The organism is Cupriavidus sp. FW305-46 (genome assembly GCF_058787075.1).
Genome location: NZ_JBYSZI010000009.1, coordinates 55,317 through 112,987 on the forward strand (window position 1 = coordinate 55,317; position 57,671 = coordinate 112,987).

Here is a 57,671-nt window from a genome sequence, read left to right on the forward strand (position 1 = left end):
AGACCATCGGAGTGGCGACCATGCCGATGTCGATCACGTCCAGGCCGGCGGCGCGCAGGCCTTCGATCAGGCCGGAGATGAGGTCGGGGCCAGAGAGGCGGCCGTCGCGGCCTACGGCGATGGTTTTTTCGCCCATCTCCGTAGCCGCCGAACCGAACGACAGCCCGATCTGGCGCGCAACGTCGCGCGTGAGAGTCTTACCCACGATTCCGCGGATGTCGTAGGCTTTAAAAATGGTGGGATCGATTTGCATGTGGCTTCCTGTATCGCTTTCCAGCCGCACCGCACTTCCAAAAACAGAAAATGCGACGCACCAAAGGGTGCTATTTTGCCGGATTGCGGCATCCCCGGGCGGTATAATCGCCGCATTATCACGGATGGACACAATTTTCGGAGTCTGTCCTACATTGAGCGGTGCCCTGTCCGCCGCTCCTGGGCCGCTCCCCGTTTGGGGCGCCATGGTTGCCGGCAGCAATCTGCCCGGGCACCCGGCAACCTCCCTCACAGCTTGCATTGCCCTGTGACATATGGCGGCCGCGACCCGGCTACAGACTACAGAACCTTGAGACCAACTGCCCAGCCTTCGCCACGCCCTCGCATCGCCTATCTGATCACCAATTCGGAGATCGGCGGCGCGCAGTCGCATGTCGCCGACCTGTTGCAGTCGATGGCGGGCAAGGCAGATACCGTCCTGCTGGCGGGCGGCGACGGCCCCCTGTTCGATATCGCAAAACAGGCGGGCGCCCGGTCCATCCGGCTGGAGCGGCTAGACAACGCGCTGTCCCCGTGGCGTGCGATCGCTGCCCTGCGCGAGATGGTCAAGGCGCTGAAACAGGTCGCGCCCGACCTGATCCACGCGCATAGCGCCAAGGCCGGCGCGCTGGGCCGCATCGCCGGATTCCTGCTCGGCATACCTGTCATCTACACAGTCCATGGCTTCGCGTTCAAGCCCGAGGCTCCGGCGCGCCAGCGCATCGCTGCGCGCGTGGCGGAGTGGATGTTGGCGCCGCTGACGGCGCGCGTAATCTGCGTGGCGGAAGCGGAGCGGCGGCTGGCACAGGCACTGCCCTTGCCGGCTGATCGAATCGCTGTCGTTCCAAATGGGATAGCGGATACCATTCAGCGGGCCACGCTTGAGAATCCGATGTGCCGGATCGTAATGGTGGCACGCTTTGCGGCGCCGAAACGGCCCGATGCGGTGATCCGGGCGTTTGCGAGATCCAGCCTGCCCGATTGCGAACTCGTTCTGGCAGGGGATGGTCCGGAGCGTGAGGCAATGCAGCAGTTGGCCGAGGCCATCGCGCCCGGCCGGGTCTCATTCCCAGGCAGCGTTACAGATATCGCCGGACTATTGGCCACGGCCCAGGCATTCACGCTGGCCTCCGACCATGAAGGCTTCCCCCTCTCCGTGCTGGAAGCCATGCGAGCCGGGCTGCCGATCATCGCCTCTGACCTGCCCGGAATCCGGGAACAGCTGGAAGATGGCAAGCATGGCCTGCTGGTCGACCACCATGACGAATCCGCATTGTCCGCAGTCTTCGAGCGCCTTGCCGGCGACCCCGCCCTCCGCGCCAGCCTTGGCCGCGCCGCCCGCCAACGCTGGGAACAACTTTTCGGCCTGAAACGGATGGCCGACGCTACATGGACCATTTACCAGGCCGCGCTCCCGACCCTGCCGCGCGCGACGCGAGTGCCGACATGATGCATTCGACCAAGACCGACGCCCTGCCCCGCCATACGGTCCGCCGGCGCATCGCCGGCTCGGAAACCATTCGCCGCATCAGCCGGATGCTGGCATGGGCGGCGCTGGGACTGGCCTTGTTTGCAGTCAACGCGGCGCTGGCGGAGCTGGCCCATCGGGCCGGGTTCGTGACCCACGTGTTCACGCGCACGCTGCTGTGGTCGATCGTGCCGTATCTGGCCGGTTTCATGCTCCTGCATCGCTCACTGCACCTGCCGGCGATGGAAGGGAACAGCCTTGTCGGGCTGGCCGCCACACTGCCATTCGTGGCGCTTCTATTCATCTTCGCTGCATTCCATATCGAATACTCCCGCGGCGCGATGCTGCTCGCCTACATCATCACGCTGGGTTGGACGTGGCTGGGCTACCGCCGTTTCGTGCAGAACTACGTTCCGCTGTTCGGCTATACGGACCCCCATGCGCTAGAGCAACTGGACACCATACTGACCATACCCGGTGCAGCACGAGCTGCGCACATGCGATTCGAACTCATTCGCTCACTGGAGGACGCCGAGCATTGTGACGGGCTGATGCTCGACCGAAGCGCCACGGCAGACCCGGAGCGCACCCGGCAGCTCGCCCGGTACAAGATGAGCGACGTGCGGATGTATTCGGTGGAGCGCGTTGGCGAAATGCTGACCGGAAGAGTTGGGCTGTCCCACATCGATGAGAACTTCCTCGATGACTACGCGGCCCATTACCTCTACGGTTATCTCAAGCGAGCCGTCGACATCCTTGGCGTGCTTTGCCTGGCACCATTCGCCCTGCCCGTCGGCCTGGCCGTGGCATTGGCGATCCGGCTGGAAACGCCAGGCAGCGCCATCTTCCGCCAGTCACGCGTGGGCCTGTTCGGCAAGCCGTTTGTCATGCTCAAGTTCCGCAGCATGGGCGTCGACAAAAGCGCCCCGGCACAGTTCGCCGCGCGGCGCGATCCGCGTGTCACGCGTGTGGGCCGCATCATCCGCAAATACCGGCTCGACGAGATTCCACAACTTTGGAACGTCCTGATCGGCCAAATGAGTTTCATTGGACCCCGGCCGGAGCAGGTGCCGATGGTCGAGCAGTTCTCGGAAACGATTGCTTACTACCCCTACCGTCACCTGGTTCGTCCCGGGCTATCCGGCTGGGCGCAGGTACAACAGGGATACGCCGGTAGTCATGAAGAAACCGTGACCAAGCTGAGCTACGACCTGTACTACGTCAAGCACTGCTCGCTGGCACTGGATATGCTGATTGCGGTGAAGACAATGCGTACGCTGTTGACAGGCTACGGGGCCCGCTGATGGCGAAGGCAGGCAGTCATGATTCACAACGGCCATTGCGCATCCTGGTGATCACCACTGGGCTCAAGCTAGGTGGGGCCGAGCAGCAAATCGCCGCGCTTGCCGGAAGCTTCATAGCCCTTGGGAACGACGTTGCCATCCTGAACCTGACCGCCGGCACGGAAGTGGACCTGCCGCCAGGCATCCCCGTGACCGAACTTGGCATGCGCAAAATGCCGGCGTCGATGCTCGCTGCGCTGCGCAAGGCACGACACATTATTCGCCAGTGGCAACCGGACGTGATCCACGCCCACATGATCCACGGCAACCTGTTTGCTCGGATGCTCGCACGGACATGCGCGATGCCGCCAGTCATTTGTTCCGCCCATAGCGCGCGCGAAGGCGGCAGGCTGAGCGCCCTCGCCTATCGCGCGACGGACCGTTGGTGCGACCTCACCACCCATGTCAGCGAAGCGGGCAGGCAGGCCATGATTGCGAGTGGCGCTGTGCCAAGCGGCCGCGTGATCGTGATGCCCAACGGCATCGATACCAATCGCTTCCGGCGGGACGATGCCTCGCGTGAGCGCATGCGCCAGGATCTTGGCCTCAATGCTGAAGAAGTGCTGGTGCTGAATGTTGGCCGGCTGGTGCCAGAGAAGGACCAGGCCATGTTGATCGAGGCATTCCGCGAGGTGTATCGCAGGCTTCCGAAGGCCAGGCTGATGATTGCCGGCGACGGACCGCTGCGCGCCAAACTCGCAAGCCAGGTCGCAGACTATGGGTTGAATCAAGCCGTGCTGCTGGCTGGCGCAAGGAACGACATCCCTGAGCTATTGAGCGCAGCCGATGTCTTTGTCCTGTCATCGCGCATCGAGGGCATGCCGCTGGCCGTTGGCGAAGCCTTGGCCAGCGGTTTGCCGGTAGTCTCGACCGCAGCGGCCGGTGTGGCCGAACTGGCAGGCGATGTCGCCACGATCACACCGGTTGGCGACGCTGCCGCGCTGGCCGGGGGCCTCGCGGCCGCCATCGAGGAACTGCCCGGCACCCAAGCTCAACAGCATCGACGCCGACAGCGGGTGATCAACAGCTTCGACATGGCCGCCGTCGCACGGCAATGGCTGGCGCAATACCACCAACTAAAGGAAGCCCGCTGATGCGCCGCAAAGTTGCCGGCAACTTGCTTTGGATGCTCGCTGACCGCGGGCTTCAGGTCGCGGTCGGGATCGCCGTGGTCGGCATGCTGGCGCGCGCGCTTGGTACTGAGGGCTTCGCGAATTTCCAGTATGCGCAGTCGCTGGTGTTTATCGCGGCTTCCATTCCATTGATCTGCTCTGCCGAAGTCGTGGTACCACGGCTCGTCGCCCGACCGGCCCCGGAAGCCAGCCACGCGCTGCTCGCCCACGCCTTTGCGATCCGCCTGACGGCAGGCCTTGCCGGCTATGCCCTGATGTGCGCCTACCTGGCATTCACACAACAGCCGGCAGACACGTGGATTCCCGCAGCCATCCTCGGCACGGCCATCATGCTGCGCGAACCCTTCGGCGTAGTCATCGCGTGGATGCAGGCGCGTACGCATAATCGGCCGAACGTAGTCTTCAACCTCACTGCGCTGGCTGCGAAGGCGGGGCTGATCGGCGCACTGTTCTTTACCGGCGTCAGTCTGGTGCCGGCGTATGCGACAGCATTTGCCATCGAACCGCTGATTGCCGCTGCGCTGCTAGCCTGGTACTACCTGTCACGCGCGCCGCGTACCGTACCAACCCGCGACGCGTCGCTGACGCGAGACCTGGTACGCGATGGGACGCTGTTCTGGGTGAGTTTCATGCTGATGGTGTGCGCTCGCCGCGCGGACCAACTGATTCTCAAGCCGTTCGTGCCACTTGCTGAGCTGGGGGCATATGCAGCGACGATGCAAGTGCTGGATAATTTTTCGACTATCGCTACGATTCTGGCGGCCGGGGTTGCGCCGATGTATGTGTTCGGTCAGCAATCGGTGGGAGCGGCTCGACGGAATGTGCTGCGCGTAACTGGCGGCATGATCGCAATCGGGCTTTGCGGGGCAATCATCCTGGCACTTTGTGCTGAATGGGTGGTTCAGTTGCTGTACGGGCAGGCGTTCGGCGAGACGGTCGTGCTGCTGCGGCTGGCGGCGCTGGCGTCGACGCTGATCTTTGCGGATGTTGGATTGGGTTTATTGCCGGTGTATCTGCGCAAGCCGCGGTGGGTGGCAGTGAAGTGGGCGCTGGTGCTCGCAACAACGGTAATTGTCGACCTGATTGCTGTACCGCGTCTGGGTGCACGCGGGGCCGTGCTGGGTTATGCCATGGCTAATGCTGTTGCATTGATTTTTGGGTTAGCGTTGGTGCTTCGCACGCGCCCTGCCACTGCTATCGCATCGGCATAAGCCAGTCCGGAAGTGCTTCTTGGCTGGCAAGTGGCGCGCCCCCTAGCGTCGCCTCCAGTGACTCTTAGAGTCATCTCATTCTCCGCCCGGCCTGTGCCGCCCCCGCTATTTGCTTGGGTTCCTTGAAGGAGCGGCAACTAACACGTACTTGCGCAGGTCCCTACAACTCATCCGCCTCGCTCTAGCACCATTCAGCAATGAACGGAGTGATAGGCGGCGGAATGTCGGATCAATAGGATTTGCGCGTCAATCTAACCACAATACGACGGCCTACCCGTATTAAGCGCCACGCATTGCGCATGATCATCAAGTGAACAAGGACTAGCCCAAGAAAGAGAATAAATAGTGTTTGTTCGGAATATCCTGCTTTCCAGCCATATACGCCGCAAAACCCAAATATAGCGTTGCTGACCAAGATGACCCAGACAATTGCGTCAGGCCCTAACCCTAGTCTCAGCAGCACGTGATGAAGATGAGTCCGATCCGCCGCCAGCGGGTTCTTGCCCTTCAGTACCCGCCGCACTACCACAGTGAAGAGGTCAATCAGGACAAATCCAAGTACCCATAACATCACCACAGGAGGTATTTGTCGATCCGCGTTATAGCTACGCTGCGAGAGAAGAACCGCGAACCACACTATACTGAACCCCAACATCAAACTACCGGCATCCCCTAGGAAGACCTTTTTTCCTCCCCGAAACGGATTCTTCATATTGAACAAGAGAAAACCAAGAATGGCACCGCAGAATATTACGCACATGCGTTGAGCGGCACCATTATCGATCTGCCCTGCCAAATATGCGAACCACGCAAATGTAATGGCGGCTAGCCCTCCCGCCAAGCCGTCCAGACCGTCACACATATTCATGGCATTAATTACGGCGACGGCTGCAAAGAGTGTCAGAGGAATTCCCCAATTACCCAGTTCAATTTCTCTGCGACCAAAAATATCTCCAAGCGTGCCAAGATAAATTCCACCCCATGATGTCATCAGAATGGCCGCCAGCAACTGAGCTCCAAGCTTCGCCACCGGCGACATTCCCTTCATATCGTCGATGACCCCGACAATTGCCAAGAGGGTCAAGCCCCCCAAGAGGGCGACATAGTACCCGTGAGAGCGCATGAACAGCATCGCACCCGCCCACACAGCGATGGTGATGGCAATTCCGCCCACTAAGGGTATTTCGCCATGGTGACGCTTGCGCGAGTCGGGCCGATCGACCAACCCGCCTACAATTGCCACCGGTCGCAACGCGACTACAGCGATGACCGTGGCCAACAGCGAGAATAGCGGAACCCAAAAAAAATCAAACATTTAGAAAACCCGAATAGATCCTGCACAGCCTGTTTGTCCGGCACGTGCAGAGCACGCCCGGAGCATACCTCCAGCAGGCTCTTCCTGTAGCTTACCCTGCTCACTGCAACCCTCGCTCGCTGCCGCGATAGGTAAAGAATTGTCGCAGGGCACGAGCTTAGCCGGAAGTTGGGCGCGATTGTGCAGGACTATATACTATGCGCACCGCATCCTGTGTTCCACGGCCGTGCCTTAGGCCTCCTATCGCCTACAACCGCCACGGAGCCTTCCCCATAACCATGGCATTAACGCCCACAATATCTGCTTTGCATGGCCATTAAGTGCCCACAGGCCAAAGGTGAAGGCAACGGGCCCCGGTTACAGTTCGACATACACTTAACAGGCTGTTGCAAGCAGCAGCCACTCCAAGACTGGTAGCGGAGTCGGCGGCCTGGGGGCGCCGAGGTGATAGCCATATCCCCGCACACCGATTAAAATATCGCGATTCTTCAGGCCTTGGCTGTCGACACGTGACTCGCTGCGATCAAGAGAACAGGACTTTGCCCTATTTCCCCGTATTTATTTCCGTTCTCTTCGTGGTGCGCAACGAAGCTGCGCAGTACGAAAAGATCCTCTCCGAATCATCTGCGGCGATTGCGCCACTTGTGAGCGACTATGAGCTGATCGTCATCGACAACGCATCGACCGATGACAGTGTCCAGACCCTGAAAAACCTTTCGGGAGAAGGCGGTCTTCCCAATCTGCAGATCTACGCGTTGACCAAGGAGGTCGACACAGACACGGCCGCATGGGTGGGCCTGGAAAATGCCCTCGGGGACTTCGTCGCCGTTGTCGATCCGTTTGTGGACGACATTGCCTTCCTCCCCGAAATGCTCGACAAAGCAGCAAGCGGCGCGGATGTCGTCTTCGCGACGAACAAGCAGAAACCGGCGCAAGGCCTGCTGTACCGCGGGGCGTTCGGTGTGTTTAACGGCCTGTTCAGATGGTTCAGCGGGGTGGACCTCGCTCGTGAGGCACCACAATATCGACTTCTTAGCAAGCGCGTCATCAACTTCATACTTCAGCACCGACAGCCGGCGCTAACCTATCGCCATCTGCCTGCCACTGGAGGCTTTGCGCGCGCCAACCTCGCGTACAGCGCCGCGCCCCGGCAAGCGCCTCGCAAGCGCCTGGGCAACAGCATCGATCGGGGCATGCGACTGCTGGTCTCCACGACGCGCGCGCCGATGCGGCTGGTGACGGTCTTGTCGCTGTTCGGCGCGGTCGCCAACCTTCTGTATTCGGCCTACGTTGTCGTGATCTGGCTCTTCAAGCCCGACGTCGCGCCAGGATGGATCAGCCTTTCGCTGCAACAGTCAGGCATGTTCTTCCTGATTTCGCTGGTCCTGCTAGTGCTTGGCGAGTACATCCTTGATATGGCGACTGCCTCCAACGAGGGACCTCTCTACCACGTGGGACAGGAATTCACGAGCGCGCGCATGACGCGCAACGAGAAGCTAAATATCGAGGTGGTAGCGTCTGTACCGTCCGAGAACCGGACTGCGAAGCCGCAGCAGATCACCTGATGGCCAGTGTGCGCACCATTTACGATGCGGTCATCATCGGCGGAGGGTTTTACGGCGCAGCCATTGCCGTCTATCTCGCGCAGCAGCGCGGGCTGAAGCAGATCCTGCTCGTCGAGCGCGAACCGGCATTGCTATCTCGCGCCTCCTATAGCAACCAGGCGCGCGTCCACAACGGGTACCACTATCCGCGCAGCTTCACGACGGCCTACCGGAGCCGGATCAACCTTCCACGCTTCGTCCGTGACTGGCCGCAGGCGGTCAAGCAGGATTTCACCAAACTGTATGCGATTGCCCGGCGCAACTCCAAGGTCAGCTCACGCCAGTTTCAGCGGTTCTGCCAAGAAATCGGCGCCCGGATCGAGCCTGCCGGTCCGACGCTGCGCAACCTGTTCGCACCGCGGCTGATCGAAGATGTATTCCTTGTCGAAGAGTACGCGTTCGACACTAGACGGCTCGCGGAATGGGCACGTCGTGAACTAGAGGAGCACGACGTTGAAGTCTGCTGTGAGACCGTGGTCAGCGCCATTTCGCGCAGCGACCCCGGACTCTGCGCCGTTGAAATGCATGACCGCGCGGGGAATGAACGCGTGGTCAAGAGCGCCAACGTCTTCAATTGCACGTACAGCGGACTGAACCAGTTTGGCGGAGACTTCCCGGGCACCCGGACGGAGCTGAAGCAGGAAATCACGGAGATGGCGCTGGTGGATGCGCCGGCCGGCCTGAAGGATATCGGCATCACTGTCATGGACGGCCCATTCTTCTCGATGATGCCCTTTCCTGCGCGCGGCTTGCATACACTTTCGCACGTGCGCTATACCCCGCATCTGCATTGGGACGACTGTGGTGGTGTCAGTCCCTACGACCGACTCGCGGCATATGACAAGGCCTCACGCGTGGACCGCATGATTCGCGACGTTTCGCGCTATGTTCCTTTGGTCGCCGAAGCGCGTCATATCGATTCGCTGTTCGAGATCAAAACCGTCCTGCGTAAAAACGAGGGGGACGATGGCAGGCCCATCCTCTTCGAGAAGCACGCGGAACTGCCTGGCTGTTATTCGATCCTCGGCGGCAAGATCGACAACATCTACGACGTCCTTGAAAGACTGGATGATGAAACACTCACTCCGGCCCCCGCCTCACTGAGCAAAAGCAACATATGAACAATGCACTGATCGGCTTCACGGGCTTCGTTGGCACGACGCTTCTTAGGCAAGCCCCTTTCGAGGCCTTGTACCGTTCGACCAATATTGGCGAGATCGATGGCAAGGACTTTGACACGGTGGTCTGTGCCGGCGCGCCCGCTCAAAAATGGATCGCAAATCGCGAGCCGGCAGCAGACCGTGAGAAAATCGAAGCGCTCATCGCCCACCTTCGCACGGTCTCATCCAAGACGTTTGTCCTGATCAGCACTGTCGATGTGTTCAAGACGCCGGTCGGCGTCGACGAAAGCTCGCCGGTGGACAAAAGCGGATTGCATGCCTATGGCCTGAACCGCCTAATGCTCGAGGAATTTGTCGCCAGCCATTTCGCGAACCATCTGATCGTCCGCCTGCCTGGGCTGGTCGGTCCGAGCCTGCGCAAGAACGTTATCTTCGACTTCTTGAACGACAACAACCTGCACGCGATCGACAGCCGTGGCATCTTCCAGTTCTACCCGATGGTCAATCTCTGGTACGACATCGAAGTCGCGTTGCGCGCGGGCCTGAAACTAGTTCACCTGACCGCCGCACCAATCAGTGTCGCAGACGTGTCGGCCCAGGGCTTCGGCAAGCCGTTCGAGCAGGTGGTGGGTGACAACGCCGCCCGCTATGACTTGCGCACGCGCCACGCGGCAGTATTCGGCGCCTCGGGCGCATACCAGTATGACCAGCGTGCGACGCTGCAGGCGGTCCGCGCATACGCCCAGTCCGAGCCGCGCACCTTGAAGGCCGGGAGCGGGGCGTGAGAATCGCTATCTCGAACATCGCCTGGGATGTCTCCGAAGACGAGTCTGTGGCGGCGCTGCTGCACAAGTTCGGCGTCGACGCGATCGACGTAGCCCCTGGCAAATACTTCCCGGATCCTGAACATGCGCGCGATGCCGACATCGCGCGGGTGCGCGATCAGTGGAAGGCACACGGGATTGAACTGACCGGCATGCAATCGCTGCTGTTCGGCACTTCCGGACTCAATATGTTCGGTTCGTCGGCAGCGCGCTCGGCGATGCTGAATCGCCTCGCCGCTGTAGCACGGATCGGCGGCAAACTGGGCGCGGCCCGACTGGTATTCGGCTCCCCAAAGAATCGGGATCGCGGCGCCCTTGACGATCGTGCGGTCGCAGAGATTGCCGTGCCGTTTTTTCGCGAGCTGGGCGACATTGCACATGGCAACGGCGTGACATTCTGCCTCGAGCCAAACCCGGTGTGCTACGGCGCGAATTTTATGACAACCAGCGCAGAGACCGCGAACATGGTGCGGCTGGTCGCCCATCCGGCTATCCGCATGCAGTTCGACACGGGATCGCTGGCCATCAATGGGGAAGACCCCGCCGACGTGCTGGAGCACAACGCCGATCTGATCGGTCATGTCCACGCCAGCGAGCCCGAGCTGGTTCCGCTGGGTGATGGCCGGACCGACCACGCCGCCATGGCTGCACAACTGGCCACGCACCTGCCCGGACACGTCGTCTCCATTGAAATGGTAGCGACGGCGAACGAGCCGCACCTTCCAGCCATCCAGCGCGCGCTGGCGACGGCCCAACGCTGGTATCGGCAAGCACCAGGAGTCCAATTCGCATGAAATGGCTGATTCTGATTCTAGGCATCGCCAGCAACGCCTCGGCCAGCGTACTGGTCAAGATGGCGATGATTCCGCCCCGCAGATTTCCCTCGCTAAGTGAACCGCTAGCCGCCTTCGCCAACTGGCCATTCTGGGTCGGCCTCGGCCTGTATGGCGCAGCCTTTCTGCTCTATGCCGCGGCGCTGGCCCGGTTGCCGCTCAACGTCGCCCACCCCGTCCTGACATCGGGAGCCGTGGCGACTGTAGCCACGCTTTCGGTGCTCATCTTCCGCGAGCCTTTTCACTGGACTACCGGCGCGGGCATCCTGCTTGTCATCGCGGGCGTCGTCCTGATCACCGCCAAGGTGGCCTGACTGTTAACCATGACCCGAACGATGAAATCTGAAATCCCTTCCGACACGCGAGCAACTTGGCAAGTGCCGACGTACAACGTCGCGATGTGGGCGGGGCGACACCACCCCTGGTGCGTGATCATTCCGGTGATCAACGAAGGCGAGCGCATCCGCACCCTGCTCGCGCGGATGTCGACCCTGCGGATCGCGGACATCGCGGACATCGTCATCGTCGACGGCGGAAGCACAGATGGCTCGCTTCAGCACGAATTCCTGCGCAGCCAGGACGTGGCGGGACTTATCGTCAAGACCGGCGCCGGCAGGCTGAGTGCCCAGCTGCGCTGCGCATACGCGTTCGCGCTCGATCAGGGCTATGACGGCATCGTGACGATCGATGGCAACGACAAGGATGATCCCGAGGCAATTCCGCGTTTCGTGGAAGCGTTGAAGAACGGTGTCGACTTCGTGCAAGCGTCGCGCTTCCTCGTCGGTGGCCTCGCCGAGAACACGCCGAAATCGCGAGACCTGGCAATCCGCTTCATTCACGCGCCCGCGCTCAGCCTGAGCTCAGGCTTTCACTGGACAGACACGACGCAAGGCTTCCGCGCCTACAGCAGCCGTATGCTTCTCGATCCCCTCGTGGCCCCGTTTCGCGATGTCTTTTCGGGCTACGAGCTCCTCGCCTACCTCTCCTACCGCGTACCGAAACTGGGCTATCGATGCCAGGAGCTCGCGACGGTGCGCCGTTATCCCAAGGGGGAGGTTCCGACCAAGATCGGCGGCATGCGGGGCAATCTGAAGCTGCTCGAAGTCCTGTTCCGTGCGTGCACCGGCCACTACAACCCCAAGGCCGTCTCGTAAGTGACAAGCGTGTCGACCCCACACCCATCGTTTCCACAAAAGGCCGCAGCGATCCTGTCGGCTTCTGCCGTTGCCGCCGCGGCGCTGTCGACTGCCCTAACCTTCAAGAACACGACCACATATTCCGACTTCATCGTCGGCAATGCGGCATGGCACGCGAACACCAAGGTGCAGGACCTGATGGCACCGCCGATCGCGATACTTGCGTTCATCGCCACGCTGTGGAGCATTGGCGCGCTGCTGCGCAACCAGGAATCCAGGCACGGCCAAGTGCACGCGGAAGCACTCGCCGGCCAGTTCCTGCTGTGGACGCTTCCCTTCGCCATCGCGGTCGGTCTGCTTGCCGTCGGCTTTCCCGCAGATCCCAACCTGATTCGGATATCAGCCGGCGGCGTGATCGCACTTGCGACGATATACGGCTGCAGGCCTGGACGCACCGCGCAAATCTCGCCGGCTACTGCCGGTGCGCTGCTGTTAGCGGGCGTGCTGCTGGCTACGCTGCCGCTCGCGGCGGCGATCGTTCGTGGACGATTCTTCGCTCCGGAAATTAGCGCGGCCCAGCTCGCCTCGTTCACGAAAATCTCCCAGACGCTGATGTGGACAGGTCTGGTCGCCGCTGCAGCGCTCGCATGCCTCAGGCGCAGCTGGGTGGAGCGGTGCCTCCCGTTTGCCGCGCTAGCCGCGCAAATAGGAACGACGACGCTGATGGTGCTGCTGATTCCCGCAGGCTGGATCACGGCAAATGGAACCGGGAGCGGTTACCACACGCACCACCGGCTCGATATCCTGATTGTCGTGCTCGTCGCATGGGGCGCCGTAGATGCCGTCGTGCGCGCCATCCGGTGGCGAGCGTCCATCGATGCAAACTCCGGCACGCTTTGGTCACCAATCGCGCTGTTCGGATTGCTCGTGGCGCTCAAGAGCGGCATGACACAAACGCCACTAGTACCGGCTGATGACTATCACTTCGGCGAGTATCTGCTCGGATGGTGGTCCTACCTTCACGGCGCGGTTCCCTATATCGATTACATTCCGGCGCACGGCATCGCGGAAGACGATCTGCGCGGCATCGTGGCGGTGCTGTTCTACGACGGTACCGCCGCAGCCATCGGGGATGCCAGCCGTCTGGCCTGCGCCTTGCTGTCTCTCGTCGCCTATCTGTGTATGCTGCGTTTCTCACGCAGCCTGCCGCTGGCGTTTGTTGCAACGCTGATCATTGGCGACCGCCTTCCATGGTTGTTTCTGACGCCATTCATCTGCCTGTGGTGCAGCCCGACGCTGTTCGCCCGCCCGGCGCGCTGGCTGGCATGCTGGCTGTTGACGGTGCCGGTCGCGATTCTTGGACTCCCTCCGCAAGCCAGTCTGCTAGTTGCCGGGTCGGCGCCGCTGGCGGTATTTGCGATGTGGCGCTGCTGGAAACTTCCGGAGCAGCGTGAATGGAAATACCTGGTACCGGCACTTCTCCTGCTCGGACTCGTGACACTCGCCACGCCACTGGTGGCGATGCTGCTCGGCGCCGCCCGGTATGTCCTTGAGAACGGCCCGATCAACCAGGTCGCCTATGGGATTCCCTGGCAGGCGAGCTGGAACGGCGGCCCGCGCTCTGGCCTTTTGTATGAGCTTCTGCGCGGCTCCTGGGTGCTGACACCCTTGTTCGGGCTCTGGCTAATGCTCAGTGCCCGGAGCGACGCTACCCGGCGCTGGCAGATCTTCCCGCCCGCGATCGTGCTGGTGATCTTCGTGCTGCTGCTTATTCCCTACTCGATGGGACGCATCGACGCCAACGATCTGTCGCGGCCTGGCCGCGTCGCCATTTTCAGCTGCGCCGTGCTGCTCCCGATCCTGCTCTGGCGCGTAGGTCGGCCCGGTCTGCAGGGCAGTGTGCTGGTGCTGGCAGCAGTCATGGGGAGTGCCCTTGGTTTTGGCCCGCTCACAGTGACGCCACTGTTCGCGGCCTCTCCTTCGCGGATCTGGGTGGGGTCGCCTCGGGACGGTGCATCGGTGGGGCTGCCCAATCTCGGTACCGGGATTGTCCAGGACGACCAATGGCAGCGCTTGACCGAGCTGCGGGAGCGTGTCGACGCGCGGATTGCGCCCGGCGAGCGCTATCTCGACCTGACCTCGCGCAATGCACAGTACTTCTACCTGAATCGTCTGCCGCCCCTGCCCGTCACTGCGGCCTACAATATGGTGCCTGGCCCGCAGCAATTACGCGCGGCCCGGATGATCATGAGCAATCCGCCCAGCCTGGCGCTGTTCGAGGGAGACAACGTCGTCCACGACGGCGGTGGACTCGCGCTGCGCGACCCTCTGCTCTATCGCTTCATCGTCGCGCATTACGCACCGGTCCAGGATGGTCGCTTCATCTTCGGCACTTGGAAGGGAAATGACAGCGTGGCACCCGACAACAGGGAGCCGACGCCGGCCGAGGTGGCGCTACTGGAAAAGGCGTTTGCCCCGTCCGATCTGGTGAAGATTCCCGTCGCCTGGGGACGATCCGAGCACAGCTTGCAGCGCAAGATGACACTGGTCCGAAAACTCGCCCCGACGGTCGCCGGCACCTCGGTGAAAAGCGGCGCTCCAGCGGTCGCGCATGGACAGGGCACCATCGTGCTGCCGCTTTCCCCTGCGCTGGCCGGCAAGTCGGCAGGTCTTCTGCGCATGCGCTTTGCGTGCATCGGCGCCAACGCGCCGCCTCGCCTGCGCGTGCGCTGGTCGACGGATACATCAAGCGCTGACGCCGCGGCCAGCGGACTCGTGTTCACGGCCGACGAAGGCATATTGATCATCCCGCTCGACGCTTCGCCCCGCTGGCTGACCGCGCGAGACATCACGGGCATCCGGATCAACCTGGAGAATCCGGATGCCTGCAAGGATATCTCGATCGACGATGCCGGACTGTATCAGCGCAACGACGTGGCACAACTGCCGCAATCCTGACGTCCGGCAGCCAGCCTGGAGGTAGCACGACGCCGCATGCGCGCATCACAGGCCATGCGTCCTGAAGCGCGGACGCCTGCCGTCTCGCCGTTTCAAATGCATCGCCGAGCGCCAGGTCGACACGGCAATCATGACAGGCGGGAACAATGAATCTTCGATCTCCCGTTGGGCCTTCGCTGATACCGCTCATGCTGCTGTCCGCGCTGGGGTGCAAACACCACAGGATCCTCGCGCTGGTGGCCTGAACCGCCCCCATCTTCGTTGCATATCCGACGCTGTACCCGCCGACACCTTATGCGTCAGCACGGCCCAGATCGAGCCGCCCCAAATGATGGCGTTCGCCACCAGGAGGGGTCAGCTCCCCAGGGTCTTCCTGCGCAGCGTGGCGAAGATCTCCGGGATCTGCTGCATCCCGTTGTTCACGATGGCCAGACCGAACACCGCCGCCGAAGCAACTGCGAGCATGTGCGTGTAACTCCCAGCCACCAGGCCGAACCGCTCCACCGCAACGCCGCCGACAAGGCAGCCGATGCCAAGGCTCCCGATGAACGAGAGCGGGCGCTGCCACCAGTTCCCGGAATGAACCTCAAGGCGATCGCCGAGCCCAGCGCAGCCGCGTCGCCGACTTTCGCCATCACCACGACTTCTTCGTTCATTGTCAGACCCCGTTATCACCCCGCCATGCAGCAGGTACTGTGCCCTGAGGGCTCCGAATTTATTGTTCCCGCTGCCCGTACCCCTCGCCTGGCAGACTCGCCCACTCCTTTCGGCACTTCGCGATGGCATCGGCCAGCCGGCCAGCCTCGATGTCGGCAAGCGCGCCGCGGTGGGTGATCAGGTACACGACGACCTAGTCCTGCGCGGCCGGGCTGAAGTCCGACACGCCACACGCGCTGCTGGCCGAGTCCCAAGTGCGCGTTTTCTTCTTCCCGGGATGGCCACCATGATCTGGTACCGACCCGCGGCGTCGCTCCATCCCCTCCGCGTCATGACTGAGACGCGCGGGTGCTTGTCGTAGCCGTGGAAGAGCGCCCGACCCAGATTGACGCTGTAGCCGTCGTCACTGCCAGGCACAATCGACGTGCCTTCGCAGTAGGCCAGCATGCCCAGGAAGGTGGCCATGTTTCGGCCTCCCGGCAGGTTTGCAGGACTGGTGTATGGCATTCCATGATCCGGAAAAGAAAAGCCCGCGCGAGACGGGGCATGAAAATGTGGCTCCTTGTTCGGCTATACTGCCTAACCCGATATATGGATGGCAACCATGAGCAACGGGCATAACGAAGTCCGCCGCGAAAAGCTTCTCGGTGGTTTAGTCTTGGAGTCGCAGCTTGGCATAGAAATCGGTGCTCTATGCCGACCAATTGTCAGGTCCGGTGACTGCAATGTCATCTATGTTGACCATGCCGATACCCCCACCCTCAAGCGCAAATACAAGGACGACCCCAATGTGGACGTTGAGTCCATTGTCGATGTGGGTGCCGTATGGGGACAAAATACCCTACATGATGCCATCCGCGGCAAATACGTTGACTATGTGGTCGCCTCACACGTCATTGAGCATGTCCCGGACTTGATCGGATGGCTTCGAGAACTTGCTTCCATCTTGAAGCCTACTGGCGAGGTTCGGCTCGCTGTACCAGATATGCGCTTCACTTTCGACCGCCTGAGAAGAGAAACGCAACTCTCCGATGTGCTGCTCAGCTATCTGGTCAAAGCCCGCGTTCCGCAGCCCCACTCAATGCTGGACTTCACATTGAGCGTGATCAAGGATGATTGTGCTGACGTTTGGAGCAATTCGGCTGCCGCTAGGCCGGCCAAGCTGTATAGCTACTCTGATGCAATCTCGCTTGCGATGGACATAATGGAGAACGGCCATTATCACGACATCCACTGCTGGGCTTTCACTCCCGCATCCTTCGCACAACTCATGGCGCAAATAGCCGACGCCGGCTTGATCGACTTTGCATGCGAAGGTTTTCAGGATACGGCACTTGACCAAAACGAATTTTTCGTCACGCTGCGCCGTTCAGAAAACCCTTCCTACATCGCGAACACCTGGCGAGAAATGCAGAATGCAGCTATTAAGGCCGGCCCCGGGATGCAACTTTGGAAACTGCGGCGCGCCATTGGTGCACGCCTCCGGAATTTCGTCCCACGTCGCACTCCTGGTGTACCTAGCGAGATGGATGCCTCGCATGTGCTCAGCGTTTCGTCTTACTTTGACGTTGCCGCATATTACGAGGCGAATCCCGACGTTCTGGCTGCTGGCGTTGATGCCGCAGCACATTATCAATACCACGGGTGGCGCGAAGGGAGACCCCTATCACCAGTAGCGCTCTGACAGACTTCAATCATGCGGCGTGCGAGGCGGTGCGAGTCCGCTCCAATGGGAAGCGCGACTACGAGCCTGCGGCCAAGCGGCGTCTGATTGAGTTTTATCTTCAATCGGGAGCATCGGTTTCGGGCACAGCGCTCAAGGCTGGTATCAACGCGAACCAGTTGCGCAAATGGATTCGGGAGTACCGAGATTCAGCGCAGGCGCGAGGTGCGTTGCCGGCATTCGTGCCGGTTGTCCACGAGCTTCAGGAGTCGCGGCCAAGCGAGACACGTGCAAAGGGTGTGGTGCCCTGTCACGAAGCGGCATCAGCGACTGGCGATCTGCCACCGCAGCGAGCGCAACCGCTGGCGCTCTTGAGCGCAAAGCTGCCCAACGGGGTATCACTCGAACTCGAATGCAGCGAGCGAGACGTTGGGCTCGCAAAGGCAATGATCGAAGCCCTGAGTGGAGACCGTTTGATGTTCCGGCTCGACGCTGGGCTGCGGGTGTACCTGCGCTGAACTCGAAGGAGAATGGCTTCCGCCCGGTGTCGACATTCTGTCCTACTAGTCCATCGCATCATTGAAATAGTTCGCACCAAAATTCACCGGGGACAGAGCTTGGCCGGATCACAACGCCGTTCGGACTCGTCTCTTTTGCGAATAGCCAGACCCGAATTGCGAATTGCAGGAGCTAGGGACTAAGCTCGAGCAGGCTGATATCCAGTTAGCAGGACATCTCGCCCAACCAGCGTAAGATAATGCATATTATCTGCCTTTACCCACCTTCTCCATTGTGGGCGGGTGCGGCACCTGATGCCCGCGAAGATGATCAGATCTTTCGCCCGGTATGAGGATGTGGCACTAACGAGTAAAGGTCAAAGAAATGCTGCTGCCATAGCGCGCACATCGCATCCATCTGCCGGAGTAGATCGCCGTCGAATGGCTTGCCCGAGGCATCTGCGATCTCAATGGGATAACGCATATACCGGACGATGACACGTTCGAACTCATCTACGCAATGAGCAAGCACGTCGTCGAACTCGATCGGCATGGCACTCGCGTTGCATTCGGGATGAAGCGACAGAAATGTGCTGAACAGGCGCTCGATGATGAACGGCAGCAGTGGCGCCGGATCAGTGTGCGTGGTATCGCGCATCACGGCCTGTGCGACGGGATCATCAGGTGCGTCTTCCAGGAACTCCGCGATAGGAACGAGAACCCCGCCTACGTAACGCTCCCAGAACTCGGGCGAGCCTGCCCAGAAATTGCAGTAAGCAAGCGTTGCTTGACCGTGACGCGGCACGCTGGAAAGCCGCCAGCCAATGCCAACCTTGTCAAGCAGTGCCTGTGCGGCTGCGCCCAGGCCTGGATGTGCGTGCTCCCCCTGCATCCACACGTTATAGGACCAATAAGCGAGCTGGGGAAATGGATTGACGAAACTGACGTCATCTCCCCCATGGGCTTGGACGAATGCGACAAATGACTCAAGACCAACGCGCGACTTGAGGCCGAACTTTGGCGAAATGAGCCCTGTCGCTGCGTGCCTTCGATGAATGCCCTGCTTGTACATCGATACAAGAATTGCAAATTCGCGCCAGTCCGGCCGTGAGTTGTCACGCATCTCCAGCGGGATTAACAAGTCACTCGACGAAGCCTGATCCGGTCGATAGAGCGGCTCGTATAGTCCGACCTGGCCGGCGCTCGCCGCCATGGATTGATACTCAACCATTCCCTAGCAAAGCAAGAAGAATCTCAGCGCTGCGACTGATGTGGTGTGAACGGCAGATATCGTCGAACGCCTCGCCCCGGATCCTGTTGCGCAGGCTCGCGTCAGCGGCCATCCGCTCCATCGCATCGAGCCAGCTCTCGTAGGTATTGTCGACCAGCAGGCCTGTTTCGCCGTCTTTGACACAGTCTTCATAGATCGGGCTGCGCGAATAGATGCCAGGCACCCGAGCCGTGCCATAGTTCAGGTACTTGAACGGATTCTTGCAGCTATTGAAGAACAGGCTGTCAGGGTCTTCCGCCCCTCCAAGCGGGGTGATCGAGAATACGTAGCCACCCGCGATCAGCGCCTGCACGTAGTCCGGATATTGCTTTCGACTTGTGTAGTGCAGAAATGGAAGCGAGAAGATCTCGGGGAACGGATCTCCGTAGAAATCAAGCAAGTAGTCCGGATGCTGATGGAAGAAGTCTTGCAGCACGCGCAACAGCACGGCCTTGCTATTGTTGACTTTGATCAGGTCCGCGTTGGTGAATACGATACGTGGCGGCTGCAACTCTCGGACGGCACCCGCGTGGTTCTCCGCAATATACTTCTCGACGTACATGCCGTTCGGCATCAGGATCGGTTGAGCGCAATACTCTCCGATGTGATCGAGCAAATTCTGATTGGCCACCGTCACTACATCCGCCAGTGACATCAACTCGCGGATACCGTCGAGTTGTTTAGCAACCTTGGTCGCGTTGCTGTACGACGGGAACGAGAAAATCCAGTCGTCAACATCATAGACAATGCGTACTCCTCTCTCCCGTGCACGGCGCGCCACGGCAACGGCCGCCGGCGAACTGTGTTTGCTCAGGGTCAGCGCATCGGCCCATTCGAGTGCGGAATCGACTCGCTCATGATTCTCTGCGATCGCGGCGAATGTCAGCTTACCCTGGTCGGCAAGGTAGTCAAGCGTCTCAGTCATCCGCGCCTCAACCGATAGCGAGAGCGCATCGGCGGCGACATGGGATACGCGCTGTAGCGCAAGGACTTTCATCATTAGTCTTTCCTCGCACTGTTCATGGACGTGGAAGCCAGCGCTTCAGGCGGCATCAATGAGAACCCACGCAGCACCGGCAAGTCGGAACCCACGTCCCAGTCCAGTATGGTGAGGCTCGCATGAGCCGGCAGTAATGCCGGAAATCTCTCCATCCCAATCGAAAGAGCCTGCTGGAGCAAGCAGGCGATTGGCCCGGAGTGCGAGACGACCGCGATCTCGCTTGCTGCGGTATCGGATATGCCCAGCACGTGCAATGAATGAAGCCAGTCAAGCACCCGCTCATTCAAGGTGGCATGCGACTCGCCACCCGGATAGGCATTGCGATAGTCCGAGTAGAAATCGGGATAGTCGTGCAAAAAACTCTCAAGTGGCGCGTTGGCAACCGCTCCGGCGTCGGTTTCGCCGAGCCGGGTATCGATCTCCCACTCGGCCGTCGGGAACAGAAGCCTTGCGGTTTCTTGCGCACGCCTCCACTGACTAGTCAGGAAGCGGTCGGGGCAAATCGCAGCGGCCTCGATCCATGGCGCCATTGCGCGCGCCTGATTCACGCCCTGGGCAGACAAGGGGTCGTCCGGCGTACCCGTCACGCGCCGCGCGATATTGGCTTCAGACAGGCCGTGTCGGAACAAATAAAGCCTCATGACGCCTCAACTACCTCGTTGAAAACATCCAGCAACGGTACGATTGCCGCAGGCAGGCAGTGCCGGCGAAGATGCTCGCGTTGCGCCTCGTATTGTGCGGGAGCACGAATGACGGCCTCAACGCCCTCGCGGATTGACTCGGTCGAGTCAGGATCCACCAATTGAGCAAAGCTGTCGAAATGCTCACGCGCCCAGTCTGAGTTGCTCAGCACCAGCCGGCAACCCGACAGGCCCGCAGCTATTGCGGACAGTCCCGGCGGCTCTTTGGACACTTCGACATAAAAACTACATTCCTGCAGCGCGGCCCGCATCACCTCGGATCGGTAAGGCAATCCGTCAATAAACAGAAAATTCGATGGGCTTTCGCGCCGGCAGGCGTTGTAGTACTCACGGTCTCGATAGCGTCCGACGAACACAAGTGGCATGCCACAGTCCCGAAGCGCGCGTATAGCGGTTAGCTGGTTCTTAGAAGGCTCAATCACACCAAACCAGATGCCATACCTATCAAGTCCGTACATTGTGCGGAATAGTCGGTCCGGCGCATTCTTGGAAAAGATCTCGTCGACACCCGCCGGTACAAAGCGAATCTTCCCCTCTGGCACCGCATAGCGCGAGCAGAAATGCTCCTTCTCCGCGATCGATTTGAAAACGATGACACTGGCAAGCGCAACATGTTCAGCAATCAAACCGCTTGATGGAGGATGCAGCTCGTCAGCCCATAGGTTTGGCCACAGGACAATCGGCTTACCCGCAGCAGCCACGGAACGGAGCAGCTCAAGCCCTCCGCCATGTACGGAGAAATGCAGTACGACGTCATAGCGGTCGAGCGACTGCGAAAATGGACCGTATATGTCAGCGATATAGCCCTGCTTTTTCAAACTGTCGACCAGGCTCACTATCTCGAATTCGCCTCCACCCCGGACAAGAAAGGCGGAGTGGTACGTCGTGACCAGTATCTTGGGGGGGGAATTCATCTTAAGCTCGTTGCCCAATTGTGTTCAAGAGCGTGGACCAGCGCTCGTGGTTACAAGTATTCAGAATCGACTCGGCACGCACCCGCGCTTGTCGTCGCAACTCGTGCCATGCTTGCTCATGTCCTCGTACCGCCAGGATCGATCCTGCAATCTGCGCCGGCGTCGTCTCGACACCCGCAACCAGACCTGTGTCGCCCACAACCTCGGCTGCTGCATGCCCTGCCCTCACGACCGCGGGGATGCCCCGGTACATCGCCTCAAGCGCTGGTATGCAAAATCCTTCATGGCGGCTCATCGAAAGCAGCAACGAAGCGCGGTCATAGTTTGACAAGAGATCGGCATCATCGACCATGCCGGTAAAATCGATCCGCACCAGCACACCAAGCTCACGAGCACGCTTGAGCAAGAACTTACTGTAGTCATGATTTGGCATACTGCCGACGATTGTCATCGTCGCATCCACCCCGCCAGCGACTACTTCAGCAAGCACTTCGATAGCATCCTCCACTCGCTTGTGTGGCACCACGCGACCAAGCACAAGCATATTGAACGCCATCGAGTCGTGGCTCCCTGTTGTGTTGGATGCGAATGCCGGGAGACTCGCAAAGACGGGAGGAATGACAGCCACGTTCGACACATCGACAAATGGTGCCAGGTCTTGGGCCACGTACTTCGAGTTGGCGACAATGGCATCAAATCTTGCCAGGTGCGGCAGTTGCGCAAGGCCTTGTTCGCAAAGTTCGGCAGTCGCTGGCTCGAACTCACGCAGTAGCGCCGGATTGGTAACGCCATGAAAATAGCAGATCTTCCGGCACGGCAACGCCAGTAGTCGATCGAGGACCGGGTCAACAATCGAGTAGCTGACGAACAGGAGGTCCTCGGCCGTAGCCTCGGAAAACAGCAATTCAATCGGCTGCACCGCCATTGTCGACGCGTCGAAGCGCTGGGCGTACGTTCGTGAGTTCCACCCAAACTGCGAAGCAATCGCGGCCAACCCAAGGCAGTGATTGCCGACGGCGTCCCCTTCGAAAATATCCGGTGCACAGATCAGTAGTCTCATCGCTCGCCAGCCCCTTGGTCGAACTCAGCCAGGCGCTGCCGGTAGGCGCGCGCCACTGCCGCCATTGAATAGTCGCGCTCGATGCGTTCGCGGCCCGCTGCTGCGATACGCTTGCGCAGCGCAGCATCACCGAAGACCCGGACCAGTTGGCCGGCGGCCAGCGAGACATCGGGATCGCACCAGTACTGGCCCTCGTGGAACAAGTATTCACCGGGCCGCAGCGGCACCAGTTCACCGTCCACAAGGAATGCCGTTTCCGGGTCGCAGAAATCCACATTGCCGGAGAAGTTCGTTGCCACCACCGGCTGCCCCAATGCCATCGCTTCCGCGATCACGCGGCCAAAACCCTCACTGCGGTGCAGCGAGATATAGGCATCGCAGCACGCCATGAAATCGATCGTGTCCTGGCGGTTGAGCCGTTCCGACACGATATGGATCCGCGCATCCTGCGCAGCCATCTCGCACACCTGGCGCCAGGTCGGGTCATCTTCCCTGACGTTCATGGCCTTGATAACCAGCCCCACGCCGGCGCGGTCGCCGCCAAAGGCCTGTTTGAACGCATGCACGCCCGCGACCGGATTTTTGCGGGTCAGCCACGAGTTGCCGTCGAACATCAGGTAGAACAGGAACTGGTCGTGTGGCAAGCCGAAGCGTGCGCGGTCAATGGCGCGCGGCTCCGGAATGACCACGGCCATCGGCATGTGGCGAACCTTCGTCTTGCCCAGCCTCGCGTAGACTGCCTCGACAAACCGGCTTTGCGCCCAGATCTCATCAACGAACTCGTAGGCACGGCCGAACGCGCTCGGCCAATGAGGCAGCTCCCACGGCCACGCACCGATCTTGTACGTTTCAGCCTCGAGCATCCTGCGCCCGCCCTCGAGGGCCATGCGCACCATTTCCGGAGGGGGCAGGCAAAACACGCTGACGTCGTAGACGAGGTCGCCGCGGATCAGGTGATCGAGCGAATGCTCGAGACGAGCCGGGCCGTTCATCGGCGCATTGACCAGGGCGACCTCGGCGCCGGCGAGCTGGAAGGCCTGGGCGGCCATTCTGGCATCTTCACCTAGTCCCAGGACGCCTTGCGGGAACCCGACGATGTTAATGCCACGCGGACGCGCCAACGGCGCGCCGCCAGTCGAATCCGACACAACGCGGGCCCTGCGCTCTCCCGCGGGCAGCTCGACGCGCAGCTGCCGCAGAAATCCGATCGACTCCCTGCCCCGGTCTTGCCACCACGCCACCAGCGCCGTCGCGCCCGCCTCCGTCGAGAGATCGTACCGGTCGCGCAGGTCCTGGCGTTCCGCGTAGAGCGCGCGCAGAAAGTGCGGCAGCGCGACCGGCTGGCCCGGCACGTCCGCCACGTCGACCAGTTCCTCCCAGCTTTCGTCCAGCGGCCAATGCAGCCTGCTGTACTCGTCCCTGCCATGGAAGGTCCACCATTCCATCGCGCCAAGTCGCCCGCCGAAGGTATCGACATTGAACAGGGCATGGAGATCGGGACGGCCGTCGATGATCGGCCGCAGGAAATACGGCGCGCCGAACAGGCCGTGCCGCCTGCCATCGTCGAGCTCGCTCAGGTGGCCGAACGTACGCGAGGTCGGCCAGATCAACCCGGTGTACTGCTTCTTGCCGTGCTCGTCCCACCACTGCATGGCCGCGAGTCGGCCCGAGAACGTCTCAGTGTCGATGAACGCGGCGAGGTCCGGGCGGCTCGCGACAAGCGGCGCCAGGAAGCGCGGGACATCGATCGGCAGGCCGAGATCGTTGCTGACCAGCTCGTTCAGGTGCTGGTACGTTGGCGCCGTATGCCACACTAGGCGCGGATACTGGTGCCTGCCCGCTGAAGCCCACCAGCCGAGCGCCCCGAAGCGGCCATCGAAGGTATCCAGATCGAGCTTGTCCTTCAGGTCCCCGCGGCTCGCTATCAGCGGTCGCAGGAAACATGGCAGCGCAATGCCCAGCACACCGCCGTCGTCGACCAGCGCGTCAAGCTGGTCGTAGACGTTGCGCGGCGACCATCTCGTTCTCGGATAGTCATACTGCCCGTGCGTCTCCCACCAAGACACTAGCGAAAGCTGCCCCTCAAACGTAGCAGGATCGAAATGCGCGAGTAGATCGCGCCGCTTGACGAGCAGCGCGTCCATGAAGCGCGGCAGGCACGCGTTAGTCGGCCCAACCGATGCGCCATCCGACAGCAATGCCGCGAGCAGCGCGCGCTCGTCGAGAATGTCGACCGCATTGCCTGCCATCCAGGCCGCCACCACGCGCGGGTATTTCGTGATCAGGGTCTCGCTGTCCAGCTGGCCGGCGTAGGCGACATCCTCTTCGCGAAGCACCCACTCGAAGTCGGGGTAGTCGCGGTAGCCGTGCGCGCGCCACCAGAAGTACAGTTCCATGCGCCCTTCGAGCGATCCGTGATCGAACGACGAAAGATCGGCTCGGAACTTCAGCAGGAAATAGATCGCGTTCGGGAGGGCAAACGGTACACTCGGGGACGGGTGCCGCCGCTCGGTGGCCCAGTCGGTAATCAAATGCATAGAGACTGGCCTTATTTCGTGATCCGCGGACTCATCGTCAACGCGAAGTCGGTCGTATCGAGCGTCAGGTTCGGGGAATAGAACGGGTCGCAAAGCAGGGCGTCGCCCCAGCGGTCCCTGACAAATTCCATTTCGCTGCCGAAGCGTGCAATCTTCTCGGGCGTGTCCTCGTATCCACGGGAAGCGGATTCGTGGTGATACAGCTCGGCAAACGGCGTCCACACATTGCGATAGCCCGCCTCGCGTACGCGCAGGCAGAAATCGACGTCGTTGAAGGCTACCACCAGCTTCTCGTCGAGACCGCCGACTTCGCGATAGATGCTGGTGCGGATCAACAGGCAGGCCGCTGTGACGGCACTCAGCGTATTGCGCAGCAGCGCGCGGCTGAAGTAGCCCGGATCATGGCGCTCGACATGCTTGTAGGCATGGCCGGCGATGCCCCCGATTCCCACGATCACCCCCGCGTGCTGCACGGTATCGTCCGGATAGAGCAGCTTGGCCCCCACGGCACCGACGTTGTCCTGCAGCGCGATCGACACGAGTTCGCCCAACCATTCGGGCGTGATGACCTCGATATCGTTATTGAGCAGGCAGACGAAATCGGCTTGACTCGCCAGCGCCACGCGGTTGTTCAACGCCGAGTAGTTAAACGGCGAATCGTCGCGCACGACACGAATGCGCGAATCTTCCGCATAGCTCGCGAACAGCTCAAAGGTCTCGGGCTTCTCGGATCCATTATCGATGATCGTGACGAGGTAGTTATCGTAGGTCGTCCGGTTCGTGATGGAATCGACACACTGCTTTACGAGCGCTGCGCCATCCCGCGTCGGCACGATAATTTCCACCAGCGGAAGCGCCTTCGGCAGAGCGTACGAGATCCGCTGGAAGATCGGTGCCTGATCGGCTGCCTGCACCGTCGCCGCAACCCCGCGGCGCTCGAGGTGCGCCTCGATCGCCCGGCTCGCCGCCGTCAACGCGTAAGGCTTGGCATCGACGCTGGTCGCAGTGCTCTCGGGCAGCATGCGCCAGTGGTAGAGCACACGCGGGATGTGAAAGATCGCGGCATGGCTGGACGCGTCGAGCACGCGCAGCGCGAGATCGTAGTCCTGCGCCCCTTCGAAGCCCTCGCGGAAGCCACCGATCTCGCCGAGCATCGACGTTTTGTAAACGCCGAAGTGGCAGATCATGTTCTGGCCGAGGAATAAGTCGTAATTGAAATCGCACTTGAAGTACGGCCCAAAGCGCTTGCCTTCGAGATCGATCTTGTCCTCATCGCTGTAGATCAGCGCTGCTTCGGGATGCCGTTGGATCAGGTCGCCGACGAAATAGAGCGCGAGCGGATGCAGCAGATCGTCGTGGTCGAGCAGCCCAGTGTATTCGCCCGTGGCCAGCGCGAGCGCGCTGTTGCTCGCCGCGCTGATATGGCCGTTCTCGCCGCGATACGTCACCTTGATGCGCGGATCGCGCGCGGCATACTCGTCAAGGAGCGCTCGCACGCCGGGCTCGCTCGAATTGTCATCGGCAATGCAGAGTTCCCAGTTCGGGTAGACCTGCGCCAGCACGGAGTCGATCGCCTCACGCAGGAATTCCGGCCGGGAGTTGTAGGTCGGCATCACGATGCTGAACAGCGGCTTACGCTCCCACTGGTCGGCCTTACACGCAAGTGTCGTGTAATCGTCCGCCGATGGTTCGTTCAGAGTGATCCAGTTCTCGTAGGTTGGCTCAAGCTCTTCGGCCGGTGCGTCGCCGGGCTCTCCGAACGGCCGCGAATCCTCGAGCACTTCGAGCGAGAAACCCTCTAACGAGAAACGTCCTGGGCAAGCCAAGGGATCAAACCGAACGCCAGCGAGCGAATAGGGGAACGAGACCTCCTGGACAAGGTCACCGTTGGTGCCGGTGTGCATCCAGACCGCCCCCTGCTCTGACAAGCCCTTGCCCTTGTCAAGGTAGAGCATGCATGGCGTCTTCGGCAGACCATCCGTCACGAGCCGAAATGTGAATCTGGCGGTGCGGCCCCGCATGTGCTCCCATCCAACGATCGCGAACTGGGGATCACCTGACGTCGCAGTCCATTGGTAGAGCGGGTTCGACGACCGCTCGACATTGTTCAGTGCTTGCAGTTCGAGTTTCATTTCTGGATCAAGGAGCTGTAGATATCTTTGAGCGGTTCAATCACGGTCTGCCAGTCAAACTGGCGCCTGACACGGCCAGGCTCAGTGGCCAAGGCAACACGAATCGCCTCGACAATGCTGTCGACGCAGGAAGGGTCGAGATACGCCACCCCCCCCCCAAAATACTCACGCGTGGAGCCCACCTCAGTCACGGCGATGCGACATCCCGCAGCATATGATTCGAGGGCAGCGAGACCGGGCGTTTCTAGGGTACTTGGCAGGCAAAACACATCACATGCCGCATAGGCCGAGCGCAACAGCAGGGAATCATGTGGGAGGGGGCCCAGATAGGCCACCTGGTTGCCGCCCTCCTCCAGGCATTGGCGCGCGTAGGCCGGATCGCGCTGGTGGCCAATCAGAACGAGCTTGCGCTCGGGGAAAGCTTTCATCGCCCGCACCAGCGAAAGCTGGTTCTTGCGCGGCTCAATGTTCCCGACATTGAGCACAAAATCGCCGCCTATTTCGAAATGTTCGCGGAACAGATCAGGCGAAACCGCCTCATAGAACATCGGCTCTACACCATTGAGCACCGAGACGAAGCGCTCGCGGGGCTGGTCGAATACGCGCGCGAGCGTGTCGCATTCAATCTCCGAGTTCGCGATGACACGATCGGCCAGCGAAAACTGGTGTGCTATCTCGGCCATCGGATACAGGTGTGCGGTTTCTTCAGTAACCCACAAGCTGGACGATACGACCAGGGGCAAGCCCAGTTGCCGGACGAAATTGCAGTAGTGGACCGAACCACCCACGCACGAAAAGAAATGAACCAGTTCGTGATCGAGGAAGCGTGGATTCCAAAGGTCAAACAGCGTGACGTCGATACCGAATCGCGAAAGATAGCGTTGGTACGCCAGCAACTGGATCTCCCCACCGCCGGGGGTGTGGAATGCCATTGGATAGGTAGAAAATAGTGCCTTCATTCGCAGTACTCTTCACTACAGTCCGCGACCACGCGGGTCACGCGTTATTCATTGCGCCGTGCGTGCCGCCGGCCACCGTCAGTCAGAGCAACCTCCACGCCCGCCGTCGACATCACAGTCGGGCTTGCCAATTGTTCGGCATTCCCGATCAACACGAGCCTTCCGTCGCGCCTGCTCCAGTGACCCTGTGCGCAGCGTAATGCGTCTGAGCGACCTCCTGGTACAGATCGTCATAAGCCTTGCCAAGCGCGGTGCCCGAAAACAAGCGCAAATACCGTTCACGCGCGGCCTTGCCCATCCTCGTAGCAAGTGCCGAATCAGCCAGTAATTGGCGAAGCGCTGCGGCCATCTCTGTTGGCGCCTCAGGCGGAACCACGAAGCCGGTCACACCGTGCTCGTTCACGAACGATGTGCCACTGCCAATTTCACAACAGACCATTGGCTTGCCGAACATTGCGGCTTCGACCAGCACCATGCCGAATGCCTCCGATCGGAGATGCGACGGGAGCACAAGCGCGCGGCAGCGACGTAATAGTGCGACCTTCTCTGCGTCGGAAACCTGACCGGCAAACACAACCCGGTCAGCGCGATGCTTCACAGCCAGCGCCCTCAGGCTTTCCATCTCAGGGCCGGATCCTGCGATCACGATCGTTGCCGGTACATCACCTGCAGCCTCAATCAGTGTGTGCAGGCCCTTGTAATAGCGGAGCACGCCGAGCGCCAGGAAGATTGGAGCACCGGCGCAATCATCATCCAGGCCAAAGCGCGCAAGCAGCGCCGCGTCGTTCGATGTCGGCGTCGCGCTGGCGTAGTCCCCGATACCCAGCGGAATCGAATGCAGCCGCCGCTTGTTCACCATCGTTCTGAGTACCGGACTCGTGTGTGCATACGTCGGGGACGTCGCAACTACCGCATCCATTGAGTCAAGCATTCGCTGCATTAGCGGCTTGTACAGCATTCCCAGATAGCGCTGCCGAACAATATCCGAATGATAGGTCATCACCGCCGGCTTGTTCCTTCGACCCAGCATGCGCAGCACGTCGCCGAATGGCCACGGGAAATGAAAGTGAAGCACATCAGCCCAACGCTCGAGCGCGCGAAAGCGGAGAAGGGACTGGGGTCCACCGAGATCGCAAGAAGCCGGCTCCGCCCACGACCTGGTACGAACGACCTGAGCCTCAGGCAAACTCACGACTTCCGGCTCTGGCGTCGGCGACAGCGTGAATATCCGCGATTCGATTCCGCGCTCAGAGCAAGACAGCGCAATCTGCCGAATAGCTTCCTGAAGGCCACCCGGCGGATCAGGAAAGTAAGTGCGATAGATATGCAGCACGCGAAGCGGCTTCACGCCGCCGCCGTCAGCACTGGTAGCGCATCCAGGGGGATATACAGGCAATCGCATATCGTTCATGCGCGTGCCTCCAGGCTGCGAACCGTATCCAGCATCTTGGTGGTACGTGCTTCCCAGGTATTGTCGCCAACGAAACGGCATGCCTCGTCACGACTCAGCTTGCCGCGCGCGAGCTGTTTCTCGATTGCAGCGACAAAGCTGTCGGCGTCAGCGCCGACCTCGAGGCCGTCCGAATGTGCCTCGGTAAACGCGAGCGGCGTAGATACGACCGGCAGGCCGGCTGCAAGGTACTCAAAAAACTTCATCGGGAACATGGACTTCGTGTAGTCGTTGAGCAATGTCGGCAGCAAACCGACGCACATGGCCCGAAGGTAGTCCGGCAACTGAGCATAGCTGCGGTAGCCCAGGAAATGCACATTGGACAATTGTGCAAGTTCAGCGACCGGCTTACTCCGCTGACCCTCGCGCTCCTCGCCGATGAATACCCACTGCCAGTCTGGGCGCGCGCGTGCTGCCGCAAGCAGCAGACCGAAGTCAACCTTGAAATCAGACAACACACCATGGTAGACGACGCGCGGCTCGGGGATCGCGGCCAGTTCCGGTGGCAACTGTCCTGGCTCAAGTGCCTGACCGAAGTGGCGATCATCCACGACATTAGCAAGAAAGTACGTGTTCGGATTGAATGACTGACAACGTTCTTTGAGCGACATTGCCGTGGCGAACACTACATCGCACTCGGCCAGCAGCCGCCGCTCTGCCATGTTGAATGCCTCCACATCGACACCAGGAACTGCGGCCAGGTCATCAACACAGTGATAAACCAGCGCACCGCGTTCCAGGCTGTCGACGGCATCCATCATGAACGGGTGATACGTCCAAACCAGCGGTTTGTGAATACCGCGCGCGCGCGCAAAGCGGCTGATGCCGCTGCGCAGCAATGCCTGATTGAAACGTCGGACCAGCGGCCAGTGGTGAAGGGCGGGCACGACCAGGGGCGAGAACACCCATATATTGGTATCGCGCCTGGGAGCGCCAAGCAGCACTGACTGCATGCCACGCCAGAGCCGGCGCCAGAGTCGGCCCCAGTCGCGCTGGCTCGCCATGCGTGGTGCACGCAGCCCAACGCTCTCCACATAGAGAACACGCCAGCCCATGCGGGCAAGGACGCGCGCCGTATGCTGCTTGTTAGTCCAATACGGCTCGTCCCAGTCTGCGGTAGAAAACAGCACGCAATCGCCAACGGCGCCAGACACTTGATGGCTACCCAAGGAACGCCTCCATTGGCTCGCCAGTCAGGCTCGCCACAATCCGCTCCGCAGCGCGGCCGTCGCCATAGGGATTGCTTCTGGCAGCCAGAGCCTCCCGGCGTGTGGGTTCTTCCAGCCAGCGAATCACTTCCTGCTCTATGTTGATATCGGAACGCCCGGCCAATGTGGCATAGCCGGCATCGATGCCTTCCATTCGCTCTGTCACATCACGCATGACGACAGTAGGCACGCCAAACGTGGGAGCCTCCTCCTGGATCCCACCAGAATCACTGACGACCAGCACACTGCGGCTGATCAGATAGAGACTGGTCGGGTAGTCGACCGGCTCAAGCAAAACAAGATTCGCGATGCCCGACAACTCTTCGAGAACCGGCTTCCGAACTTTTGGATTCAGATGGACCGGGAAGACCCACTGATATTCCGGATACCGGGCACAGAGGCGCCTGAGCATCCGGCAAATAGCAAGCAACACCTCGCCATGATTCTCCCGACGATGGCAAGTGACGAGAATCTGGGGCGCTCCATCCTTCAGTGCGGCAAGCTCCGCCGGCACCGACGGCGGGGCTTCGTTCCAACTCTGCCGCACTGCATTGATAGCATCAACAACTGTATTGCCGGTCACGACAATCGCATCATCGCGAACACCTTCGCTGAGAAGGCTCGCGCGTGCGCGTGCAGTCGGCGCGAAATGCCGAGTAGCAATGCGGCCAAGCAGACTCCGATTTGCCTCCTCCGGAAATGGGCTCGCAAGATCGCCTGTGCGCAAGCCCGCCTCCACATGCCCGATCTTGATCCCGCGATGGAAAGCTGCCAAGCCCGCGCACAGCGCTGTAGTCGTGTCCCCCTGCACGAGCACCCAGTCTGGCTGCTCCACCTCAAATGCCTCGTCGAACTGCGCTATCAGACGTGCTGTCAGCGCATTCAGCGACTGACCTGGAACCATTGCGTCGTACCGCAGGTCCGGCTTGAGCGAAAAAAACGACATGGCGTGCTCAAGCATCTCGCGATGCTGGCCGCTGCTACAAACAACGGTATCCACTAGCGGCCGCAGAGCGGTGATAACTGGGGCCAGCTTGATGACTTCCGGGCGCGTACCCATGACGACCAAGACCTTCATGACAAGCACAACTCCTTTGATACCGGCAAACGGTGGCCCTTGTATTCAACCGCGAAGCCGAGGGCACCGACATGCACCGGTGCCGCCGCGATCCTGTAGCCATCGCCTCCAGCTACGACTTGCGTCAACGACTTGGCGCGCACGAAGTCCATGGCGATATCCTCATTCATGAAGAGCGGCTTGTCGCTCGACTGGCGGATATAGGCGACTAGCGCACGATGTGCGTCGATCCGGCTCCGCTCATCCTGCCAACCATAGGCGTAACGCTCGGAAAACGGGTGATCAAGGTAGCCAAACAGTGTGCCGGTGTCCCGAGCAACATCAAACGCCTGCTTGAAGATCGCCAGTGGATCGCCTTCTGCCAGCATGCATTCGCCGTGCAGCATGCATTGCTGACTATGTCCGATGAAACCGGCCGGCAACCCGGCAAGTTCCCCGCCGCGCGCGAGAACGAATTCGGGATCATTGCGGATGATGCCACCGATGCAACCTTGGTAGCCTATGTCGGCCAGGGCATGAAGCGCATAGCCTGGCGACTGGTGAAACGGCGAAACGGCGTAGCGCACGTGGCATCCTGTTGCCTCACGGAGACGGATGACGGACTGTGAGCCTTCCTGCAAAGCAGCCTCGTAGCTGCCCCCCCAGTTGGGTGCATGTGTGGCCGTGTGCGACAGAAGCGCACCGCCTTGAGCAAGCAACTCGTTAAGCAGCGGAATATTGCGCGCGGCGGCGAGATTACTTGTGTGAACCGCGAGGCTGAATGGGATATCCATGTCACGATATGCGTCCCACAACGGGCGTGCTGATTCCACGTCCTCGTCGCAATCCAAGCGCGATGTGATCGCGGCATCATAGCCCCATGGGATCTCGCTCAGAACTGGTTGGCATGGCAAGGTCTCGGCGCGATGGTTCGCGAGAAATGCCTCAACAATCCGCCATTCGAACGAATCGCAAGGCCCAACTGGACGGTTGAACCACAACACGCTCGCGTCGGCCAACTCTCCGAGTGCGGCATACGAACCGGCACGAACGCCATCGACAGTAACTGCAGCAATTTCATCGGCGCCTGCGTCCATCGCGCGAGACACGGCCCAGGGCGAACCATCAGCCCGGATCGCGCCGAAGCCAAGGTTATTCCACTCGTCTGTGAAGTCGAATCGCTCGAAGGCCCGTTCCCACTTCGCACCGCCTAGTATGGCGGCACGCTCACCATAGGCGACAACTGCTGGGCTGGCACGCCAGGCGCGGCTTGGCGCCGCCTGGCTCCGGCTCGCTTCAGGTAGCGACGCCGGCCATTCTGCGGATGCCCATCCAAGCCTGTCTGCCAATACAGGGGGAAGCGTGCCGAAAAGAATCAGCTTCCGGCGCCCACCGCGCAGCCAGCCGACCAGTAGATCCCCCCAGGAATCGGGTAAATCGACGGCGGCAAGTATCGGATAGCCGACATCTAGTGCACCGTGTCCGGCCAGGGCAACTTGCGCGCGGCTGACCGATCGGCGCAGGGCCGCGACAACAAGCCGGCCCGCTGTACTCGACGGTTGCGCGAACAATACGCCGATCATCCTGTCACCACGTGCCTGAACTTTGCGCGGCGCCCCACGCGCACGAAGTCATCATGTCCTACGAAGGCGATATCGAACCCCGACGGCCAAAACGCCCTGAGCTTCTGGCGCGTCTCGTCGGGATTCGCCCATGGTTCGAGCACGAGTCGCAGCGTCGGCAACGTCGTACGCAGATCGATCTGGAACTCCTGAATTCCACCAACTCGATGGTCGAGGATGTCCTGAATGTGGTGGGTGGGATAGTCGACGCCGTTGATCGGGACGACATCGTGGATACGGCCTATGATATTTGTCAGAACGAACGCGTCCGGACGCTCTTCAACGGCAGCAAGGTCGCCGGTGGCGTAACGGATCAACGGCATAAGCTTGTTGCGAAAACCGGTGAAAACAAGTTCATGCGCACCATCGGCGTTGTCGGAAAGCGGCCGACTCTCGGGCCAGCCTTCCGACTCGAGGACCTGCAAGCCCTTTCCAGAACCGTTCAATTCATAAGCCATCACTCCCAGCTCGGCCAGGCCGTAACGATCCACTACGCGGCAACGCAATGCCGACGCAATCAGCTCGCGCGCCTTTGGCTCGAGCAACTCACCGCTCGACTCGAACACGGCAAATGTTTTGCCGCCGCCATATCGACGTTGAACATAGGCGGCCAACGCATGGATCGTCGACGGATGCGCGTGCACGAGATAGGGCTTGCGCCGCTTCAGTGTCGTCCAGATCTCCTCCAGGCCGACATCGTCGATACGGTCAAAGAAGATATTGCTGCGATTCATCGCGAAACATTTGAAGTCTTCGCGCGATGGCCATTCGGGAGTTGGATCGTTGGGAAAACGACACGCAAAGTGCAGCTCCGAACGATGGCGCAGCTTGCCGATTGCCTGGCGTGCGAAATACGTTACGGATGACGAATAGTCGGCAGCAGGCTGGTCGTAGAATATCGTGCACGACAGACCAGTAGAACCACCAGTCTTGCAAGCGTGATGACGAAGGCTTTCCAACGGCCTGGAGAGCAGTCGATTGCCCTGTTCGCGGATGATGTCCTTCGTCAGATAGGGAAGTACTTCAAGCTGGCGCGCATCCGTGACCTTTTCGGGATTGAATGAGATCGCTCGGAACAGGTCTCGGTAGTACGGCACCTCGGAGCCGGCAAAGCACAGAATGTCACGCAACCACCCTAGTGCAATGGCGCGACGTTGCGGAAACGGCAATTTGTAGTGATGGCGGAGCTCCGCCACTTTGGCGGTCACGTCACGTCGCTCCATGCGATGGGCGATCGGATAGGCGACATAGCCGCCTACGATGCCTTTGGCCAGCCTCAATGGCTGGTGTGCAAAAAGCGTTTCGCCGTACTGGAGCAAAGGGTGATCAGCTCGCATCTCAATTCAATTGGGCTTCTGCCGCATTGCTGGCGGCCGATGCATGTCGGTCGCCACAATGGGTGATTGTCTTTCCAGCTCTCTGTTCCGCGATCAGCAACGTCGCGGCATTTCTTGTCCAGACTTTCGTCTGTAAGTCAGCTTGCCTCCTGCCACGCCACTTCTTCGGCCACTGCGGGAGCAATCGGAGTATCGGATACGATCCTGCCGTGCTGCATTTCGATTCGCCGAGTGCAAATCCGCTGCACCATATTCGGGTCATGTGAGGCAACCACCAGGATCGATGCATTCTGAACCAGTGCACCGAGCCGCTTTTCGGCCTTCTCGGCAAAAGCCGCATCACCGACGCTCAACCATTCGTCCATGATCAATATGTCTGCCTCAACACTCGTCGAGATAGCAAACGCCAGGCGCAACATCATGCCGCTCGAATACGTCCGTACCGGCAAGTTCAGGTATTCGTCCAACTCGCTGAAATCAGCAATCTCATCAATCTTGCTGCGGATCTTTGCCGGTGTCAGGCCATCCAGAATGCCGCGAAGATAAATGTTCTCGAAGCCTGTCGCATCAGGATCCAGTCCCATTGACACGTCCAGCAGCGAGGCGATCTTGCCCTTCGTTTCCAGCATGCCGCTCACCGGGGCGTAGACTCCGGACAGTGTCCGCAACAGCGTGGTCTTGCCAGAACCGTTGTGGCCGACCAAAGCAATCCGCTCGCCGTCAGAAAAGCGGAAGCTAAGCTGATCCAGCGCCGTCACTACCGCGTGATTGCCTGCGTCCCGGCCAATCCGGCCGCCAGTTGTCAGGTTCAACACCGCCTTTTTGAGTGAACGATGCGAGTTTTCGTAGATGGGAAAGGAAACCGAAATTTCCCGGGCATTAATGTATGAGCTCACAATGTCACAGCCAATAAGGAACACGGTTGCGATAGCGACGCATCAACAGCTGCGCGACCGCAAAGCCAAACACCAGCAAACCGATTGACCATGCCCACGACTCCCAATGGAGAGGCCGGCCGGTGATGGGCGCGCGAACCGTCTCGATCAGGTGGTACAACGGGTTATATTCGGCCACCCAGCTGCGCTCTTTCAATATCTCCGGCGACCACATAACCGGCGTGAAGAAAAACACGACCTGGATCAAATTGCCGACGATTGGCGGAATGTCGCGGAACCGCGCGCACAAGACGCCGAGCGAGACACCGACCCAAATGCCGTGCAGAAGCAACAGCGCGAGAGCCAGCGGCACCAGAAAAAACTCCCAGGTCGGCCAGTGACCGAACGCGATCAGCACGATCACTACTACCGGGAGGCTATGGAGCAAGATCGCAAAATTACGCCACGCAATCCGACAAACGTGAATTGTCAACGGAATCCGAACCTGTTTGATCAGGTAAGCCGCCCCGATAAACGACAAGCAGCCTTCATTGGCCACTGCACCGATGAACTGCCATACCACCAGGCCGACGGCCAAGTATGGAAGATAGTCGCGGATTTCCTGGTGCAGCAACGTTGAATACAACGCCCCAAGAACCACGACCATGATTGCCGTGCTCAGCGTGAACCAGAATGGTCCAATGACCGAGCGTCGATACCGCTGCTTGATGTCATGCCAGCCCAGCGTTCCCCAGATCCGCGCCGAGCGAATGCCGATGATCAGGTCATCGTTCCCGGCATGCTCCGCAAGATGCCGTTCCGTGCGTCCAGTTGCTGCAATATCCATATCAGACACGTCCATACACGTCTTCGAATCGGACGATGTCGTCCTCCCCGAGGTAATCTCCGCTTTGCACTTCGATCATGATGAGATCGACAACACCCGGATTCTCAAGCCGGTGCTTGTGTCCCGCGGGGATGTAGGTTGATTCATCCGTGGCAACCAGAAACGATTTCTCGCCGTTGACCACTTTCGCGGTGCCGCGCACCACGATCCAGTGTTCGCTGCGATGGTGATGCATTTGCAGGCTGAGACTCGCGCCCGGCTTCACCTCTATCCGCTTGATTTTGAAACGCGGACCCTCTTCGAGCACCGTATAGGTACCCCAAGGCCGGCGCACAGTGCGATGTAGCTTATAGGTATCGTGACCGCGCTTCTTCAGCTCGCCGTAGATGTGCTTCACATCCTGCGTGCGATCCTTGTGGGCAATCAGCAGCGCGTCGGGCGTATCGACCACAACGAGATTTTCGACGCCCACCGCTCCAATCAGGCGTTCATGGCTCATCACGAAACAGTTAGTGACGTCATACATGACCACGTCGCCGTCGATTCTGTTTCCGTGCGCGTCAGCCTTCTGTAGGTCGCCAAGCGCCTTCCATGACCCGATGTCGCTCCATCCAATGTTGCAAGGCACCACCGAGGCACTCGTGCACTTCTCCATCACGGCATAATCAAGTGACTCATCAGGAACCGCTCGAAAAGCTATGGAATCCAAATCGATTTGGGTCCACTCCGGGCCAGCTGCGACATGCGATTGCTTCATGCATTCGGTAGCGGCGGCAAGAATGTCCGGCCGGTGCTCATTCAGTTCGCGGAGGATGCTGCCGGCGGTAAAACAGAACATGCCGGAGTTCCACAGGAAACGCCCAGACGCAAGATATTCCTGAGCCTTTTCCAGCGTTGGCTTCTCTACGAAGCGAACAACCTTCGTTCCATCCGCCTCGATATAACCAAAGCCGGTTTCCGGCAAATCGGGCTGGATCCCGAACGTCACGATCTTGCCATCGCGCGATAGTGCTTCCGCACGTGCAACGGCTTCAGCGAACGCAGACTGATCGGCGATCAGGTGATCGGCGGTGAGGACCAGCAAGACCTGGTCCTCACCGAACGTATCGGCCACATACCGCGCAGTTACCGCGATCGCGGCTGCAGTATTGCGCCCCGCAGGTTCCAGCAGAAACGACGTGCGAACGCCATCGATACCGACTTCCCGGTACTCGTCGACGGTCTTGAAAAAGAGCTCTCGATTGGTCACCGTGATGACATGCTCAACCTCAGGCAAGCCCGCCGCCCGAAGATAGGCCTTCTGCAGCAGGCTCTGTCCATCCGCGAGCCGGATAAATGGCTTAGGATGGTGTTCGCGCGATACCGGCCAGAGCCGGGAGCCAGCGCCGCCACTCAGAATGATTGGAATTAGACTCACATCGTCCTCGCTACCAGCATCAGGCAGAAAGAGAGCAAACTCAAACTGCGTCTTCGAAAACTTCCGCCGCGTCGAAGCGCTGGCCTGCAGCATCCTTCGCTGCGAGCATCGGTTCGGCTATCGGCCAGTCGATCGATAGCGTCGGATCATTCCAGACAATGCTACGTTCGAACTCCTGGTACCAGTAGTCAGTGGTCTTGTACAGGAACTCTGCGTACTCTGAAGTCACGACAAAGCCATGCGCAAACCCTTCAGGCACCCACAGCTGGCGCTTGTTCTCGGCGGAGAGCGCGACACCGACCCATTGACCGAATGTCGGGGATTGCCTGCGGATATCCACGGCAACGTCGAAGACCTCGCCGGCCACCACGCGCACCAGCTTGCCTTGCGGGTTCTTGATCTGATAATGCAGGCCGCGGAGGACCCCACGGACTGAACGGGAATGGTTGTCCTGCACGAACTCCCGCCTCACGCCAGTCGCTTCCTCGAACTGACGAGCATTAAAGCTCTCGAAAAAAAACCCACGATCGTCGCCGAACACCTTTGGCTCGATGATCATGACGTCCGGAATCGCAGTGCGAATGACGTTCAGACTCATTTGATGGACTCCGAGATGATTTGCTGCAGGTATTTGCCGTACCCGTTCTTGGTAAGTGGCATGGCCAGCGCGGCGACCTGTTCCGCACTGATCCATTTGCTGCGGTAAGCAATCTCTTCAGGGCAAGCCACCATCAGCCCCTGGCGGTTCTGCAGTGTGGCAATAAAGCTGGCTGCTTCCAGCAACGACTCATGCGTCCCGGTATCAAGCCAAGCATACCCCCGCCCCATGATCTCCACATCCAACTGCGCTATCTCCAGATAACGCTTGTTGACATCGGTAATCTCGAGCTCGCCGCGTGCAGAAGGCTTGATATCAGCGGCAATATCGCAAACCTGGTTGTCATAGAAATACAGCCCAGTAACAGCGTAGTGGGAACGCGGCTTCAGCGGCTTCTCTTCGAGCGACAACGCACGGAAGTTCTCATCGAACTCAACGACGCCATAACGCTCGGGATCATGCACGTGATATGCAAAGACCGTTGCCCCCACCGACTGCTGGGCCGAGCGAGTCAACTGGCTAACCAGATCGTGGCCATGGAAGATGTTGTCGCCAAGAATCAGCGTGGACGGATCGTTGCCGACAAAGTCACGCCCGATGATGAAAGCCTGCGCCAACCCGTCCGGCGACGGCTGCACCGCATACTGCAGGTTGATGCCCCACTTGCTCCCGTCGCCGAGCATATCGACAAAACGCGGGGTATCTTCCGGAGTGGAGATGATCAGAATGTCCCGAATCCCCGCCAGCATCAGCGTGGACAGTGGGTAGTAAATCATCGGCTTGTCGTACACCGGCAGCAACTGCTTCGAGACCGATCGCGTGATCGGATAGAGCCGAGTACCGGAACCTCCGGCGAGGATAATGCCCTTGCGCATGATGTCTTGCTCAGGAAAAGATCTGGTTCAGCAGGTGGTGCACACCTTGCTGCCAATCTGGAAGATGGATACCGAAGGTCTGGCGCAGCTTGCCGGTGTCCAGGCGGGAGTTGGCCGGACGCGGAGCAGGCAGGGGATACGCCGTGGCGGGGATGGCCTCGATGCGGGCTGGATCCACCTTCAGGTCGATGCCTTGGGTCGCGGCGTAGCGCAGCACTTCGGTGGCGTAGGCGTGCCAGGTGGTCTCGCCGGCGGCTGCCAGGTGGTAGATGCCGGAGGCAAAGGCCTGGCGGTTGCCGTGGAGCCAGTGTCGCGCCACGATCTGTGCGGTCACATCGGCGATCAGCGCGGCCGTGGTGGGAGCGCCGAACTGGTCGGCAATCACGCGCAGGCTGTCGCGCTCGCGGCCGAGCTTGAGCATGGTCTTGGCGAAGTTACCGCCATGAGCACCAGCCACCCAGCAGGTCCGCAGAACCAGGGCGGCACCACCGGCCGCGGCAATTGCCTGCTCCCCGGCCAGCTTGCTCTTGCCATAGACCGATTGCGGATTGACGGCATCGCTTTCGACATAGGCACCGTCCTTGGTGCCGTCAAAGACATAGTCGGTCGAATAGTGGACCAGCAGACTGCCGAGAGCCTTTGCCTCCTCGGCGAGGATGCCGGGTGCCGTGCCGTTGATGGCAAAGGCCAGATCCACCTCAGTTTCCGCCTTGTCCACCGCAGTGTAGGCCGCCGGATTGACGATCACGTCGGGCCGGCAATCACGCACCACGCGACGGACTTCGTCCGGTCGCGACAGGTCGCAGCCAGTGCGATCCAGTGCCACCACGTTTCCCAGCGGCGCAAGGCTCCGGCGCAGTTCAAACCCCACCTGCCCGTTGCTGCCCGTTACGAGAATGGTCGGAACCGCGGGATTACGCTGCATATTGCTTCGCCACCCAGTTCCGGTACTCGCCAGACATCACGTCCTGCACCCACGCCTGGTTATCCAGGTACCACTGCACCGTCTTGCGCATGCCGGATTCAAACGTCTCCGCCGGCTTCCAACCCAACTCGCGCTCCAGCTTGCGAGCATCGATGGCATAGCGGCGGTCATGCCCCGGACGATCCTTCACGAAGGTAATCTGGTCGCGGTAAGAACCGGTGGCCTTCGGACGCAGTTCGTCCAGCAGATCGCACAGCGTGTGCACCACGTCCAGGTTGGTCTTCTCGTTCCAGCCGCCGACGTTGTAGGTCTCGCCGAGTCGGCCCTTGGCAAGCACTTCACGGATCGCCGAGCAGTGGTCACGCACGTACAGCCAGTCACGCACATTCAGCCCATCGCCATAGATCGGCAGCGGCTTGCCCGCCAGCGCATTGGCGATAATCAGCGGGATCAGCTTTTCCGGGAAATGATACGGACCGTAGTTGTTGGAACAGTTCGTCGTCAGGACCGGCAAGCCGTAGGTATGGTGGTATGCGCGCACCAGATGATCCGAGGCCGCCTTGGATGCCGAGTACGGGCTGTTGGGCGCGTACGGCGTCGTTTCCGAGAACTGGGGATCGGTCTCGCTCAGCGAGCCGAAAACCTCGTCGGTCGAGACATGCAGGAAGCGGAAGTCTGACTTGGCCTGCCCTTCGAGGCTGCCCCAGTAAGCGCGAGCCGCTTCCAGGAGCGTGAAGGTACCAACGATATTCGTCTGGATGAATTCGCCCGGACCATGGATGGACCGGTCTACATGGCTTTCCGCTGCGAAGTGCACGACTGCGCGCGGCTTGTAGGTCGCGAAGAGCTCGTCCAAGGCATCACGGTCACAAATATCCGTTTGCGAGAACACGTGCCGTGGATCGTCCTCGACCGACGCCAGCGTCTTCCGATTGCCTGCATAGGTGAGTTTATCGACGTTGATGACCCCATCCGCCGACTTGTCGCCCAACCATGCTAGAACGAAATTGGCGCCGATAAACCCGGCACCGCCTGTGACCAAAATATGCGACAAAACTTGCTCCTTGCCTCGATATGTTTCGATGACCCGGCAAAAGCCGAGCGCCCACCTTGTCCGCATCCTGGACGGCGGGGCGTTAAGTGCCTGCAGAAGTGGCGGTATTCTATCCGACGGATTGCTCTAACCTACGTCACCTCCCCCTCTTTTTGTAGCCTCATGTAACCATGCCACGGTATATCGGTCACAAAACTACAAATAGAAGCGAAATACTTTTTCTCCGGCTCTGATGCCCAACAATAAAGCGCCTCATTCGACACTCCACGCTGTCGGCGACCTACAAGGTTGTGCCGCCTCACTGGACACACTACTGGCAGAATTGCCGACCCCGCCAGCCCTCCGCTTCGTCGGCGACCTGGTCAACCGCGGGCCAGCCTCCCTCCAAACCCTCCGTGCCATCCGCGCTATGGGCAGCCGCGCCGAAACCGTCCTCGGCAACCACGACATCCACCTCCTCGCCGTCGCCGCTGGCGTGCGCAAAAAAGGCAAATCCGACACCCTGGACGACATCCTGACCGCCCCCGACCGTGAGGACTTGCTAATCTGGCTCCGCCATCGCCCCCTGGCCCTGCTGGAAAACAACTTCCTCCTGGTCCACGCCGGCGTCCTCCCCCAATGGACCGCCTCCCAGGTCATCGACCTCGCCCGCGAAGTCGAAGATCAACTCCAAGGCCCCAACTGGCAACGCTTCCTCGCCGACATCTTCGGCAACGCCTCCGACCGCTGGCACGACGGCCTGCGCGGCATCGAACGCCACCGGGTGGTGGTCAATGCCCTCACCCGGCTGCGCTACTGCACTGTCGATGGCGTGATGGACTTCAAGACCAAGGAAGGCCTGGGCAAGGCGCCGGACGGGTTCATGCCGTGGTTCGACGTGCCGGGGCGGCGTACCGAGGATGTGACCGTGGTATGCGGCCATTGGTCGACGCTGGGCCTGGTCATGCGGCCGAATCTGATGGCGCTGGATACTGGCTGCGTCTGGGGTGGCAAGCTGACGGCGGCCCGGTTGGCACAGGATCCTGCCGAACGGACCGTCGTTCAGGTTGATTGCCCGCAATATTGTGACCCGCTGGCCTGACTGGCAATCCCGCGTTGGCGGGGACGACAGGACGGCTAGCTGATGGCAGCGGAGCTTGGCTGGGGCACGCCACCGGGCTCGACGGGGTGGTTCAGCCGTCGGGCCGCGGCGGCAGCGTGTTCCGGCGCGCCCTGGCTGAGGTGGGCGACCACCTCCCTGGCGGAGTTCGCAAGCTCGCGACGGTCACCCGAGGCCGACGCCAGCGCGGGCCCGATCACCAGCCGGGCCTTGATCCGGGGTGCTCGCAAGACCGCTTCCAGTGACTGCAGCAACGTGGTCTCGCCGATGTAGGCGGCGGCAAGCGTTGGTTGCCCCGTAGCGGCATCGAGGTAGTTCAGCCCCAGGGGCTGAACTGGCAACCCGCCAGAAATCGGCGCCTGCATCAGGTTGGCGTGGAATGGCAGCACCTCGGTGCCGTCGGTCGTGGTGCCTTCCGGGAACACGCCGACGAGGTCGCCCTGCAGCATCACGTCGGTGATGTCGTGCAGCACGCGGTGGGCATCGCGTTTGCGCGCCCGTTCGATGAAGATCGTTCCCGTCTTGTCGCACAGCCACCCAATCAGCGGCCAGCTGCGGATCTCTGACTTGGCGACAAACCGCACCGGCTGCCAGCTGTGGATGACGTAGATATCCAGCCATGAAATATGGTTGGAAACCACCATCGCGCCCTGGCGGCCAGCGCCGTGCGACGCTGCGCCGGTGGCGTCCACCACTTCCACCTCCACCCCGCAAATCCGCAGCAACCGCCGTGACCAGCGGCGAATATGCCACTCGCGCGTGCGCACGCCCAGCCACGGGAACAGCAAGGCGCAGGTCACCAGCCCGCGCAGCAGGTGCAGCACCAGCGCGGTCTTGCGCAGCCAGATCATGCGTGGGCGTGGTTTCCGTAGACGACTTGCCCGCCGACCAGGGTCATGCGGACCTTGCCTTCCATCTCGTAGCCGAGCCACGGTGAGTTCTTGCCCTGGCTCTTGATGGAGCGGCGGTCGACCTTCCAGACCTGCCTGGGGTCGAACACGCACACGTCGGCGGCGCTGCCGACGGCCAGGGTGCCGGCCTTCAGGCCGATCACGCGCGCGGGCTCGGCGGTGATGCGGGCCAGTGCCTGGACCAGCGGGACCTTGTGCTCGGCGGCCCAGCGCAGGGTCAGCGGCAGCAGCAGTTCCAGGCCGGTTGCGCCCGGCGATGCCTCGGCGAACGGCAGCAGCTTCTCGTCGTCGTCCACTGGCGTGTGGTCGGAGCACAGGGCGTCGATGGTGCCGTCGGCCAGCGCGGCGACGATGGCGTCGCGGTCGCGCGGGCTGCGCAGCGGTGGCGAGAAGCGCATCTGCGAGTTGAAGTAGCCGATATCCATGTCGGTCAGCGAGACGTGGTGGATATTGACGTCGCAGGTCACTTTCAGGCCTTCGCGCTTGGCCTGGCGCACCAGTTCCAGCCCGGCGGCGGACGACAGGCGGCACAGGTGCACGCGCGCGCCGGTGCTGCGCATCAGTTCGAAGATGGTGTGCAGCCGCACGGTTTCGGCGATCACTGACACGCCGGACAGGCCCAGGCGCGACGCCACCGCGCCGCTGGCGGCGACGCCGCCGCCCAGGAACGGGTCTTCCGGGCGCAGCCAGACGGTGAAGCCGAAGGTCTGGGCGTACTGCAGCGCGCGCAGCAGCACCTGGGTGTTGAGGACAGGGGCCTCGGCCTGGCTGAAGCCGACGCAGCCGGCTTCCGTCAGCTGGTTCATCTCGGTCAGCGTCTCGCCCTTCAGGCCCAGCGTCAGCGCGCCCAGCGGGTACACGTGGGTCTGGTTCAGGGTGCGGGCGCGGAACTTCAGCATTTCCACCAGGCCCGGTTCGTCGAGCACCGGATCGGTATCGGGCGGGCAGACCAGGCTGGTCACGCCGCCGGCGGTGGCGGCGGCCACTTCGGATTCGAGCGTGGCCTTGTATTCGTAGCCGGGCTCGCGCAGGCGCGCGGACAGGTCGACCAGGCCGGGGCACACGATCAGGCCGCTGGCATCGACGGTCTTGTTGGCGGTGAAGTCCGCCGGGGCGCTGCCAACGCCGACGATCTTGCCGGCGGCGATGTAGAGGTCCTGCGTGGCGTCGGTGTTGCTGGCCGGATCGATCAGGCGGCCGCCCTTGATGTGAATCTTCATAGCTTGGCTTGTCGTGTCGCTTGGCTGGTTCAGTGTGTTCTGGCTCGTGTCGCTCGACCGCGTCATTCGTCGCTATTTCCCGCCACGATGCCCATCACCGCCATGCGCACGGCGATGCCGAAGGTCACCTGGTTCAGGATCACGGACTGCGGGCCGTCGGCCACGGCGGAATCGATCTCGACGCCACGGTTCATGGGTCCCGGGTGCATCACGATGGCGTCGCGATTGGCCAGTGCCAGGCGCTCCGGCGTGAGGCCGTAGGCCTTGAAGTATTCCTGCGCCGACGGCAGCAGCGCGCCGCTCATGCGCTCGTTCTGCAGCCGCAGCATGATGACCACGTCCACGCCCTTCAGGCCCTCTTCCATGTCGTGGAAGACGCGCACGCCCATCTGCTCCAGCCCCGACGGCAGCAGCGTGCGCGGACCGATGGCGCGCACTTCGGGCACGCCCAGCGTGGTCAGCGCGTGGATGTCGGAGCGTGCCACGCGCGAGTGCAGGATGTCGCCGACGATGGCCACCGTCAGGTTGGTGAAGTCCTTCTTGAAGTGCCGGATCGTGTACATGTCCAGCAGGCCTTGCGTCGGGTGCGCGTGGCGGCCGTCGCCGGCATTGATCACGTGCACGTGCGGCGCGACGTGCTCGGCGATCAGGTAAGGTGCGCCCGAGCTGGCATGGCGCACCACGAACATGTCGGCGGACATCGCCGACAGGTTGTTGATGGTGTCCAGCAGCGACTCGCCCTTGCTGGTCGACGAGGCGTTGATGTTCAGGTTCAGCACGTCCGCCGACAGCCGCTTGGCGGCGATCTCGAAAGTGGTGCGGGTGCGGGTGGAGTTCTCGAAGAACAGGTTGAACACGCTCTTGCCGCGCAGCAGCGGCACCTTCTTGACATCGCGGTCTGAGTCGGACAGCGATACGAACTGGCTGGCGGTGTCGAGGATGTGCGTGATCATGTCACGCGACAACCCCTCGATCGACAACAGGTGCTTCAGTTCGCCGTTCTTGGTGAGCTGCGGGTTGCGGAACGTCTTGGTCATGGCTGGTCGGGCGCGGGCAAAAAACGGGGGTGGTCTGGTCTCGGAGCTGGGGGTCACGCGCGCACGGCGCGCCTGGGGCATGCGGGCCGGTTCAGCCGGTGGCGGAATCGGTAGGTTCGGTCGCAAAGGCGAATTGTGCGCCAGCACCCTCGCCCTGGCGCGACAGCACCAGCGTGGTGCCGGGCGGCAGCGCCATCTCGGCGGCAGTCAGGTCGGCGGCAATCGGCAGCTGGCGCCCGCCGCGGTCGACCAGCACGCCCAGCGCCACGCGCGCGGGGCGGCCGTAGTCGAACAACTCGTTGACGGCGGCACGGATGGTGCGGCCGGTGGCCAGCACATCATCGATCAGCAGGATGTTGCGGTCATCCACCGAAAACGGCAGCGTGGTCGGCTGGGCCTGGCTGTGCAGGCCTTTCTTGGCATAGTCGTCACGATGGAAGGCAACGTTGATCACGCCATGCTCGGGCAGCTTCAGGTCAGCGGCCAGCCGCGCGGCGATCCATGCGCCGCCAGAATGGATGCCGGCCACCGACCAGCGCGCACGCTCGGCCTCGGGGATCAGGGCCCGGGCCTGGTCCAGCAGCTTGCGGTACAGCGACTCGGCGTCGGGAACGGAAATCTGCGTCATAGCGGGAATTGGTCGAAATACTGTTGCAGGATGATGCGGGCGGCCTCGGCATCGAGCTCGCCGCGGCGGGCGCCGGCCATCGACGCGGTGCGCGAGGTATAGCGCTCGTCCACCCACTCCACCGGCAGGCCGAAGCGGCCGTTGAGCTGGTTGCCGAAACGCCGCGCCAGCTTCATCGAGGGCTGCTCGCCCCCTTCGGGGTTGACCGGCATGCCGACGATCAGCTGCACCGGGTTCCACGCCTGGATGAGCGCCGCCACGGCCTCGAAGCGGCCTTCCACGGTGATATTGGGGAGAATGGTCAGCGCACGCGCCTCGCGCGTGATGAAGTTGCCCAGCGCAACGCCGATCTTTTTTTCGCCGTAGTCGAATGCCAGGACCGTGCCGTCGCGGGGCAGTTCACGCCCCACGGCATCAGGCATGCCCGGCCTCGCCGGACAGCATGGTGAAGTCGATGCCCAGCAGCCGGATGGCGGCGGCGAAGCGATCGTCGGGCGGCACGCTGAAGATGATCTCGGGGTCGGCCTGGACCGTCAGCCAGCCGTTGCGGCTGAGCTCTTCCTCCAGCTGGCCGGCGCCCCAGCCGGAGTAACCCAGCGTCAGCAGGAAGCGGTGCGGGCCGCTGCCGTTGGCCACGGCCTCGAGCACGTCCTTGGAGGTGGTCATCTCCAGCCCGCCGGGCACGGCCAGCGACGACACATAGACGCCCACCGGGTCATGCAGCACAAAGCCGCGCTCGGTCTGCACCGGGCCGCCGAAGTAGACCGGCTGGTGCGCGACTGGCTGGATTTCAAGCTTGAGGTCGATCTTGTCGAACAGCGTGGCCATGTCGATGTCGATGGGCCGGTTGATCACCAGCCCGAGCGCGCCACGCTCATTGTGTTCGCAGATATAGACGACGGAACCCGAAAAGGTCGGATCGGCCATGCCAGGCATGGCAATCAGGAACTGATTGGTCAGATTGATAGGTGCTTCGGGCTTCGCCATGCCTTGCATTTTATCAAATCGCCGGGGGTCTTCCGGAAAAGATTGGCGGGCGTTGCAGTGCAGCAATGAGCGCCCGGCCACGCTCTGGAACTGCCGCTTGGCTCAATCCTTGCGGGTCAGGGCGGCCAGCTCTTGTGCCGTCAGCCAGCGCCACTCACCTTTGGCCAGGGCCGGATCGAGCTGCAGGCCGCCAATGGCGCTGCGATGCAGCGCGCTGACATGGTTGCCGGCCGCCGCCACCATACGCTTGACCTGATGGTACTTGCCTTGCACCAGGGTCAGCCGCAGGCTGCGTTCGCCGGTGATCTCACACGCTTCTGCCGCGATCGGTGCCGGTTCGTCGAGCAGCTGCACGCCACTGCACAGCGCATCGGCCTGCTCCGGCGTGACCGGCTCGGCGGTCGTCACTTCATAGATCTTGGGCACCTTGCGCTTGGGCGAGGTCTGCGCGTGGATGAACTGGCCATCGTCGGTCAGCAGCAACAGCCCGGTGGTGTCGTGGTCCAGCCGCCCCACGGCCTGCACCTCGCGCTGGCGCAGCGGCACGGGCAGCAGGTTGTAGACGCTGGGATGATGGCGCGGGCGCTGCGAGCACTCGTAGCCGGTGGGCTTGTTCAGCATCAGGTAGGCCTTGGTGCAGGCCAGCCATTCCTCGCCGTCGACGGTGAGCCGCAGGCCGTCGACTTCAAATTGCGCGCGCGGGTCTTCGCACAGTTCGCCGTTGACCTCGACCAGCCCTGCCGCGATCAGGTCGCCGCAGTACCGGCGCGTGCCAAAGCCCTGGGATTGGAGGATGCGGTCGAGTGTCATGGAATGGAAAGTACGTAAGGATGGTTGATGGCCCGGGATGACAAGCGCCACGGAGCTCTGGGCAACCGTTTGTGTGCTCCCTCTCCAGCAAGCGGAAGAGGGAGCAAGCCGTCAGTTTGCAGGCTTTGTCAGCGGTGAGTTCGCGAGCGCCTGAAATCCTCAGGCCGCCAGCATCGCGCTCTCGCGATAATGCCGCTGCGCGTCGTCGAAGCGCTCGGTTTCCTCAAAAAGCCGCGCCAGCGCCAGGTGCGTGCGCACGCGCAGCCGGCGCTGCTGGTCGGGCTCGGCATATTTCAGCGCGCGCTCGAAGCTGGACTGGGCCTTGCCCCACAGCTTCTCGCCCAGGCACAGCACGCCCAGCGAGTAGTAGAGGTCGGCATCGGCGGGATGCGCGGCCAGCCACTTCTCGGCCTGCTGGATCTGCGGCAGCGCGTGGCCGGGAACGGCGCAATCGGCATAGCGCAGCACCAGGCGGCTGTCCCAGTTGACCTTGAGCGCGTCTTCGATGATGCGGCGGGCTTCGTTCTGCCGGCCCAGCGCAGCGAAGTAACGCGCCGCGGGTTCGGCGATGCGGGTGGCGCGGCGTTCGTCGGCGGACAATGAGCGCCAGAACTCGCTCAGCGCGTCGGCGTCGTGGCGGCGTTCCTCCAGCATGGCTTCGACGGCCATCTGCTTGAGCCGCAGCGCCAGCACCGGATGCAGCGCGTTGCGCTTTTCCAGCGAGCGCGCCAGGCGCAGCACCTCGGTCCAGTTCTTCAGGTGCTGGTGCGCGCGCAGCGCGATGCGCTGCACGTGGATCTGGCGCGCGCCCTGCGACTGCAGCTGGGCGATGGTCTCCAGCGCGCCGTCGGCATCGCGGGCATCGACCAGCAACTCGGCCATCGACACCAGCCGCGCCTGCTCGCGCTCGGGGTCGGTGACCTGCGCCATCCAGGCGTCGCGCCGCTCGGTTTCCTGCATCCGGTGCGCGGCGCGGGCGCCGATCAGCGCGGCGGTCTGGGCCTGGTCGTCCCAGGACTGCGCCTCGCGCGCGGCGCGCTCGGCGCGGGCGAAGCGGCCGGCAAACAGGTTTTCGATCGACTCGCGCAGCGCCGCCTGTGCCTTGCTCATGCGGCTGCGCTCGCGGTAGGCGGCGGCGCGGCGCGGCATGTCGGCCAGATGGCGGACGGTGGACATCACCGTCCACACCACGAAGAACAGCAACAGCAGCAAGGCCAGCGCCAGGTTCAGCGACAGCTCGACGCGATACGGCGGATAGAACAGCACCACATTGCTGTGGTTGAACTGCGTGAACAGGGCCAGCCCGACGGCGCCGCCAAACAGGACCGCAACCCAGAACAGAAGGCGCATGGGCTTACTCCTTCTTCAGGGCATGCAGCGCGCCCAGGCTTTCGGACATGGTCGGCAACTGCACCGTGACCGCGCCGGCCTGCGCCTGCCGCAGCAGCGTCAGCACCCCCTGCACCCGGCGCGACTTGGTATCGAAATAGCGGCCGATCATCGCCTGCGCGGCGGCCAGGTCGTTGCGGAACACGGGTTCGTTGCGCGACAGCAATGCCAGGCGCGCATTGAGCAGGCGCAGCTTGACGTTCTCGCGCAGGAACCAGCCCTGGTCGCCAGACAGCAGCAGCGCCTCGGCGTCGTCGACCTTGCGGATGCGGACCACCTGCGCCAGTTCTTCGCGCAGGTAATCCCACAGGCGCGTGAACCAGCCCGGGCCCGCGCCGTTGGCGGCGGCCGGCGCGCTGGCACCGTTGGCCGCGGCGCCCTTGCGGGCGTCGGCCTCGCTGCGCTCCAGCATGCGTTCGCTGGACAGCAGCGGCAGTGAGTCGACCTGGTTGATGGCCTCGTCCAGTTTAATTGCAGAGCCGGTCAGGTCGGTGTCGGGCACCGCCTTCATGCGCGCGACGTCGCGCGCGATCGCGCGGCGCAGCAGGTTGTATTGCGGCTTGTCGGCGCGCGCCAGGCGGGCGTCGGCGCTTTGCAGCGCGGCCAGCGCCACCTGCACGTTGCCGGTCAGCTGCAGTTGCTGGCCGGCACTGGTCAGCAACTGCTGGATCTCGGCGATTTCCCAGTCGTCGCGGTTGCGCATCAGGTCCTGGTAGACCTGTTCCAGCGCCACCTGCTTGTCGCGGGTCTCTCCGACCTGGTTCTCCAGTGCACCGACCTTGGCCTGCAGTTCCTTGACCGTGTCCTGCGCGTTGTGGGTGAGCACGCGCGACTCCTGCACCAGCGCATCATTGCTTTGCTGGCGGCGCGCGAGCTCGCCGGTCAGGTGGTCAACGCGCTGCTGCAGCCACCAGAAGCCGCCAGCCGTCGCCACCACCAGCACGGCGACGAGCGCCCACAACGCAGCGGACCGCCGTGAGGCTGCACTGGGAGCAGCGGGGGTAGCGGGGCCCGGCGCGGGCGCGGCTTGCGCCGATGCTGCGGAGGCCGCCGTGGGCGGCGGCGTAGCGGAGGAGGACGTGGTTTCTTGCGTCACGCGTTCGACCTTCGTTGACGTTGCGGGAACTGCTGCGTCCGGCACGGGGGCCGGCGGCGCTTCGGCTGTGGCGCTGGGCGGGCTGGCTTCGATTGCCGCGCTGGCCATGCTTGCCGGCGCCGGACCGGCATGGGCATCGGCCCACTGCAGGCACGCCGCCAGCAGGCCGGCATCGCCCGGGGCGGCGCGCAGGATATGGGGAAAGCCCAGCGCCAGCGCCTGTTCGGCGATTCTCGCATGCGGCGCGATGCACTGCACCTGCCGCAGGGCAGCGTCTTCCTCAGGCGACAGATGCTGGCGTGCCAGCGCGTCAAGGTTGCGCACCGCTTCAGAACTGGTTAGGAGCCACGCATGCGGCGCCGCGCCGGGACGCAGGTTGTCGCGCACGGCCTGCCACTGCATGGCGCTGGGTTCGGGCAGCGTGCGCTGGTAGGCCTCGACGGCCTCGACCTGGGCGCCGGCCTCGCGCAGGCGGTCGCCCAGCCAGTCGCGCCCGCCGTTGCCGCGGATGATCAGGACCGGCTTGCCCGCCAGCGCGGCGGGATCGAGCTGGGCCCACAGGGCCTCGGAGTCGAAGCGCAGCGCTTCGGCCTCCGGTGCGGCGTCATCGGGACCCTGTCCGTTTGCGGCAGCGCCCGCGGGCGCGATCACCCGGCACGCGGGCGGCGCGATGCCGCGCTCGGCCAGGGCCGCGACGCTGGCCGGGCCGACCACCGCCACCGGCACCTGCGCCGGCCATGGGGCCACGGCCACGCCCTGCACGCCGGCCAGTGCGTCGAGCGCGTAGGCAATGGCATTGGGACTGACAAAGACCACCAGCGCAAAGGTGTTCAGCCGCGCCAGCGCCGCGCGCAGCGGCGCGTCGTCAACGGCCGGGCCGATGCCCAGCAAGGGAAAGCTGAGTACGTCCAGGCCCGCGGCCTGCAGCGCCTCGGTCAGTTGCCGGGACTGCCCGGCGGGTCGTGTGACAACGACGGTCGGGCTGGGCATGGGGCAGCCTCAGGCAGGAGCTTGGGAGCCGGCGGGATCGCCAGAATCGGCCAGTGCCGCGAGGATGGCTTCGGCACCCTGCGCCAGCAGGTCGCGCGCGCAGGCCTGGCCAAGCGCTTCGGCAGCAGCCAGGTCAACTGCCGGCCCGGACGCGGCAGCGCGGATGGCGCGCGTGCCATCGGGCAAGGCGACAAAGGCGTCCAGCTTCAGCTGATCGCCTTCCCAGCGCGCATGGGCGGCCAGCGGCACCTGGCACGAGCCGCCCAGCATGCGCGACACGGCGCGCTCGGCGCTCACGGCCAGCGCCGTCGGCTGGTGGTTCAGGGGCGCCAGCCATTGCGCAAGTTCAGGCCGGTTGGCCAGGATCTCGATGCCGAGGGCGCCCTGGCCTGCGGCCGGCAGCGACACCTCGATCGGGATCAGCGCGCGGATGCGCTCGCCCAGGCCCAGGCGCTTGAGGCCGGCGGCGGCCAGGATGATGGCGCCGTATTCGCCGCGATCCAGCTTGCCCAGCCGCGTGTCCAGGTTGCCGCGCAGCGGCTTGATCACCAGTTGCGGATAGCGGCTGCGCAGCGCGGCCTCACGGCGCAGGCTGGAGGTGCCGACCACGGTGCCGGCCGGCATCTCGTCCAGCGAGGCATAGGCGGAAGACACCAGCGCGTCGCGCGGATCCTCGCGTTCCATCACCGCGGTCAGGGCGAAGCCTTCGGGCAACTCCATCGGCACATCCTTGAGCGAATGCACCGCCAGGTCCGCCCGGCCTTCGTCCATCGCGAACTCCAGTTCTTTGACAAACAGACCCTTGCCGCCGACTTTGGACAGCGTACGGTCTAGAATCTGGTCTCCGCGCGTGGTCATGCCAAGAATGGACACGTCGCACGCGGGATAGTATTGTTGCAACGCAGCACGCACATGTTCTGCCTGCCACAGGGCCAGACGGCTCTCTCGGGAGGCAATGACGAGCTTTTGCGGAAGATTGCGAGACACGACAGCGGTAGAGGAAGACAGGGTGGCAGACGACATGCGTCAATGGTAGCACGCGACCCAATAGTCCCTCCGCATCAATAGATAAGCTAGAAGCAGAACGAGGAGATTGCATGACGCAGCATGCTGCGCGCCCCAACGGCCGGCGGACCGCCCCGGCTGCGAAAGACCAAAGCCCTGCCCTCGGCGCCGGCCAGGGTGACGCAAACGGCGCATCCGCCGCCGAACCGAAACGCCCCGCCAGCCGCAGCGGGACCAAACGTTCCCCCAAGCCCAAGCTTTCCATCGTGTCGAGCAACGGAACCACCATCGCCCCCACCGCCCGCCGCACCGCCGACAAGGACGTGCCGCTGCGCGAGGACATCCGCTTCCTGGGCCGCCTGCTGGGCGAATGCCTGCGCGAACAGGAAGGCGACGCCGCCTTCGAGGTGGTCGAGACCATCCGCCAGACCGCGGTGCGTTTCCGCCGCGAGAACGACCGCGCCGCCGGCGCGGAGCTGGACCGCCTGCTCAAGCGCCTGTCGCGCGACCAGACCAACCAGGTCGTGCGCGCCTTCAGCTATTTCTCGCACCTGGCCAATATCGCCGAGGACCAGCACCACAACCGCCGCCGGCGCGTGCACGCGCTGGCCGGCTCGCCGCCGCAGGCGGGCAGCCTGGCCCACGCGCTGGAGGCGATCGACGCCGCCGGCGTGACCGGCAAGCAGCTGCGCAAGTTCCTGGACGAGGCTCTGATCGTGCCGGTGCTGACCGCGCACCCGACCGAAGTCCAGCGCAAGAGCATTCTCGACGCCGAACGCGAGATCGCCCGCCTGCTGGCCGAGCGCGACCTGCCGATGACCGCGCGCGAGCGCGACCACAACACCGCGCAGCTGCGCGCCAAGGTCACCACGCTGTGGCAGACCCGCATGCTGCGCGATTCGCGCCTGACGGTGGCCGACGAGATCGAAAACGCCCTGTCCTACTACCGCACCTGCTTCCTGCGCGGCATCCCGCAGCTGATGAGCGAGCTGGAAGAAGACATCGCCGCGGTGTTCCCGACCACGCGCAAGCGCAAGGGCACCCCGGGCGCGCAGCCGGCGCCGCTGGCGCCGTTCCTGCAGATGGGCTCCTGGATCGGCGGCGACCGCGACGGCAACCCCAACGTCACCGCCGAGACGCTGGAGCACGCCGCCAGCCAGCAGGGGCAGATGATCATCGACTGGTACCTGGATGAGGTCCATGCGCTGGGCGCGGAGCTGTCGATGTCGACGCTGATGGTCGACGCCAGCCCGGAACTGCTGGCGCTGGCCGAGCGCTCGCCCGACCACTCCGAGCATCGCGCCGACGAACCCTACCGCCGCGCGCTGATCGGCATCTACGCGCGCCTGGCCGCAACCAGCAAGGCGCTGACCGGCCACGCCGTGCCGCGCCGCCCGGTGGCGCCGGCCGAGCCCTATGACAGCGCCGAGGCCTTTGCCGCCGACGTGCAGGTGGTGGTCGACTCGCTGCGCGCCAACCATGGCCAGGCGCTGGCCAACGGCCGTATCGACGCGCTGGCGCGCGCCATCGGCGTGTTCGGCTTCCACCTGGCATCGGTCGACATGCGCCAGGTCTCGGACGTGCACGAGGCGGTCATCGCCGAGCTGTTCGCCGCCGCCGGCATCGCCCCCGACTACGCCGCCCTGCCCGAGGCGCGCAAGCTGGAACTGCTGCTGGCCGAACTGCGCCAGCCGCGCCTGCTGACGCTGCCGTGGCACGAGTATTCCGAGCAGACCCGCAAGGAACTGGCGATCTTCGCCGCCGCGCGCGCGCTGCGCGCGCGCTATGGCAAGCGCATTGCGCGCAACTACATCATCTCGCACACCGAGACGCTGTCGGACCTGGTCGAAGTGATGCTGCTGCAGAAGGAATCCGGCATGCTGCAGGGCACGCTGGGCAGCAAGACCGACCCGGCGCGCATGGAACTGATGGTGATCCCGCTGTTCGAGACCATCGAGGACTTGCGCAACGCCGCCGGCATCATGCAGTCGCTGCTGGACCTGCCGGGCTTCGATTCGGTGATCGCGCACCATGGCGTCGAGCAGGAAGTGATGCTGGGCTACTCGGACTCGAACAAGGACGGCGGCTTCCTGACTTCAACCTGGGAGCTGTACAAGGCCGAGCTGGAGCTGGTGCAGCTGTTCGAGCAGCGCCAGGTCAAGCTGCGTCTGTTCCACGGCCGCGGCGGCACCGTCGGCCGCGGCGGCGGCCCGACCTACCAGGCCATCCTGTCGCAGCCGCCGGGCACGGTGAACGGCCAGATCCGTCTGACCGAGCAGGGCGAGATCATCAACAGCAAGTTCGCCAACGCCGAGATCGGCCGGCGTAACCTGGAAACCGTGGTCGCCGCCACGCTGGAAGCCTCGCTGCTGCCGCAGCAGAACGCACCCAGGGACCTCGACATGTTCGAGGCCGTGATGCAGCAGCTGTCGGACCGGGCCTTCACCGCCTACCGCGACCTGGTCTACGAGACCCCGGGCTTCAAGGACTACTTCTTCGCCACCACGCCGATCACCGAGATCGCCGACCTGAACCTGGGTTCGCGCCCGGCCTCGCGCAAGCTCATGGACAAGAAGAACCGCCGCATCGAAGACCTGCGGGCGATTCCGTGGGGCTTCTCGTGGGGCCAGTGCCGGCTGCTGCTGCCGGGCTGGTACGGCTTCGGCAGCGCGGTCAAGTCGCTGCTGGACACCGCGCCGGACGACAAGGCGCGCAAGCTGGCCGTGACCACGCTGCGCCGCATGGTCAAGACCTGGCCGTTCTTCTCGACGCTGCTGTCCAACATGGACATGGTGCTGGCCAAGACCGACCTGGCCGTGGCCTCGCGCTACGCCCAGTTGTGCGACGACGCGGCCCTGCGCCGCACCGTGTTCAACCGCATCAGCAAGGAATGGCATCTGACCTGCGAGATGCTGACGCTGGTCACCGGCCACCAGGAACGCCTGGCGGACAACCCGCTGCTGGCGCGCTCGATCAAGAACCGCTTTGCGTATCTCGATCCGCTGAACCACTTGCAGGTCGAGCTGCTCAAGCGCTTCCGCTCAGGCAAGGATGGCGATGACATCCGGGTGCGGCGCGGCATCCACCTGACCATCAACGGGGTCGCGGCGGGCCTGCGCAATACGGGCTGATTGGCGTCAGAATGCTGCCGGTCTGCGCCCCTCTCCCGCGTGCGGGAGAGGGGCGCTTCCACATCGGGCGGCAGCTCTTTCAAATGGCGCCAGTCTGACCCCTCACCCCACAAACGCCCCCGGCACCGGATCTTCACCCAGCGCGTGCAGCAGCACCGCCCAGTGCATCGCCTCGTCCCCGAGGATGCTGCCGGCGGCGCGAGTCAGTTCGCGGTTGTGGAAGTTCGGCAGCACGCCCAGGTAGGCGGCGGTGGCGCCCCTCTCCAGCCCCGCGGCAAAGCGCAGCACATCGGCCTGGGTCTTCAGCTTGTCAGTCGGGAAGGTGTATTCCGACGCCTTCTTCGCCACCACCGGGGTGCCGCCCAGCTTCGACACCGTCCCGGCCAGCACCTGCGCGTGCGCCTTGTGGTGGTCCTGGAACTTGACCGCGGTGGCGAGCACCGGCTTTTGCAGCAGGCCGCTTTCCGCGCCGACCTGGTAGGCGGCGATCGCCTGGTATTCCAGTCCCAGCGCGGTGTTCAGGATATTGATGTCGTCCCTGGTGCTGCCCGACTGGGTCTGCGCCCAGGCCGGCATGGACTCGCCTAGGCTGATGACGGCGAGCGAGCCCAGTGCGAACAGGCCCGGCGCCTTGAGCAGCCCGCGGCGGCGCGCATCGGGCGCGGTCACAATGCGGTCACGGGAATCGGCCGGATCTGCCGTGGCGGCAGTCGTGCGCATGCGTTCCATGGTGTTCTCCTGTGTGGGATCAACGGCGCCGCGGCCCGCAGCCTGGGGCCGCCATCGTGCGCCTGCCATCTGATACGCACGCCGGGGCCAATCGGATGCAAGGTCGTGCCTATAATCCGGCAACACCCTTTCGCGAGACGCCCCGGTGCCCCCCTCTCCGGTGTCCCCTTCCGCCGAAACCTACGCCGCGCCGCCCGGCGCCGAGCGGCTTGCGGCCCTGCTCCAGGCCGTGGCCATCGGCGAGCGGCAGGCGCTGCGCGGCCTCTATGACCTCACCGCGACGAAACTGTTTGGCCTTGCGCTGCGTATCACTGGCAGGCGCGATTGGGCGGAGGATGTCGTGCAGGAAAGCTTTGTCAGCATCTGGCACCACGCCGGCGACTACCGGCCGCACCTGGCCGCGCCGATGACCTGGATGACCGCGATCGTGCGCAACCGCGCGCTGGACTGCCTGCGCCGGGCGAGCGCGGCACGCGTCGGGCAGACGGTCGAGCTTGACGAAGACCTGGGCGAATGGCTGGCCGACGACACTGCCGGGCCCGCGGAACTGGCCGATGCCAGCCAGCAGGCACGCGCGCTCAACCGCTGCCTGCAGCGCCTGGAGCAGCCGCAGCGCCAGGCCATCATGCTGGCCTACCTGCAGGACCTGAGCCACGCCGAGCTGGCCGCCCGCCTGCGCGCGCCGCTGGGAACGGTCAAGTCCTGGATCCGGCGCGGCCTGGAGCGGCTGCGCAGCTGCATGGAGGGCGCGGCATGAAGCTGGCCAGCCATCCCGACCTGCTCGAC

52 protein-coding genes (2 of these 52 cut by a window edge) are annotated in these 57,671 nt (G+C 62.5%); 17 read left to right on the top strand and 35 right to left on the bottom strand.

What is annotated here, in order from left to right:
• Window positions 1-253, bottom strand: partial view of a phosphomannomutase/phosphoglucomutase gene (locus AC3WON_RS06530; protein ID WP_492351468.1) — the 5' portion only. It extends 1,133 nt beyond the left edge of the window; 253 of the gene's 1,386 nt are visible here — the first part of the coding sequence; the start codon lies at window positions 251-253; its stop codon lies off the left edge, out of view.
• 309 nt (window positions 254-562) lie between these two features.
• Between AC3WON_RS06530 and AC3WON_RS06535 the strand changes: the two genes are divergently transcribed.
• From AC3WON_RS06535 to AC3WON_RS06550, 4 genes are read left to right on the top strand one after another with little or no spacing between them, the layout of a single operon-like run.
• Window positions 563-1,702: a glycosyltransferase family 4 protein gene (locus AC3WON_RS06535; protein ID WP_492351416.1), complete on the top strand. Its 1,140-nt coding sequence runs from the start codon at window positions 563-565 to the stop codon at window positions 1,700-1,702.
• Window positions 1,699-3,024, top strand: a complete 1,326-nt coding sequence (locus AC3WON_RS06540; RefSeq protein WP_492351417.1) for a sugar transferase — start codon at window positions 1,699-1,701, stop codon at window positions 3,022-3,024. Before AC3WON_RS06535 ends, AC3WON_RS06540 begins: the two co-directional genes overlap by 4 nt.
• A complete protein-coding gene (locus tag AC3WON_RS06545; RefSeq protein WP_492351418.1) occupies window positions 3,024-4,157 on the top strand; it encodes a glycosyltransferase in 1,134 nt (377 codons plus the stop codon). Before AC3WON_RS06540 ends, AC3WON_RS06545 begins: the two co-directional genes overlap by 1 nt.
• Window positions 4,157-5,407, top strand: a complete 1,251-nt coding sequence (locus AC3WON_RS06550) for an oligosaccharide flippase family protein (protein ID WP_492351419.1) — start codon at window positions 4,157-4,159, stop codon at window positions 5,405-5,407. Before AC3WON_RS06545 ends, AC3WON_RS06550 begins: the two co-directional genes overlap by 1 nt.
• Window positions 5,408-5,636: 229 nt before the next feature.
• On the opposite strand, the gene AC3WON_RS06555 is transcribed toward AC3WON_RS06550, so the two are convergent.
• On the bottom strand, window positions 5,637-6,722 hold the full coding sequence (locus AC3WON_RS06555; RefSeq protein ID WP_492351420.1) for an MraY family glycosyltransferase: 1,086 nt from the start codon (window positions 6,720-6,722) through the stop codon (window positions 5,637-5,639).
• Window positions 6,723-7,261: 539 nt separating this feature from the next.
• On the opposite strand from AC3WON_RS06555, the gene AC3WON_RS06560 reads away from it, so the two are divergent.
• The 7 genes from AC3WON_RS06560 to AC3WON_RS06590 are packed head-to-tail and all read left to right on the top strand — an operon-like array spanning window position 7,262 to window position 15,198.
• On the top strand, window positions 7,262-8,287 hold the full coding sequence (locus AC3WON_RS06560) for a glycosyltransferase (protein WP_492351421.1): 1,026 nt from the start codon (window positions 7,262-7,264) through the stop codon (window positions 8,285-8,287).
• Entirely contained in the window at window positions 8,287-9,447 is a 1,161-nt protein-coding gene (locus tag AC3WON_RS06565) for an FAD-dependent oxidoreductase (RefSeq protein ID WP_492351422.1), read from the top strand. Before AC3WON_RS06560 ends, AC3WON_RS06565 begins: the two co-directional genes overlap by 1 nt.
• Entirely contained in the window at window positions 9,444-10,232 is a 789-nt protein-coding gene (locus AC3WON_RS06570; protein WP_492351423.1) for an NAD-dependent epimerase/dehydratase family protein, read from the top strand. The genes AC3WON_RS06565 and AC3WON_RS06570 overlap by 4 nt, the downstream gene beginning before the upstream one ends.
• Window positions 10,229-11,065, top strand: a complete 837-nt coding sequence (locus AC3WON_RS06575; protein ID WP_492351424.1) for a sugar phosphate isomerase/epimerase family protein — start codon at window positions 10,229-10,231, stop codon at window positions 11,063-11,065. The genes AC3WON_RS06570 and AC3WON_RS06575 overlap by 4 nt, the downstream gene beginning before the upstream one ends.
• Complete coding sequence (locus tag AC3WON_RS06580; protein ID WP_454751204.1) at window positions 11,062-11,418, top strand: EamA family transporter; 357 nt, start codon at window positions 11,062-11,064, stop codon at window positions 11,416-11,418. The genes AC3WON_RS06575 and AC3WON_RS06580 overlap by 4 nt, the downstream gene beginning before the upstream one ends.
• Before the next feature lie 21 nt (window positions 11,419-11,439).
• Window positions 11,440-12,258 carry a glycosyltransferase family 2 protein gene (locus AC3WON_RS06585; RefSeq protein ID WP_492351425.1) on the top strand — a complete coding sequence of 273 codons (819 nt, stop codon included), beginning with the start codon at window positions 11,440-11,442 and terminating at the stop codon, window positions 12,256-12,258.
• Between the two features lie 9 nt (window positions 12,259-12,267).
• A complete protein-coding gene (locus tag AC3WON_RS06590; protein WP_492351426.1) occupies window positions 12,268-15,198 on the top strand; it encodes a hypothetical protein in 2,931 nt (976 codons plus the stop codon).
• 715 nt (window positions 15,199-15,913) lie between these two features.
• On the opposite strand, the gene AC3WON_RS06595 is transcribed toward AC3WON_RS06590, so the two are convergent.
• Both AC3WON_RS06595 and AC3WON_RS06600 read right to left on the bottom strand, forming a co-directional pair.
• Window positions 15,914-16,042, bottom strand: coding sequence for a hypothetical protein (locus AC3WON_RS06595; RefSeq protein ID WP_492351427.1), 129 nt, complete (start codon window positions 16,040-16,042; stop codon window positions 15,914-15,916).
• A complete protein-coding gene (locus AC3WON_RS06600; protein WP_492351428.1) occupies window positions 16,033-16,362 on the bottom strand; it encodes a lysozyme family protein in 330 nt (109 codons plus the stop codon). Before AC3WON_RS06600 ends, AC3WON_RS06595 begins: the two co-directional genes overlap by 10 nt.
• Before the next feature lie 88 nt (window positions 16,363-16,450).
• Between AC3WON_RS06600 and AC3WON_RS06605 the strand changes: the two genes are divergently transcribed.
• Together AC3WON_RS06605 and tnpA are read left to right on the top strand one after the other, a co-directional pair.
• Window positions 16,451-17,539 carry a methyltransferase domain-containing protein gene (locus AC3WON_RS06605; RefSeq protein WP_492351429.1) on the top strand — a complete coding sequence of 363 codons (1,089 nt, stop codon included), beginning with the start codon at window positions 16,451-16,453 and terminating at the stop codon, window positions 17,537-17,539.
• 29 nt (window positions 17,540-17,568) lie between these two features.
• On the top strand, window positions 17,569-18,036 hold the full coding sequence (gene tnpA / locus AC3WON_RS06610) for an IS66-like element accessory protein TnpA (protein WP_492351430.1): 468 nt from the start codon (window positions 17,569-17,571) through the stop codon (window positions 18,034-18,036).
• A 310-nt stretch (window positions 18,037-18,346) separates the two neighbouring features.
• On the opposite strand, the gene AC3WON_RS06615 is transcribed toward tnpA, so the two are convergent.
• The 20 genes from AC3WON_RS06615 to rfbB form a co-directional block, all read right to left on the bottom strand.
• Window positions 18,347-19,246 (bottom strand): hypothetical protein, encoded by a 900-nt coding sequence (locus AC3WON_RS06615; RefSeq protein WP_492351431.1) that lies wholly within the window; start codon window positions 19,244-19,246, stop codon window positions 18,347-18,349.
• Window positions 19,239-20,285 (bottom strand): glycosyltransferase family protein, encoded by a 1,047-nt coding sequence (locus tag AC3WON_RS06620; protein ID WP_492351432.1) that lies wholly within the window; start codon window positions 20,283-20,285, stop codon window positions 19,239-19,241. The genes AC3WON_RS06615 and AC3WON_RS06620 overlap by 8 nt, the downstream gene beginning before the upstream one ends.
• A complete protein-coding gene (locus AC3WON_RS06625; protein WP_492351433.1) occupies window positions 20,285-20,926 on the bottom strand; it encodes a histidine phosphatase family protein in 642 nt (213 codons plus the stop codon). Before AC3WON_RS06625 ends, AC3WON_RS06620 begins: the two co-directional genes overlap by 1 nt.
• Entirely contained in the window at window positions 20,923-21,900 is a 978-nt protein-coding gene (locus AC3WON_RS06630) for a glycosyltransferase family protein (protein WP_492351434.1), read from the bottom strand. Before AC3WON_RS06630 ends, AC3WON_RS06625 begins: the two co-directional genes overlap by 4 nt.
• Window position 21,901: 1 nt before the next feature.
• The gene (locus tag AC3WON_RS06635) at window positions 21,902-22,960 is read right to left on the bottom strand and encodes a glycosyltransferase family 4 protein (protein ID WP_492351435.1); all 1,059 of its coding nucleotides are present in this window, start codon (window positions 22,958-22,960) and stop codon (window positions 21,902-21,904) included.
• Entirely contained in the window at window positions 22,957-25,497 is a 2,541-nt protein-coding gene (locus AC3WON_RS06640) for a glycosyltransferase family 4 protein (RefSeq protein WP_492351436.1), read from the bottom strand. Before AC3WON_RS06640 ends, AC3WON_RS06635 begins: the two co-directional genes overlap by 4 nt.
• A gap of 11 nt (window positions 25,498-25,508) precedes the next feature.
• Window positions 25,509-27,629, bottom strand: a complete 2,121-nt coding sequence (locus tag AC3WON_RS06645; RefSeq protein ID WP_492351437.1) for a glycosyltransferase family 2 protein — start codon at window positions 27,627-27,629, stop codon at window positions 25,509-25,511.
• Entirely contained in the window at window positions 27,626-28,588 is a 963-nt protein-coding gene (locus AC3WON_RS06650; RefSeq protein ID WP_492351438.1) for a glycosyltransferase family 4 protein, read from the bottom strand. The genes AC3WON_RS06645 and AC3WON_RS06650 overlap by 4 nt, the downstream gene beginning before the upstream one ends.
• 148 nt (window positions 28,589-28,736) lie before the next feature.
• Window positions 28,737-29,999 (bottom strand): glycosyltransferase, encoded by a 1,263-nt coding sequence (locus tag AC3WON_RS06655; RefSeq protein ID WP_492351439.1) that lies wholly within the window; start codon window positions 29,997-29,999, stop codon window positions 28,737-28,739.
• Window positions 29,996-31,168 carry a glycosyltransferase gene (locus AC3WON_RS06660; RefSeq protein ID WP_492351440.1) on the bottom strand — a complete coding sequence of 391 codons (1,173 nt, stop codon included), beginning with the start codon at window positions 31,166-31,168 and terminating at the stop codon, window positions 29,996-29,998. Before AC3WON_RS06660 ends, AC3WON_RS06655 begins: the two co-directional genes overlap by 4 nt.
• A 31-nt stretch (window positions 31,169-31,199) precedes the next feature.
• A complete protein-coding gene (wecB, locus tag AC3WON_RS06665) occupies window positions 31,200-32,324 on the bottom strand; it encodes a non-hydrolyzing UDP-N-acetylglucosamine 2-epimerase (protein ID WP_492351441.1) in 1,125 nt (374 codons plus the stop codon).
• Window positions 32,321-33,886 carry a polysaccharide deacetylase family protein gene (locus AC3WON_RS06670; protein ID WP_492351442.1) on the bottom strand — a complete coding sequence of 522 codons (1,566 nt, stop codon included), beginning with the start codon at window positions 33,884-33,886 and terminating at the stop codon, window positions 32,321-32,323. The genes wecB and AC3WON_RS06670 overlap by 4 nt, the downstream gene beginning before the upstream one ends.
• Complete coding sequence (locus tag AC3WON_RS06675; protein ID WP_492351443.1) at window positions 33,883-35,262, bottom strand: phenylacetate--CoA ligase family protein; 1,380 nt, start codon at window positions 35,260-35,262, stop codon at window positions 33,883-33,885. Before AC3WON_RS06675 ends, AC3WON_RS06670 begins: the two co-directional genes overlap by 4 nt.
• A gap of 137 nt (window positions 35,263-35,399) precedes the next feature.
• Entirely contained in the window at window positions 35,400-36,161 is a 762-nt protein-coding gene (locus AC3WON_RS06680) for an ABC transporter ATP-binding protein (protein WP_492351469.1), read from the bottom strand.
• A 1-nt stretch (window position 36,162) separates the two neighbouring features.
• Window positions 36,163-36,984, bottom strand: coding sequence for an ABC transporter permease (locus tag AC3WON_RS06685; RefSeq protein WP_492351470.1), 822 nt, complete (start codon window positions 36,982-36,984; stop codon window positions 36,163-36,165).
• A 1-nt stretch (window position 36,985) separates the two neighbouring features.
• A complete protein-coding gene (locus AC3WON_RS06690) occupies window positions 36,986-38,401 on the bottom strand; it encodes a mannose-1-phosphate guanylyltransferase/mannose-6-phosphate isomerase (RefSeq protein WP_492351471.1) in 1,416 nt (471 codons plus the stop codon).
• Window positions 38,402-38,441: 40 nt separating this feature from the next.
• Window positions 38,442-38,999, bottom strand: a complete 558-nt coding sequence (gene rfbC, locus AC3WON_RS06695) for a dTDP-4-dehydrorhamnose 3,5-epimerase (RefSeq protein ID WP_492351444.1) — start codon at window positions 38,997-38,999, stop codon at window positions 38,442-38,444.
• The gene (rfbA, locus tag AC3WON_RS06700; RefSeq protein ID WP_492351445.1) at window positions 38,996-39,874 is read right to left on the bottom strand and encodes a glucose-1-phosphate thymidylyltransferase RfbA; all 879 of its coding nucleotides are present in this window, start codon (window positions 39,872-39,874) and stop codon (window positions 38,996-38,998) included. The genes rfbC and rfbA overlap by 4 nt, the downstream gene beginning before the upstream one ends.
• 10 nt (window positions 39,875-39,884) lie before the next feature.
• The gene (gene rfbD, locus AC3WON_RS06705; protein WP_492351446.1) at window positions 39,885-40,799 is read right to left on the bottom strand and encodes a dTDP-4-dehydrorhamnose reductase; all 915 of its coding nucleotides are present in this window, start codon (window positions 40,797-40,799) and stop codon (window positions 39,885-39,887) included.
• Window positions 40,789-41,853 carry a dTDP-glucose 4,6-dehydratase gene (gene rfbB / locus AC3WON_RS06710; RefSeq protein WP_492351447.1) on the bottom strand — a complete coding sequence of 355 codons (1,065 nt, stop codon included), beginning with the start codon at window positions 41,851-41,853 and terminating at the stop codon, window positions 40,789-40,791. Before rfbB ends, rfbD begins: the two co-directional genes overlap by 11 nt.
• Before the next feature lie 232 nt (window positions 41,854-42,085).
• Between rfbB and AC3WON_RS06715 the strand changes: the two genes are divergently transcribed.
• Window positions 42,086-42,934, top strand: a complete 849-nt coding sequence (locus AC3WON_RS06715) for a symmetrical bis(5'-nucleosyl)-tetraphosphatase (RefSeq protein ID WP_492351448.1) — start codon at window positions 42,086-42,088, stop codon at window positions 42,932-42,934.
• 35 nt (window positions 42,935-42,969) lie between these two features.
• Here the strand turns inward: AC3WON_RS06715 and AC3WON_RS06720 are convergent, their stop codons facing one another.
• From AC3WON_RS06720 to hemC, 10 genes are all read right to left on the bottom strand, one after another.
• Window positions 42,970-43,803 (bottom strand): lysophospholipid acyltransferase family protein, encoded by an 834-nt coding sequence (locus AC3WON_RS06720; RefSeq protein ID WP_492351449.1) that lies wholly within the window; start codon window positions 43,801-43,803, stop codon window positions 42,970-42,972.
• Complete coding sequence (locus tag AC3WON_RS06725; RefSeq protein WP_492351450.1) at window positions 43,800-45,083, bottom strand: dihydroorotase; 1,284 nt, start codon at window positions 45,081-45,083, stop codon at window positions 43,800-43,802. The genes AC3WON_RS06720 and AC3WON_RS06725 overlap by 4 nt, the downstream gene beginning before the upstream one ends.
• Window positions 45,084-45,145: 62 nt before the next feature.
• Window positions 45,146-46,120 (bottom strand): aspartate carbamoyltransferase catalytic subunit, encoded by a 975-nt coding sequence (locus AC3WON_RS06730; protein WP_010813825.1) that lies wholly within the window; start codon window positions 46,118-46,120, stop codon window positions 45,146-45,148.
• Window positions 46,121-46,211: 91 nt separating this feature from the next.
• A complete protein-coding gene (gene pyrR, locus AC3WON_RS06735) occupies window positions 46,212-46,748 on the bottom strand; it encodes a bifunctional pyr operon transcriptional regulator/uracil phosphoribosyltransferase PyrR (protein ID WP_492318869.1) in 537 nt (178 codons plus the stop codon).
• Window positions 46,745-47,170 (bottom strand): Holliday junction resolvase RuvX, encoded by a 426-nt coding sequence (gene ruvX, locus AC3WON_RS06740; RefSeq protein ID WP_492351451.1) that lies wholly within the window; start codon window positions 47,168-47,170, stop codon window positions 46,745-46,747. The genes pyrR and ruvX overlap by 4 nt, the downstream gene beginning before the upstream one ends.
• Complete coding sequence (locus AC3WON_RS06745) at window positions 47,163-47,735, bottom strand: YqgE/AlgH family protein (RefSeq protein ID WP_010813828.1); 573 nt, start codon at window positions 47,733-47,735, stop codon at window positions 47,163-47,165. The genes ruvX and AC3WON_RS06745 overlap by 8 nt, the downstream gene beginning before the upstream one ends.
• A 102-nt stretch (window positions 47,736-47,837) precedes the next feature.
• Window positions 47,838-48,545 (bottom strand): pseudouridine synthase, encoded by a 708-nt coding sequence (locus AC3WON_RS06750; protein ID WP_492351452.1) that lies wholly within the window; start codon window positions 48,543-48,545, stop codon window positions 47,838-47,840.
• A 159-nt stretch (window positions 48,546-48,704) separates the two neighbouring features.
• On the bottom strand, window positions 48,705-49,895 hold the full coding sequence (locus tag AC3WON_RS06755; RefSeq protein ID WP_492351453.1) for a heme biosynthesis protein HemY: 1,191 nt from the start codon (window positions 49,893-49,895) through the stop codon (window positions 48,705-48,707).
• Window positions 49,896-49,899: 4 nt separating this feature from the next.
• Window positions 49,900-52,020, bottom strand: coding sequence for a fused uroporphyrinogen-III synthase HemD/membrane protein HemX (gene hemDX, locus AC3WON_RS06760; protein WP_492351454.1), 2,121 nt, complete (start codon window positions 52,018-52,020; stop codon window positions 49,900-49,902).
• Window positions 52,021-52,029: 9 nt separating this feature from the next.
• Complete coding sequence (hemC, locus tag AC3WON_RS06765) at window positions 52,030-53,043, bottom strand: hydroxymethylbilane synthase (RefSeq protein WP_058696729.1); 1,014 nt, start codon at window positions 53,041-53,043, stop codon at window positions 52,030-52,032.
• A gap of 74 nt (window positions 53,044-53,117) precedes the next feature.
• Here hemC and ppc point away from each other — a divergent pair, with 74 nt between their 5' ends.
• Window positions 53,118-56,156 carry a phosphoenolpyruvate carboxylase gene (ppc, locus tag AC3WON_RS06770; RefSeq protein WP_492351455.1) on the top strand — a complete coding sequence of 1,013 codons (3,039 nt, stop codon included), beginning with the start codon at window positions 53,118-53,120 and terminating at the stop codon, window positions 56,154-56,156.
• A 102-nt stretch (window positions 56,157-56,258) separates the two neighbouring features.
• Here ppc and AC3WON_RS06775 read toward each other — a convergent pair whose 3' ends face one another.
• On the bottom strand, window positions 56,259-56,885 hold the full coding sequence (locus AC3WON_RS06775; protein WP_492351456.1) for a ferritin-like domain-containing protein: 627 nt from the start codon (window positions 56,883-56,885) through the stop codon (window positions 56,259-56,261).
• Window positions 56,886-57,045: 160 nt separating this feature from the next.
• Here AC3WON_RS06775 and AC3WON_RS06780 point away from each other — a divergent pair, with 160 nt between their 5' ends.
• Together AC3WON_RS06780 and AC3WON_RS06785 are read left to right on the top strand one after the other, a co-directional pair.
• On the top strand, window positions 57,046-57,642 hold the full coding sequence (locus tag AC3WON_RS06780; RefSeq protein ID WP_010813835.1) for a sigma-70 family RNA polymerase sigma factor: 597 nt from the start codon (window positions 57,046-57,048) through the stop codon (window positions 57,640-57,642).
• On the top strand, window positions 57,639-57,671 hold the start of the coding sequence (locus AC3WON_RS06785; RefSeq protein WP_492351457.1) for an anti-sigma factor. The gene runs 714 nt beyond the window's last position; only the first 33 of its 747 coding nucleotides appear in the window; it begins with the start codon at window positions 57,639-57,641; the stop codon falls past the right edge of the window. Before AC3WON_RS06780 ends, AC3WON_RS06785 begins: the two co-directional genes overlap by 4 nt.

Excerpts from the sequence above, each read along its gene's own strand:
- AC3WON_RS06600 (WP_492351428.1), bottom strand. The coding sequence starts at position 16,362 with ATGCCATACACCAGTCCTGCAAACCTGCCGGGAGGCCGAAACATGGCC.
- AC3WON_RS06775 (WP_492351456.1), bottom strand. The coding sequence starts at position 56,885 with ATGGAACGCATGCGCACGACTGCCGCCACGGCAGATCCGGCCGATTCC.
- AC3WON_RS06585 (WP_492351425.1), top strand. The coding sequence starts at position 11,440 with ATGAAATCTGAAATCCCTTCCGACACGCGAGCAACTTGGCAAGTGCCG.
- AC3WON_RS06550 (WP_492351419.1), top strand. The coding sequence starts at position 4,157 with ATGCGCCGCAAAGTTGCCGGCAACTTGCTTTGGATGCTCGCTGACCGC.
- AC3WON_RS06720 (WP_492351449.1), bottom strand. The coding sequence starts at position 43,803 with ATGATCTGGCTGCGCAAGACCGCGCTGGTGCTGCACCTGCTGCGCGGG.
- AC3WON_RS06730 (WP_010813825.1), bottom strand. The coding sequence starts at position 46,120 with ATGACCAAGACGTTCCGCAACCCGCAGCTCACCAAGAACGGCGAACTG.
- AC3WON_RS06580 (WP_454751204.1), top strand. The coding sequence starts at position 11,062 with ATGAAATGGCTGATTCTGATTCTAGGCATCGCCAGCAACGCCTCGGCC.
- AC3WON_RS06615 (WP_492351431.1), bottom strand. The coding sequence starts at position 19,246 with ATGGTTGAGTATCAATCCATGGCGGCGAGCGCCGGCCAGGTCGGACTA.
- AC3WON_RS06685 (WP_492351470.1), bottom strand. The coding sequence starts at position 36,984 with ATGGATATTGCAGCAACTGGACGCACGGAACGGCATCTTGCGGAGCAT.
- hemDX (WP_492351454.1), bottom strand. The coding sequence starts at position 52,020 with ATGCCCAGCCCGACCGTCGTTGTCACACGACCCGCCGGGCAGTCCCGG.
- AC3WON_RS06650 (WP_492351438.1), bottom strand. The coding sequence starts at position 28,588 with ATGAAGGCACTATTTTCTACCTATCCAATGGCATTCCACACCCCCGGC.
- AC3WON_RS06675 (WP_492351443.1), bottom strand. The coding sequence starts at position 35,262 with ATGCGAGCTGATCACCCTTTGCTCCAGTACGGCGAAACGCTTTTTGCA.
- rfbC (WP_492351444.1), bottom strand. The coding sequence starts at position 38,999 with ATGAGTCTGAACGTCATTCGCACTGCGATTCCGGACGTCATGATCATC.
- AC3WON_RS06540 (WP_492351417.1), top strand. The coding sequence starts at position 1,699 with ATGATGCATTCGACCAAGACCGACGCCCTGCCCCGCCATACGGTCCGC.
- rfbD (WP_492351446.1), bottom strand. The coding sequence starts at position 40,799 with ATGCAGCGTAATCCCGCGGTTCCGACCATTCTCGTAACGGGCAGCAAC.
- AC3WON_RS06630 (WP_492351434.1), bottom strand. The coding sequence starts at position 21,900 with ATGAATTCCCCCCCCAAGATACTGGTCACGACGTACCACTCCGCCTTT.
- AC3WON_RS06605 (WP_492351429.1), top strand. The coding sequence starts at position 16,451 with ATGGCAACCATGAGCAACGGGCATAACGAAGTCCGCCGCGAAAAGCTT.
- AC3WON_RS06620 (WP_492351432.1), bottom strand. The coding sequence starts at position 20,285 with ATGATGAAAGTCCTTGCGCTACAGCGCGTATCCCATGTCGCCGCCGAT.
- AC3WON_RS06755 (WP_492351453.1), bottom strand. The coding sequence starts at position 49,895 with ATGCGCCTTCTGTTCTGGGTTGCGGTCCTGTTTGGCGGCGCCGTCGGG.
- AC3WON_RS06645 (WP_492351437.1), bottom strand. The coding sequence starts at position 27,629 with ATGAAACTCGAACTGCAAGCACTGAACAATGTCGAGCGGTCGTCGAAC.
- AC3WON_RS06745 (WP_010813828.1), bottom strand. The coding sequence starts at position 47,735 with ATGGCGAAGCCCGAAGCACCTATCAATCTGACCAATCAGTTCCTGATT.
- AC3WON_RS06635 (WP_492351435.1), bottom strand. The coding sequence starts at position 22,960 with ATGAGACTACTGATCTGTGCACCGGATATTTTCGAAGGGGACGCCGTC.
- AC3WON_RS06545 (WP_492351418.1), top strand. The coding sequence starts at position 3,024 with ATGGCGAAGGCAGGCAGTCATGATTCACAACGGCCATTGCGCATCCTG.
- hemC (WP_058696729.1), bottom strand. The coding sequence starts at position 53,043 with ATGTCGTCTGCCACCCTGTCTTCCTCTACCGCTGTCGTGTCTCGCAAT.
- AC3WON_RS06570 (WP_492351423.1), top strand. The coding sequence starts at position 9,444 with ATGAACAATGCACTGATCGGCTTCACGGGCTTCGTTGGCACGACGCTT.
- rfbA (WP_492351445.1), bottom strand. The coding sequence starts at position 39,874 with ATGCGCAAGGGCATTATCCTCGCCGGAGGTTCCGGTACTCGGCTCTAT.
- AC3WON_RS06715 (WP_492351448.1), top strand. The coding sequence starts at position 42,086 with ATGCCCAACAATAAAGCGCCTCATTCGACACTCCACGCTGTCGGCGAC.
- AC3WON_RS06725 (WP_492351450.1), bottom strand. The coding sequence starts at position 45,083 with ATGAAGATTCACATCAAGGGCGGCCGCCTGATCGATCCGGCCAGCAAC.
- AC3WON_RS06750 (WP_492351452.1), bottom strand. The coding sequence starts at position 48,545 with ATGACACTCGACCGCATCCTCCAATCCCAGGGCTTTGGCACGCGCCGG.
- pyrR (WP_492318869.1), bottom strand. The coding sequence starts at position 46,748 with ATGACGCAGATTTCCGTTCCCGACGCCGAGTCGCTGTACCGCAAGCTG.
- AC3WON_RS06625 (WP_492351433.1), bottom strand. The coding sequence starts at position 20,926 with ATGAGGCTTTATTTGTTCCGACACGGCCTGTCTGAAGCCAATATCGCG.
- wecB (WP_492351441.1), bottom strand. The coding sequence starts at position 32,324 with ATGAAGGTCTTGGTCGTCATGGGTACGCGCCCGGAAGTCATCAAGCTG.
- AC3WON_RS06565 (WP_492351422.1), top strand. The coding sequence starts at position 8,287 with ATGGCCAGTGTGCGCACCATTTACGATGCGGTCATCATCGGCGGAGGG.
- ppc (WP_492351455.1), top strand. The coding sequence starts at position 53,118 with ATGACGCAGCATGCTGCGCGCCCCAACGGCCGGCGGACCGCCCCGGCT.
- AC3WON_RS06655 (WP_492351439.1), bottom strand. The coding sequence starts at position 29,999 with ATGAACGATATGCGATTGCCTGTATATCCCCCTGGATGCGCTACCAGT.
- AC3WON_RS06555 (WP_492351420.1), bottom strand. The coding sequence starts at position 6,722 with ATGTTTGATTTTTTTTGGGTTCCGCTATTCTCGCTGTTGGCCACGGTC.
- AC3WON_RS06670 (WP_492351442.1), bottom strand. The coding sequence starts at position 33,886 with ATGATCGGCGTATTGTTCGCGCAACCGTCGAGTACAGCGGGCCGGCTT.
- AC3WON_RS06640 (WP_492351436.1), bottom strand. The coding sequence starts at position 25,497 with ATGCATTTGATTACCGACTGGGCCACCGAGCGGCGGCACCCGTCCCCG.
- ruvX (WP_492351451.1), bottom strand. The coding sequence starts at position 47,170 with ATGCCTGATGCCGTGGGGCGTGAACTGCCCCGCGACGGCACGGTCCTG.